This is a genomic window from Acetobacter fabarum (assembly GCF_011516925.1).
GTDB lineage: Bacteria > Pseudomonadota > Alphaproteobacteria > Acetobacterales > Acetobacteraceae > Acetobacter > Acetobacter fabarum.
The window spans coordinates 337287-394957 of the sequence record NZ_WOTG01000001.1 but is presented as its reverse complement, the minus strand read 5'-3'; the positions used below and the strand labels follow the sequence as shown (position 1 = coordinate 394957).

The 57671-nt window shown below is 58.8% G+C and carries 49 protein-coding genes (2 of these 49 cut by a window edge); 34 read left to right on the top strand and 15 right to left on the bottom strand.

The genetic code is table 11. From position 1 onward, the window contains the following. The 7 genes from GOB83_RS01875 to GOB83_RS01845 form a co-directional block, all read left to right on the top strand. Positions 1 to 1338: the 3' portion of a Ppx/GppA family phosphatase gene (locus tag GOB83_RS01875; protein ID WP_165925057.1), read on the top strand. 153 nt of this gene lie to the left of the window's left edge; the window shows 1338 of its 1491 coding nt (coding positions 154-1491); its start codon lies off the left edge, out of view; it ends in the stop codon at positions 1336 to 1338. A gap of 171 nt (positions 1339 to 1509) precedes the next feature. Continuing rightward, entirely contained in the window at positions 1510 to 3828 is a 2319-nt protein-coding gene (locus GOB83_RS01870) for an adenylate/guanylate cyclase domain-containing protein (protein WP_165925056.1), read from the top strand. Continuing rightward, on the top strand, positions 3825 to 4724 hold the full coding sequence (locus tag GOB83_RS01865; protein WP_095348993.1) for an MlaE family ABC transporter permease: 900 nt from the start codon (positions 3825 to 3827) through the stop codon (positions 4722 to 4724). Before GOB83_RS01870 ends, GOB83_RS01865 begins: the two co-directional genes overlap by 4 nt. A gap of 1 nt (position 4725) precedes the next feature. Further along, complete coding sequence (locus GOB83_RS01860) at positions 4726 to 5427, top strand: ABC transporter ATP-binding protein (RefSeq protein WP_086645346.1); 702 nt, start codon at positions 4726 to 4728, stop codon at positions 5425 to 5427. Then, positions 5427 to 6377 carry an MlaD family protein gene (locus GOB83_RS01855; RefSeq protein WP_165925055.1) on the top strand — a complete coding sequence of 317 codons (951 nt, stop codon included), beginning with the start codon at positions 5427 to 5429 and terminating at the stop codon, positions 6375 to 6377. The genes GOB83_RS01860 and GOB83_RS01855 overlap by 1 nt, the downstream gene beginning before the upstream one ends. After that, entirely contained in the window at positions 6374 to 7309 is a 936-nt protein-coding gene (locus GOB83_RS01850) for a tetratricopeptide repeat protein (protein WP_165925054.1), read from the top strand. Before GOB83_RS01855 ends, GOB83_RS01850 begins: the two co-directional genes overlap by 4 nt. Before the next feature lie 387 nt (positions 7310 to 7696). Then, positions 7697 to 8707 (top strand): ion channel, encoded by a 1011-nt coding sequence (locus tag GOB83_RS01845; protein WP_086645349.1) that lies wholly within the window; start codon positions 7697 to 7699, stop codon positions 8705 to 8707. A 237-nt stretch (positions 8708 to 8944) separates the two neighbouring features. Here the strand turns inward: GOB83_RS01845 and GOB83_RS01840 are convergent, their stop codons facing one another. Then, positions 8945 to 11128 (bottom strand): FUSC family protein, encoded by a 2184-nt coding sequence (locus GOB83_RS01840; RefSeq protein ID WP_086645350.1) that lies wholly within the window; start codon positions 11126 to 11128, stop codon positions 8945 to 8947. 241 nt (positions 11129 to 11369) lie between these two features. Here GOB83_RS01840 and GOB83_RS01835 point away from each other — a divergent pair, with 241 nt between their 5' ends. Together GOB83_RS01835 and GOB83_RS01830 are read left to right on the top strand one after the other, a co-directional pair. Beyond that, positions 11370 to 11741, top strand: a complete 372-nt coding sequence (locus GOB83_RS01835; protein ID WP_086645397.1) for a YidB family protein — start codon at positions 11370 to 11372, stop codon at positions 11739 to 11741. Positions 11742 to 11817: 76 nt separating this feature from the next. Continuing rightward, positions 11818 to 12348 carry a hypothetical protein gene (locus GOB83_RS01830; RefSeq protein ID WP_165925053.1) on the top strand — a complete coding sequence of 177 codons (531 nt, stop codon included), beginning with the start codon at positions 11818 to 11820 and terminating at the stop codon, positions 12346 to 12348. A 28-nt stretch (positions 12349 to 12376) separates the two neighbouring features. Here the strand turns inward: GOB83_RS01830 and ccmI are convergent, their stop codons facing one another. From ccmI to GOB83_RS01795, 7 genes are read right to left on the bottom strand one after another with little or no spacing between them, the layout of a single operon-like run. After that, positions 12377 to 13108, bottom strand: coding sequence for a c-type cytochrome biogenesis protein CcmI (gene ccmI, locus GOB83_RS01825; protein WP_165925052.1), 732 nt, complete (start codon positions 13106 to 13108; stop codon positions 12377 to 12379). Between the two features lie 4 nt (positions 13109 to 13112). Beyond that, positions 13113 to 13586 (bottom strand): cytochrome c-type biogenesis protein, encoded by a 474-nt coding sequence (locus GOB83_RS01820; protein WP_095348990.1) that lies wholly within the window; start codon positions 13584 to 13586, stop codon positions 13113 to 13115. Beyond that, positions 13583 to 14158 carry a DsbE family thiol:disulfide interchange protein gene (locus GOB83_RS01815; protein ID WP_165925051.1) on the bottom strand — a complete coding sequence of 192 codons (576 nt, stop codon included), beginning with the start codon at positions 14156 to 14158 and terminating at the stop codon, positions 13583 to 13585. Before GOB83_RS01815 ends, GOB83_RS01820 begins: the two co-directional genes overlap by 4 nt. After that, positions 14155 to 16140, bottom strand: coding sequence for a heme lyase CcmF/NrfE family subunit (locus GOB83_RS01810; RefSeq protein ID WP_165925050.1), 1986 nt, complete (start codon positions 16138 to 16140; stop codon positions 14155 to 14157). The genes GOB83_RS01815 and GOB83_RS01810 overlap by 4 nt, the downstream gene beginning before the upstream one ends. Positions 16141 to 16179: 39 nt before the next feature. Beyond that, the gene (ccmE, locus tag GOB83_RS01805; protein WP_095348988.1) at positions 16180 to 16710 is read right to left on the bottom strand and encodes a cytochrome c maturation protein CcmE; all 531 of its coding nucleotides are present in this window, start codon (positions 16708 to 16710) and stop codon (positions 16180 to 16182) included. Then, positions 16707 to 16868 carry a heme exporter protein CcmD gene (locus GOB83_RS01800; RefSeq protein ID WP_143221875.1) on the bottom strand — a complete coding sequence of 54 codons (162 nt, stop codon included), beginning with the start codon at positions 16866 to 16868 and terminating at the stop codon, positions 16707 to 16709. The genes ccmE and GOB83_RS01800 overlap by 4 nt, the downstream gene beginning before the upstream one ends. Next, positions 16865 to 17638 (bottom strand): heme ABC transporter permease, encoded by a 774-nt coding sequence (locus GOB83_RS01795; protein ID WP_165925049.1) that lies wholly within the window; start codon positions 17636 to 17638, stop codon positions 16865 to 16867. Before GOB83_RS01795 ends, GOB83_RS01800 begins: the two co-directional genes overlap by 4 nt. A 179-nt stretch (positions 17639 to 17817) precedes the next feature. Between GOB83_RS01795 and GOB83_RS01790 the strand changes: the two genes are divergently transcribed. Together GOB83_RS01790 and GOB83_RS01785 are read left to right on the top strand one after the other, a co-directional pair. After that, a complete protein-coding gene (locus tag GOB83_RS01790; protein WP_086645358.1) occupies positions 17818 to 18111 on the top strand; it encodes a YciI family protein in 294 nt (97 codons plus the stop codon). Between the two features lies 1 nt (position 18112). Continuing rightward, complete coding sequence (locus GOB83_RS01785) at positions 18113 to 18532, top strand: EVE domain-containing protein (RefSeq protein ID WP_165925048.1); 420 nt, start codon at positions 18113 to 18115, stop codon at positions 18530 to 18532. A gap of 91 nt (positions 18533 to 18623) precedes the next feature. Here GOB83_RS01785 and GOB83_RS01780 read toward each other — a convergent pair whose 3' ends face one another. Continuing rightward, a complete protein-coding gene (locus GOB83_RS01780; protein WP_086645360.1) occupies positions 18624 to 18959 on the bottom strand; it encodes a TIGR01244 family sulfur transferase in 336 nt (111 codons plus the stop codon). Positions 18960 to 19067: 108 nt separating this feature from the next. Continuing rightward, positions 19068 to 19766 (bottom strand): hypothetical protein, encoded by a 699-nt coding sequence (locus GOB83_RS01775; protein ID WP_233129031.1) that lies wholly within the window; start codon positions 19764 to 19766, stop codon positions 19068 to 19070. Positions 19767 to 20013: 247 nt separating this feature from the next. Here GOB83_RS01775 and GOB83_RS01770 point away from each other — a divergent pair, with 247 nt between their 5' ends. Next, a complete protein-coding gene (locus GOB83_RS01770; protein WP_095349167.1) occupies positions 20014 to 20838 on the top strand; it encodes an EcsC family protein in 825 nt (274 codons plus the stop codon). A gap of 68 nt (positions 20839 to 20906) precedes the next feature. Here GOB83_RS01770 and GOB83_RS01765 read toward each other — a convergent pair whose 3' ends face one another. After that, entirely contained in the window at positions 20907 to 21077 is a 171-nt protein-coding gene (locus GOB83_RS01765) for a hypothetical protein (RefSeq protein WP_158093022.1), read from the bottom strand. A gap of 28 nt (positions 21078 to 21105) precedes the next feature. After that, entirely contained in the window at positions 21106 to 22092 is a 987-nt protein-coding gene (locus GOB83_RS01760; protein WP_194301262.1) for a 2-hydroxyacid dehydrogenase, read from the bottom strand. A gap of 167 nt (positions 22093 to 22259) precedes the next feature. Here GOB83_RS01760 and aat point away from each other — a divergent pair, with 167 nt between their 5' ends. The 4 genes from aat to GOB83_RS01740 all read left to right on the top strand — a co-directional run bounded on the left by aat (position 22260) and on the right by GOB83_RS01740 (position 25082). Next, positions 22260 to 22901 (top strand): leucyl/phenylalanyl-tRNA--protein transferase, encoded by a 642-nt coding sequence (gene aat, locus GOB83_RS01755; RefSeq protein ID WP_165925046.1) that lies wholly within the window; start codon positions 22260 to 22262, stop codon positions 22899 to 22901. A gap of 80 nt (positions 22902 to 22981) precedes the next feature. Beyond that, on the top strand, positions 22982 to 23764 hold the full coding sequence (locus GOB83_RS01750; RefSeq protein WP_244896340.1) for a DUF4412 domain-containing protein: 783 nt from the start codon (positions 22982 to 22984) through the stop codon (positions 23762 to 23764). A gap of 17 nt (positions 23765 to 23781) precedes the next feature. Next, complete coding sequence (locus GOB83_RS01745) at positions 23782 to 24423, top strand: invasion associated locus B family protein (protein ID WP_095349165.1); 642 nt, start codon at positions 23782 to 23784, stop codon at positions 24421 to 24423. Positions 24424 to 24470: 47 nt separating this feature from the next. Then, the gene (locus GOB83_RS01740) at positions 24471 to 25082 is read left to right on the top strand and encodes a hypothetical protein (protein WP_165925045.1); all 612 of its coding nucleotides are present in this window, start codon (positions 24471 to 24473) and stop codon (positions 25080 to 25082) included. A gap of 62 nt (positions 25083 to 25144) precedes the next feature. On the opposite strand, the gene GOB83_RS01735 is transcribed toward GOB83_RS01740, so the two are convergent. After that, positions 25145 to 28408: an AsmA-like C-terminal region-containing protein gene (locus GOB83_RS01735; protein WP_165925044.1), complete on the bottom strand. Its 3264-nt coding sequence runs from the start codon at positions 28406 to 28408 to the stop codon at positions 25145 to 25147. Positions 28409 to 28446: 38 nt separating this feature from the next. Here GOB83_RS01735 and GOB83_RS01730 point away from each other — a divergent pair, with 38 nt between their 5' ends. Together GOB83_RS01730 and bcp are read left to right on the top strand one after the other, a co-directional pair. Then, positions 28447 to 31557, top strand: coding sequence for a bifunctional [glutamine synthetase] adenylyltransferase/[glutamine synthetase]-adenylyl-L-tyrosine phosphorylase (locus tag GOB83_RS01730; RefSeq protein WP_165925198.1), 3111 nt, complete (start codon positions 28447 to 28449; stop codon positions 31555 to 31557). Positions 31558 to 31600: 43 nt separating this feature from the next. Further along, positions 31601 to 32089: a thioredoxin-dependent thiol peroxidase gene (gene bcp, locus GOB83_RS01725; protein WP_165925043.1), complete on the top strand. Its 489-nt coding sequence runs from the start codon at positions 31601 to 31603 to the stop codon at positions 32087 to 32089. Between the two features lie 58 nt (positions 32090 to 32147). Here bcp and GOB83_RS01720 read toward each other — a convergent pair whose 3' ends face one another. Together GOB83_RS01720 and GOB83_RS01715 are read right to left on the bottom strand one after the other, a co-directional pair. Then, positions 32148 to 32525, bottom strand: coding sequence for a hypothetical protein (locus GOB83_RS01720; protein WP_242005679.1), 378 nt, complete (start codon positions 32523 to 32525; stop codon positions 32148 to 32150). Positions 32526 to 32662: 137 nt separating this feature from the next. Beyond that, a complete protein-coding gene (locus tag GOB83_RS01715; protein WP_165925042.1) occupies positions 32663 to 33931 on the bottom strand; it encodes an MFS transporter in 1269 nt (422 codons plus the stop codon). 193 nt (positions 33932 to 34124) lie between these two features. Here GOB83_RS01715 and GOB83_RS01710 point away from each other — a divergent pair, with 193 nt between their 5' ends. The 16 genes from GOB83_RS01710 to rpsJ all read left to right on the top strand — a co-directional run. Beyond that, positions 34125 to 35396, top strand: a complete 1272-nt coding sequence (locus GOB83_RS01710) for a DNA recombination protein RmuC (RefSeq protein WP_165925041.1) — start codon at positions 34125 to 34127, stop codon at positions 35394 to 35396. 21 nt (positions 35397 to 35417) lie between these two features. Next, positions 35418 to 36131 (top strand): response regulator transcription factor, encoded by a 714-nt coding sequence (locus GOB83_RS01705; protein WP_086647116.1) that lies wholly within the window; start codon positions 35418 to 35420, stop codon positions 36129 to 36131. Beyond that, the gene (locus tag GOB83_RS01700; protein ID WP_086647117.1) at positions 36118 to 37491 is read left to right on the top strand and encodes a sensor histidine kinase; all 1374 of its coding nucleotides are present in this window, start codon (positions 36118 to 36120) and stop codon (positions 37489 to 37491) included. The genes GOB83_RS01705 and GOB83_RS01700 overlap by 14 nt, the downstream gene beginning before the upstream one ends. A gap of 119 nt (positions 37492 to 37610) precedes the next feature. Continuing rightward, entirely contained in the window at positions 37611 to 40784 is a 3174-nt protein-coding gene (locus tag GOB83_RS01695) for an efflux RND transporter permease subunit (RefSeq protein ID WP_086647118.1), read from the top strand. Next, a complete protein-coding gene (locus GOB83_RS01690; RefSeq protein ID WP_095348980.1) occupies positions 40781 to 42094 on the top strand; it encodes an efflux RND transporter periplasmic adaptor subunit in 1314 nt (437 codons plus the stop codon). Before GOB83_RS01695 ends, GOB83_RS01690 begins: the two co-directional genes overlap by 4 nt. 41 nt (positions 42095 to 42135) lie before the next feature. Further along, entirely contained in the window at positions 42136 to 43704 is a 1569-nt protein-coding gene (locus GOB83_RS01685) for an efflux transporter outer membrane subunit (RefSeq protein WP_165925197.1), read from the top strand. Between the two features lie 106 nt (positions 43705 to 43810). Further along, complete coding sequence (rplK, locus tag GOB83_RS01680; RefSeq protein WP_095348979.1) at positions 43811 to 44245, top strand: 50S ribosomal protein L11; 435 nt, start codon at positions 43811 to 43813, stop codon at positions 44243 to 44245. Positions 44246 to 44249: 4 nt separating this feature from the next. Beyond that, positions 44250 to 44942: a 50S ribosomal protein L1 gene (gene rplA, locus GOB83_RS01675; RefSeq protein WP_086647121.1), complete on the top strand. Its 693-nt coding sequence runs from the start codon at positions 44250 to 44252 to the stop codon at positions 44940 to 44942. A 282-nt stretch (positions 44943 to 45224) separates the two neighbouring features. After that, complete coding sequence (gene rplJ / locus GOB83_RS01670) at positions 45225 to 45743, top strand: 50S ribosomal protein L10 (protein ID WP_048852972.1); 519 nt, start codon at positions 45225 to 45227, stop codon at positions 45741 to 45743. A 98-nt stretch (positions 45744 to 45841) separates the two neighbouring features. Then, positions 45842 to 46216 carry a 50S ribosomal protein L7/L12 gene (gene rplL / locus GOB83_RS01665; RefSeq protein WP_086647122.1) on the top strand — a complete coding sequence of 125 codons (375 nt, stop codon included), beginning with the start codon at positions 45842 to 45844 and terminating at the stop codon, positions 46214 to 46216. A 213-nt stretch (positions 46217 to 46429) separates the two neighbouring features. Next, entirely contained in the window at positions 46430 to 50602 is a 4173-nt protein-coding gene (rpoB, locus tag GOB83_RS01660) for a DNA-directed RNA polymerase subunit beta (RefSeq protein ID WP_165925040.1), read from the top strand. Between the two features lie 93 nt (positions 50603 to 50695). Next, the gene (rpoC, locus tag GOB83_RS01655) at positions 50696 to 54871 is read left to right on the top strand and encodes a DNA-directed RNA polymerase subunit beta' (protein ID WP_165925196.1); all 4176 of its coding nucleotides are present in this window, start codon (positions 50696 to 50698) and stop codon (positions 54869 to 54871) included. Between the two features lie 338 nt (positions 54872 to 55209). Then, positions 55210 to 55581 (top strand): 30S ribosomal protein S12, encoded by a 372-nt coding sequence (rpsL, locus tag GOB83_RS01650; protein WP_003622698.1) that lies wholly within the window; start codon positions 55210 to 55212, stop codon positions 55579 to 55581. Between the two features lie 14 nt (positions 55582 to 55595). Next, on the top strand, positions 55596 to 56072 hold the full coding sequence (rpsG, locus tag GOB83_RS01645; RefSeq protein ID WP_059023537.1) for a 30S ribosomal protein S7: 477 nt from the start codon (positions 55596 to 55598) through the stop codon (positions 56070 to 56072). Between the two features lie 90 nt (positions 56073 to 56162). Beyond that, positions 56163 to 57353, top strand: a complete 1191-nt coding sequence (gene tuf / locus GOB83_RS01640; RefSeq protein ID WP_086647124.1) for an elongation factor Tu — start codon at positions 56163 to 56165, stop codon at positions 57351 to 57353. A gap of 105 nt (positions 57354 to 57458) precedes the next feature. Beyond that, on the top strand, positions 57459 to 57671 hold the 5' portion of the coding sequence (gene rpsJ, locus GOB83_RS01635) for a 30S ribosomal protein S10 (RefSeq protein ID WP_007282720.1). 96 nt of this gene lie beyond the right edge of the window; only the first 213 of its 309 coding nucleotides appear in the window; the start codon lies at positions 57459 to 57461; its stop codon lies beyond the right edge, outside the window.

The following is a 57671-nucleotide window of genomic DNA, read 5'->3' as shown; positions in this document are numbered from 1 at the left end:
CGCCTGAATGATGAGGGCGTGGGCATGGCCATGGAGGTGCTCAGCCGTTTTCATGCCATTGCGCGTGCCATGCAGGCTGACCCGTTTGAGGTGCTGGCCACGGCTGCCGTGCGTGACGCCACAAATGGCCCCGCCTTTGTGGAAATGCTGCGCCAGAGCATGCCCGGCGTGCCGGTGCGTATTCTGTCTGGCAAGGAGGAGGCTGACCATTCCGCCATTGGCGTAATGTGCGGTATTCCCGGAGCAGATGGGCTGGTAGCCGATGTTGGGGGCGGGTCGCTCGAACTTATTCACCTGACCGAAACCGGACGGCATGATGCCACAACCCTGCCCTTGGGCATGATCCGTCTGGCGGATCGGTGCGAGGGGGATCTGGACGTTGCCAAACAACTGACCGATCAGGACATTGATGGCGTTGAATGGCTGTCCAGAGTTCGGGGGCAGCCGCTTTATCTGGTCGGGGGGGCGTTCCGTGCGCTCGCGCGGCTACAGATTGCACGCACCCAGTACCCGCTGAATATTGTGCACTACTACACGCTGGACGTGCAGGAAGCGCGTGAGATGACCGGCTGGCTCCAGAACAGCTCCCGCCGCAGCCTTGAGCGCCTGCCCGGTGCGCCGCGCAAACGGCTGGATGATATTCCCTTTGCCGCTGTGGTCCTGCGCAGGCTGATGAAAAAAATCCAGCCCAGCAAGATCGTGTTCTGCGTGGATGGCCTGCGTGAGGGCTGGTACATGATGAACGTGGCCCCCAGCTATCTGCCTCAGGACCCGATGGAAAGTGTTGCACGCGACATGTGTGCACGCTTTGGCCGCAGCAACACCCTGCCTGAAATCCTGTGGACATGGACAGGCTGCATCAAACCGAACGAAACGGCAGAAGAGCAGCACCTGCGCCGCATAGCCTGCTGGCTGTCCGATATTGGCAGCCACGACCACCCGGAATACCGGGCCGAGCAGACCTACCTGCGGATTTTGCGTGTGCAGGGGGCAGGGTTTGACCACCGCGCGCGTGTCTGGCTGTCTTTGGCGCTGGCCGTGCGCTATTCGGTGGATATGAGCGCGCCCGCTCTTATGCCGTCCTTTACCCTGCTGAGTGATGAGGAGCGGCGCGATGCCGTGGCCTGTGGTCTGGCGTTGCGTCTGGCCTATTCGCTGTCCGGCGGGGCAGGGAGCCTGCTGGAGGGCACATCTTTGGCATGGGATGGGGCGGAACTGGTGCTGACCCTGACCTCCACCCGTGTTGCCGTAAAGGGCGAAAGCGTGCGGCGCGGGCTGGACCGGCTTGGTCAGGCGCTGGGTGTGCAAACCCGGTTTGAGGTGGAACTGGCGGTCTGAGCTGCCACCCCCTTAAAGGGGTGGACAACTCTGCTGCCGACAGGCACGTTACCAAATAGACATCTCTGTTGTATGGAGAGCCCACCTTTGCCATTGTGCGGTCGGCCTTGCCGGGCGCTATGGTGGTGGGGGCATGAATGTTCATGACCAACAGGCAGTGGAATTTGGTGCGTGTCTTCTGAAGAGATCATAGACCCGACAGTTCAGCACAATGCATCCGTTCGGCGGGTGCTGCTGCACATGGTCCTCCCCTTTGTGCTGATCATCATGACCGTTGGGGCCATTGCGTGGGTGGGCATCAGTTCATACCGCACCACACGCGAGGGTGTCTCTGTTCTCACGCGTGAGCTTATGGAGGCAACCCAGCACTATATCGGGCAGGAAGTGGGGGACTATATTGCGCCTTCCGCCGCCGGAAACCTGATTGCCGCAGGCATGATCGAACATGCCCCGCCTTTGGTGTCGGACAAGGTCTTTTATTCCTACGGCAGCGTTATGCTGCAAAAAATTCCGCAGTTGCAGTCTTTTTATCTGGCCGATGATCAGGGTAATTTTACGCTGATCACCCGCTCCCCCGACAAGGACGTGCTGGACCATGTCCGCCTTGTTACGCAGCCGGGTGGCACAAAAGTTCTGCATCATGTTCTTTTCAATACCGCGGGGCAGCAGGTCCGGCAGTATGATGCCCCCGCCGGTGATTACGACCCGCGCGTGCGCCCGTGGTACAAAAACACGGCTGGCAAAGACACCATCCAGTGGACTCAGCCTTACCTGTTCCCGACCGATAAACAGTTTGTCATGACCAGTTCGCTCCGCTTCCGGCGTGATGACGGGCACGAAATGGTGTTTGCTACCAATATCTCGCTCAATGAGCTGAGCGCGTTTTTGGATAAAATCAAAATCGGCAAGTCCGGCAGCGCCATGATTGTGGATGGTGAAGGACGGGTGATTGCAGGGCGTAACCTTACCCAGCACGCGGAAGCCGCAGGCTGGGACCCGGACAAAATGGTGCTGGATCCCAAAATCTACCCGGTTTTTGCCTTGGGGTACGACCATTACCGGGTGCGGGGCTTTGGCCCCAAGCACGTGGAGTGGGATAGCAAGACCTATATTACCATGGCCTCCGCCTTGCCGCGTTACTCGCAGGGCTGGATTTTGCTGATTGCCGCCCCTGAAAACGATTTTGGCAGCTTTGCGCACCAGAGCAGCCGCCAAAGCCTTCAGTTCGCGGGGATTGTTACGGTGTTTTCGCTCCTTCTGGGGGCACTTTACATCCGCCAGTTGCGCCGGACGGAAGCAGGCAACCGCAGGCTTGCGGTCCAGCAGTCTCAGGTCGCGCAGGAAAGTGGTGCTTTGCAGCAGGTGGCTGTAGCGCCGCACCTGTTTGACCCTGCGGCCGATGCGCTGGTGCTTACGGAACAGCTCGCGCAGGTTACGGGTGCACGCCGTGCCAGCCTGTGGCGTTTCCTGCACGATGGTGCCGCCATGGTGTGTGATGATACCTATGACCGGACCCAGAACACCCATTCCGGCGGGTTTGAAATGGGGCGGGAGGAACTGGGCAAGTTCTTTGATGCCATAGAGGAAGGGTCTTCCTTCTCCGTCAGTAATGCTGCAACGGATGAACGTACGACACGGTTTGAGCGGCTGGTCATGCGTGAGGTCAGTACGCGCGCACTTGCTGTGTACCCTGTGCATGGCCCTCATGGCACGTTGGGTATGCTTGCGCTGGAAGACCCGGTCATGCTGCCGCATCTGCTCTATTTTGTAGAGCTCATGGCCAGCATTGCGGGTACACGCTTTGCCGCGCAGGATGCGCTGGAAGCCCAGCAGAAACCCGTGGCAGACAGCAAAACCTCTGCTCCTGTGGCGGTCACTGGCACGCCTATGTCCGATAATCTGCTGATGCGGGCAGATGAAATGGCGGACGTAACAGGTGCGAGTATTTACCCCTCTGTTGCCGTGCTCGTTGTCAGCTTTTCCGACCCCGTAGTGGAAGGGAACAAGGAAACCGCAGCCCTGATCGCCCTGATCAACCAGTTGGCCACACAGGTCCAGAGCGTTGCACAGGAAGAGCACCTGTTTGCGGTGGAAGTGGCCGGGCACCGCATGATCTGTATGGCAGGCTGCACAACAGAGCCGGACCCCACAGCACTGGTGCGTCTGGCCAATGCCGCCCTTAAAATGCGTGAAACATTTATGGGCGTGCTGGCTGCGGCCGATCTGGAACCCGTGTTTACTATGGGTATGGATTTTGGCCCCGCATTTGGTGGCGCCGTGGGGCAGTTGCCAACGGTGTTCAACCTGTGGGGGCAGACAGTCTCCCTTGCCGAGCTGATGGCCGAAAGTGCGATAGACCCCGGTACCATTCAGGTTACGGAGCGCGTTTATACCAACCTGCGTGACCGTTACCTGTTCCGCAGCCGTGGCTCCTTCTTTGTGCCGCATCTGGGCCTTGGCCGTGCCTATACGCTGGCAGCCCGCCGATGAGTGAGACCGACCAGCAGGCTCCCCAGCCGCTCCCGCCACCTACCGATACAACGCGCGACCCCGTGCTTGCCGGGCAGACAGGGCAGGGCAGGCTGTTCGCACCCGTTCAGTGGGGGCTTGGCAAGCTGGCATGGATCGGGCGGCTTACGCGCAGGCAGGCGCGTTTTCTGCTCATTATGCTGGGCGCATCCTGGGGAGTGATCTTCGAGAGCTTTCGCGCGCATTCATGGCGGCGGACAGTCCGTTACGAATTTATCAGCACCATGAACAACATTATCCGTGGTGGGCTTGTTGCCACCATGTTTGCCGGGGTGCTGACCGGGCTTGCCGCTGTGTCGCAGGTTATTTACTGGCTGGGGCTGACCGGGCTTGCCACCATGACCGGCTCAATCCTGATCAATATTGTCGTGCGCGAAATAGCGCCCATTCTGGTGGGTGTGCTCCTGCTGGGGCGTAACGGTATGCTCTCCACCACGGAACTGGGGCTGCTGAGCATCGGGGGGGAAATCCGCTCCATGCAGGCTGTGGGCATAGACCCCTTTTTGCTGCTGGTGCTGCCGCGTACGCTGGCTTTTACCGTGGCCGGGTTTACGCTGGGTATCCTGTTCTCGTTCGCATCCCTTGTGACGGGGTATGTGATGAGCCGCATGTCCGGAGTGATCAACAACCCCGTCTGGGCTTTTCTGGATGATGTGGCAACAGCCATGTCCGGTACGGATTACGTTATTATCCCGCTCAAGTTCATTACTGTCGGGTTTGTGGTGGGGCTGGGCGGCTGCCTAACAGGGCTGACCGCCACAAACGAGGATTCACTACGCACCCTGCTGCCCCGCGGCTTTTCCCGCGGGATGCTGATTGTGATGGTGGTGAGCGTTCTGTTCAGTCTGGATCTGTAAGATGGATGTGTACGCTTCCGGCCCCCTGCTTGAACTGAACAAGGCCGTTCCATCGTTTGATGAGAGCGGGCTGCCGCCGGTTCCGTTCAGCATGAAGCTGATGCCCGGAGACTGCATGGTGGTGGAAGCGCGCGACATAGGGCACGCCACCATGTTTGCGGACCTGTGCTGTGGGCTTGTGCCGCTGGATGATGGGTTTGTGCGGTTTATGGGGCTGGACTGGGCCGATCTGGGCGACCGGGAACTCAACGCCCTGCGCGGGCGTATCGGGCGTGTGACGCACCGGGCAAGCTGGCCCGAATTTGTGCCGGTGCATCTGGCAATCGTGTTGCAGCAGTTGCACCACACAACCCGCCCGATTGATGATCTGGTGCATGATGCTGCCCGGCTGGCGGAAAGTTTTGGCCTGCCCGGTCTGCCAACACAGAACCCCAGTTTTTTACCCGAGGATGACCTTTTGCGCGCAAGCTGCGTGCGGGCGTTTTTGGGAAGGCCCCATTTGTTACTGCTGGAAGACCCGCTTGAGAGCGGTCCGGCAGAATTGAGCAATTCTTTTCTGGCTGCAATAACCGAGGCGCGCGACAGGGGTGCCGGGGTTATCTGGCTGGTAAGGAATAACGCAGTCTGGCAGGAATATCGGCAGGGTATTACGGCAACCTGGCGGCTTGCAGATGATGGTCTTGTAGCAGTACGGATGGGATAATGTTCCAACTCCGCTTACGACAGAAAGTAAAACCCCTCATTTCCCTGCGTTATGCAGATGAATGGGTCGGGTTTCTTGTGCTTCTGAGCATACTCATTTTTGGGGGCGCGGTTATCGAGGCAGGTGTGCTGCGTGACTGGCTGACCCCACCCGCACGGCTGCGCGTTGTGCTGCCCGCTTCTGGCGTGGGTGGTTTGACCGTAGGCGGGGACGTACAGCTTATGGGGGCGCATGCGGGCACCATCCGCAGCATCAAGCTCAATCCATCTGGTAACATGTATGCCATGGTTGACCTTGACCCACAGGCCAAGCCTTTTGTCCGGCGGGACAGCACAGCCCTTATCCGTAAGCAGCTTATTGTAACGGGGGCTTCCTATCTGGACCTCAGCCGCGGGCATGGGGACCCGATGGACTGGAGCTATGCCGTTATTTCGGCCACACCGGCGCCCAACCCCGCAGACCAGATTACCGCGACCCTGAACAGTATTCAGGCCGAAATCATGCCCGCGCTGGCCAGTGCCAGACATATGATGGCCCAGCTGGACGGCACCATTACCGACATGCACGCGGGCAAGGGCACAATCGGGCAGTTGATGACCAATGACCAGCTTATCCGCCAGTCTGAAGCCACTATTGCCTCTTTGGATGCTGTGATCGAACGGCTCAAGCCGATTGAAAAACAGGTTTCGGGGATCATGAGCAAAACAGATGCCACCATGGGCAACCTCAAATCCGCCACCAAGGATGTAAAGGACGCAACGCCGCACCTGCCAGCCATTGCTAGTAATGTGGAAGCCAGTACGGCAGACCTGCCTGCCATGCTGGCACAGGCCCAGACCACACTCTACGGCTTGCAGCAGTTGACCGACCAGTTGCGCGGGATGTGGCTGCTGGGCGGGCATAAGGTAACACACCATAAACGTCTGGCACCCCAGCAGGTGCGGCCATGAGACGCCTTGCACACATGCTGGTGCTAGCAGCCCCGCTGCTGGTGGCCGGGTGCGGGGCCAGCCAGAGCAAACCCACCGCGCAGGATGATGCCGCGTGGGATCAGGCCATGATGGCCGGCCGGGATTCCTTTGAACTGGGGCGTTACACGGTGGCCGTATCCCAGTACCGCAAAGCCGCCAACCTTGCCATTGTGCGTGATGATGGAACAGCCGTGGCTGAGGCCGGGTACGACCTCGCAGTATCACAACTGGCCGCCAACACGCCGGATGACGCGTTGAAGACAACACAGGCCACACGTCAGGCAGTGCAGTTACGCGGTGCGCAGGATATGTCCTCGCTCGATCTGGTTGAAGCGGCAAGCCATTACCGGCTTGGCCATTACGCGCAGGCTATTCCTCTGGCGCAGCAGGCCATGCGCTCCGCCGATACGGGTGTTGCCGCACGGGCTGCCCTTGTGCTGGGCCTTGCCGCCGATGCACAGGGCGACCAAAGCGCTCTTCAGGCCGCCGGGGCTTATTTGAGCGGGCTTAAGCAGCCGCTCTCCGTGGCACAGCAGGCCGACCGAGCCGAGATTCAGGCCCGCGTGCTCCGTCACTCCAACCCCGCATTGGCCGAACAGCAGGCGGAGGAAGCAGCAAACCTGCGTCAGGGTGAGGCCGCATATCACGACATGGCGCGGACACTTGCCCTTGCCGCGCGGATTGCTGCCAGTCAGGGGGATCAGGCCAAGGCGCATGCCTTGTGGGCACGGGCCGCGCAGAGTGCAGCCGCACAATCTGGCAGCCTGAACCGGATGGATGCGCAAACGCTGGTCCATGGTAGCCTGACCAAAGGCAATGCCACGCCACCAGCGGATGATGCTCGGGCATGGGCACGCAGTGCGGGTGATATTGTGCTCAGACCCTTTGCAGAAACCGAGAACGCACCTTAACCAGCTATTTTTGGTGCATGGCGTTACTGGTCTGCCAGAAAGCCATGCACCCTGTGCTGCCATTGGCATAAGCTGCATTGCCCGCAAGGCATGAGTGGGTGGGTGCTCCTACGCCCTATTCCTTACGGTATCGCGCGCTTGGTGCTGTATCTATTGCAGCAGGGAATACAGGCGCTGTGTAAGGCAGGGTATCAAGTTATGGTGTGTTATACACAGCACTTGAGAAGTGTTTTTGTTCCATTTGCTTGAAAAAGCATGACACCTAAAAAATAATCGCAAGTTAAGCAGGTCTTCCATGCATAATCCATGGAGCACAGACCCTGCCTTGCTGTGTAACACCGCAAACAAGCGCAAGCCCGTCTGCCCGGCTGTGCGCGCGGAGCGGTGATGATGAAAAGACTTTTCCACCATTATAGAAAACGCAGCCGTCAAGTGGAGGCAGAGCGCCACACCAAGCTGGAAAATGTTGCCCCCAGACCCAGTGGTAAGGAAGGGGGGCGTTTTCATTTAAGTACCAAGGAGGCGGTCAGGCGCTTTCGCGCCCATGCGCTGGTTGAGGAAAAAAGCCACCGCGATGTTGTGCGCGTAGGGTTGAAGGACAGCGTATGGAGTGACCTTTACCACCATGCACTTACGGCAAGCTGGCCCGCTTTTGCTGCCATTGCCGTTGTATCCTACGTTGTGCTCAACCTTGTTTTTGCGTTGCTGTACATGGTGGCCCCGAACCAGATTACGGGACTCTCGCACGGTACGTTGTTGTCCCTGTTCTTTTTTAGTGTGCAAACACTCTCGACCGTGGGGTACGGGACCATGAGCCCGATCGGGGCTTATGCCAATGCCATTGTCTCGATCGAGGTGTTTGTCGGTATGATGCTGACAGCCCTTGCAACGGGCGTGGTTTTTGCCCGTTTTGCCCGCCCCCGTGCCAGACTGATGTTCAGCAACATAGCCGTCATTAGTAACGAAGGGGGAATACCCGCCCTGTGCATCCGCATTGCCAATTTGCGGATGAGCGTGATTTTATCGGTCGATATTGAAGTGGCTTTGTCCCGTCTGGTCATGAGCGATAATGGCCATCTGGTCCGCAAGTTTGACCAGCTTCTGCTTATGCAATCCCATGTGCCGGTGCTGCGCTTTGCCTTTGTCATGGCGCACGTCATTACGCCAGATAGCCCCTTGCATGGCAAAACGGTTGCTGAACTCGAAGGCGAGGAAGCCGAGATTATTGTCACAGTGACCGGTACGGACGAGGCTCTGGGCCAGACCGTGTTTGCAAGAACCGCATACAGGTTTGACCGGGTGCAGCATAACCATCGCTTTGTGGATATTGTGCTCTCCCGCCCCGATGGGCGCATTACGGTGGATTACACCCGCTTCCATGATGTTGAAGCCCATTAAGCAGGTTATTGTGCCGCATCTGCCATTTGGTGCCGCATTACTCTGAACCGGGTGTTTTGTGTAAAGGGGCATGCAAGTGCCCCTTCACTCTGGGCCTGATCATGGGGGTGGCAGGTGTTTGGCGTGCCAAAGCTGCGCATCCGCCCCGCCATACTCATACCCCTACACGGAATACGGTGCTTTTTGGGTAAGCAGTCCTGCGTGGGGTGCTGCCTGAGATCACCCCAGTTTTAAGCTTCAAACAGCACGGTAAGGGCGCGTGGCATCCAGGAACACGGCATTGGCATCCAGCTCGTGGGAAACCACAATCAGGTAGGCAATCGCGCGGGTGAGTTCAATACGGGTGGAAATGTTGGGCTCGGCGGCTTCCATCCGGCGTAATGCGGTGGTTGCCACACGGGCGGCATGGGCTGTGTGGCCATATTTGCCTGTAAAATGGCTCATCCGCTTCATGACAATTTCTATGGCCCGGCGCGCTGCGGGGGGGATCTGGTTGCGGTGCAGCAGCGCACGCAGGCGGATAATGTTCAACCCTATGGTCATGGCAGCCAGTGTGCCCTGCAGACAGCCCTCAATGGTGGGGGAAGGTGTGGGGCCAGCATGGCGGATCAGGCGGGCAAAGCGGTCAATATTGCGGCCAATCCAGTCCCGCGTCATGGGGGTGGGCTCGGCCGAAGCCAGTGTACGCAGGTCCCGCAGCAGGGTCCGGCGCATGCGCCAGCGTTCGGCTGCGCTGTTAAAGGGCAGCACGGCGCGGAAAATAAGAACCGCAAAAAATACGCCTAGCAGAATGGCCCATGTGGAATTGAACCATGTGACCTCATCCACCCGGCCCTGATTGAGCGGGTGCACAAAGTTGGGGAGCAAAAGGGTATAGGCGGCAGAGTGCAGGGCCGTGCTGGCGTTGCGTGCGGCCAGCCCGCCGGCAAACATGGGCACGGCCAGCGTGGCGACCAGCATTTCGTAATTGGATTGTGTGGGCAGGACAAAAAAGACCAGAAAAAACGCAACAAGAGCAGCCCATATGCCACCGATCATAAACTGGGTGGTGGCAACAACCGGGTTTTCCCGCGTGGCAAACAGCCCGCACACAATGGCAACAAATGTAATAAAGCCAAGGCCCGTGGGCCATGCCGTGCATTCCCACACCAGCCCGGCGGCACTCAGGGCCACGGCAGCACGCACGCCGTTATAGGCGGCTTCGCGCTTGTCCACATGGGATTGAAGGCGGAAGTGGAAGTGGTCACCACGAATAAAGTGCTGGCTGGCATCGTATTCCCGAATGGCCTGTTCCAGCTCACCCAGCAGTTCGTCCATGGCGTTGTGCAGAATTCGCCCGTCCAGCAGGGCGGAAATCTGGTCGTGTTCGTCTTCCAGCGTAAAGGCGGACCCGATTTCGTGCGTCAGGGCATCCACAATCTGCTGGTGGCATTCGGCACGGAGCAGTTGCAGGTCGCGCAGAATGCCACGCACCCCGGTTTCCGTGTTCAGGCGGTTAGGCAGGCTGCTCAGAAAAGTGCTGACGTTGGAGGCCGTCTCGCGGAATATGGGCTGGTCGGTCTGGACGTATTGCAGGCGCACGGTCATGCCCAACCCGCGTGAGAGCAGGACCGAAACCGCAGCAAGAGCTGCGCGGGCGTGGTCCCCTTCATGCCCATGGGGGCCCATCTCGGCTTCAGAAAATTCAATCTGGTCGTTAATGGACAGAATCGGTCCAAACATGGCGCGTGAGCGGATAAGCGCTTCATCATCCCCGGCCAGCAGGCTGGCTACGGCCTCGGATACGTTGCTCAGGGCCGTGCGGAGCTTGTCGCGGATGTTGCGGCGGGCGGTCTCGGCCAGATTATGGGCAAAAAGGCCTGCAACCGTGCTTTCACACACAATGCCCAGCACAATATAAGTCGCGCGGGACATGGCGGTCATGAACACGTTTTCGGGGTGGGGGATGGCCCCTATGGCAATAATGGCCGTTGTGTAGCCCGCGAGCACCAGCGCGTAGGAGCGGAAGTTGCGCACAAGGGTTGCCAGCCCGCAGCATAGCCCCAGCCAGATGGACAATGCGGGAAAAAACAGCCACGCGGTCTGGTTGAAGGCCGAAATAAGGGTGATGGACATGACCACCCCAATGCCTGTGCCCACCAGACGCCAGCGTGCCTTGGAAAGGCTCTCCCCGCGTGAGCCCTGTGCCACGATCCATACGGTCATGGCGGCCCATTGCGGGTCGTCCAGTTCCATCCACAGGGCAATGACCAGCGCTATCAGGGCGGCCGCGGTTGTGCGCAGGGCAAACCCTATTGCGGATGGTGTGGGGGCAAGCAGCCAGCTTAGAGGCAGTTTGCTCTGCACACCCGGCGGCCCTAACGGGCGGAAGGCCCGCAGGCGACCGATCCTGTCAAGCAGGGGAAAAGAAAGACTGGGCACAATGGCTACTTTGTTGCAACAGAGGAAGCTGGGGAATCTGGTTGTAACCGTAGCTGGTTTTCCCGTTTTTTCCTTGTGGGTTCAGACGCATATCAGCTATCGCTTCTCAAACGGGGAAAGTCGGTCTGGAACCGGTTTTCTTTTATAAGTATTGCATGGATCTGTTATTCGTTCCATGACCAAATAGTGCCTTGCCTGCCGACAGGCCGCCCTGGTGGCGTATATGGGAAAGATGGTGGATATGTCTGATTTTTTTCAGAGCATTGTAGGTAAGGTCGAGAGCGTTCTGGGCGGAGATGTCCAGACACTTGTCAAGCAGCAGCTCCAGTCCCTGGCTCAGCCGCAGACAATCCAGACCCTGCTGGACCGCGCCGATCAGGCCGGACTGGGCGACAAGGTGCGCTCATGGATCAGCCAGAGCGGCAATGTGCCCGCCACGCCGGATGAAATCCGCTCCATTCTGGGGAGTGATGCGGTGCATGCGCTGGTGGAAAAAACCGGCCTGCCAGCCGATGCCGTGGTTACTGCACTGGTGCATTTTCTGCCCGACGCCGTGGACAAGCATACGCCCGATGGCGTGCTGCCTACCCCCGACACAACAAAAAGCGCCTGAGTTACAAGCTGGGTGGTGAGTGTGTGATGCACGGCATTTTCGTGCATCACGGCACATAATCCGTTATGATGCAGCCATGACACTGGGTGAACGTATAATACGGATGGATAGCTGGCTGCTGGACCGGGTCTGCCAGCCCATGGCAGACAGGCTGCCAGAACGCTTTTCGGCCTTTGATGCCGGCATGAGCTGCCAGTTTGGCTCTTTGCTGCTGTCTGCCGTTTCCATTATTGCTGTGTTTGTGCTGACCGGCATGCACGATTTTGGCAACATGATCTTTAATGTGCTGGTCTGGTGCCTGTGCGTCAGCTTTTTTTTCGGGCTTGGCCGTGTGCGCGTGCTGGTCAAACCGGGAAAACCCAACCCGCTGCGGCATATGCTTGTCAGCATACGGATTGTTTCTATCCCGTTCGCCTTGTACGTTGTGTATCAGGCACTGACCTCCCCGCCTACATTCGGGACGGCGGTCTGGTTCAACGCCTTTTCAAACATCGTGTTTGTCGTGGGGTTGTATCTTATTTCGTGCCAGCCACGCCCGCCGCAGGTACGCACAGCGGAAGATGTCTGGGGCCGGGGCTTTGCACCACGGCCCGGCGGCGGGTTTTAGGTTCTAGCCAGAAATAACGGCAGGCAGATCAGGGGTTTTCCTGATCATGCTCGCCCTGTGCAATGCGGCCCTGTACTGCGGGGCGCCACGGTGCATCCTGCGGTGCAGCGTCCAGTGCTTTGCGGAACAGCGCCAGTGCCTGCGCAGTGACATGGTGCTCGGCCCTTGTCATGGCTTCTGCCGTGCGGGCAGCCAGCTCAGGGTCAAAACCCAGCGCCAGAGCATGGTTCCATGCGTCCGCCGCCTGCGCGTAATGGTCACCCGATGCCTGCAACTGGCCGAGCAGCAGGTAGCCCTGCCGTCTGTTGGGGTCATCCGCAGGCAGGCTGGCCATGGCTTGCTGAAGCTGGGCGATAAGCGCATCGGCCTTGCGGTTCTGCATATGCTGGGCCACCAGCCTTGGGCCAAGGGGCTGGGCTGGCAGGTAAGGTGTGCCGTTGGTCAGGTATAAGGCAATGGCCAGAGCAGGCACCGCCGCAAGGCCAAACCAGCCCAGCATGGCCGAACTGTTTGCCCGTGCTGTGGAAGGCGCTGCATCGGCTGAAAGAATACGGCGCTGGATTTCCAGTATGGCTACATCGTGTTCGGTTGGGGCGATCAGGCCAATGGCAAGGTCGCGGTCCAGTTCTGCAAGCTGGGCTTCGTGCAGGGCCAGTGCGGTGCTGCGTTCATCCCGAATAACGCGGGTGCGCTTCCACAGTGTTACTATAGCCGGGGCAAGGGCAAGCAGGCTGAGCAGCCCGATGGAAAGCCAGATCATGCTCTCAGTCCTTTGTCAGTCTGGCCAGACGGGCCTTTTCATCTTCGGTCAGGGGGGGCGGCGGTGGCGCTGCGGCCCTGCGGCGGTAGAACAGAAAAGCCGTACCAATCCCCATAAGCAGAGCCAGCACCGGCATGGCCCAGAGCAGGAGCGTTCCCAGCGAAAAAGCAGGTTTCAGGCGGATGAAGTTGCCATAACGGCTCACCATCCAGTCCATGACCTGCTGGTTGTTCTCGCCCTTGGCGACATGCTCGCGCACAACGCGGCGCAGGTCACGCGCCAGACCGGCGCTGCTGTCTTCTATTGATTCGTTCTGGCACACTAGGCAGCGCAGTTGTGCACCAATGGCCTGAGCGCGGGCCTCCTGCTGCGGGTTGGGCAGCATTTCGGACGGGTCATCCACCGCCAGTACCAGCACCGGTGTTGCCATAAGGAGCAGGCCTGCCACAAGGGCGGCCAGTTTGCGGCGTATGGTCATGGTGTTTGCAGCCTTTGCACCAGTGGCAGCAGGAACTTGTTAATGGTCTCATCCGTAAGGGGGGCTGCTGTGTGCCAGCGGATAATCCCCCCCGGCCCTACCAGAAAAGTCTCTGGCACGCCGGAAATACCCCATTCAATCCCGGCCCGGCCGGTATGGTCATCCCCCAGACGGGTAAAAGGGTTGCCGGAATGGTGCAAAAAGCTGGCAGCGTTGTCGGGCTTGTCCTTGTAGGCAATGCCCCACATGGTCAGCTTGTCTTTGAGGGTCATAAGGGTTGGCATTTCCGCAAGGCAGGGAATGCACCATGACGCAAAAAAATTGACCAGCACCGGCTTGGTAAGCTGTTGCAGATCCTGCGTTGTAAACCCTTCTGCCGGGGGGAGCGGGGCCAGCGTAAAGTCTGGCACTGGCCGGTCCAGCACGGGGGCGTTGATGTCATGCGGGTTGAAGGAGCCGTGCTGCATGCCATCCAGCATTTTCCAGAAGGCAACACCAGCAACACCGGCCCCGGCCAGCGGCAGGGCCATAAGCAGGCGGCGGCGGGTCAGGTTATCCGAAGGTGTGGTCATGCTACGCTCGTGCTTGCAGGGGTGGATTTGGCCCGCTGTGGTGCGCCTACGCGCATACGCCGGTCAGAAAGAGAGAGTGCTCCCCCAAACGCCATGATCAGCGCACCCAGCCACATCCATGGTGCCAGCGGGTTGTAGTGCAGACGCAGCACATAGGTCGGGCTGCTGTCCGGGCCGTGCTTGTCGCCCAGAACGCCGTACAGGTCCGCCAGCATGTTAGTGTGGATGGCAACATCCGTTGTGGTCTGGTTCTGGCTGTTAAAGCTGCGCTTGGATGGGTGCATGACCGTAACCAGCCTGCCATTGTGGCGGACTTCCAGCGTGGCGACCATGGCCGTGTAGTTGGGGCCGGGTTCCTGTTCCACGGCCTTGAGTGTCCAGTCATACCCGGCCAGCTGTTCGGTAGTACCAATAGGCACTTCCACAATCTTGTGCTGTGCCTGAGACATGGCGGCAAGGCCCAGCACGGTAATGCCTACGCCGGCATGGGCAATGGCCGTGCCAATAATGGCGCGGGGCAGCATGCGTGCCCGCTGGAGGGATGTGGCAACAGGCACACGGAACAGTTTTGTGCGCTCTGCCAGATCGGTCACACTGGCTGCAATAACCCACAATGCCGCAGCAGCGCACAGAATGGCCAGCACGCCAGACAGTTCAAACACGGCAACCGCGCAGGCCAGTGCCGCCACAATGGCGGCAAGCCACAGCTTTTGCAGCACAGGCCAGAGCTGTGCGCGCTTCCACGGCAGCATGGGGCCAAAGCCCATGAAAATGAACAGCGGCAGCGCCAGCGGAATGGTCGTTGCATCAAAAAACGGTTTGCCAACCGAAATGGTGCGGTCAAACAATAGGGACATGAAGGGGGGATACATGGTCCCCGTCAGCACCACCGCGCACAGGGAGCACAGCAGAATGTTGTTGAGCACCAGTGCCCCCTCGCGGGAGATGGGGGCAAACAGCCCGCCTGCGGTCAGGGTTGGGGCGCGGTAGGCGAACAGGGCAAGCGAGCCACCAATAACAACGCCCAGCAGGCCCAGAATAAACACCCCGCGAGCCGGGTCGTTTGCAAAGGCATGCACGGAGTTGAGAATGCCCGAACGCACCAGAAACGTGCCCGACAGCGAGAACGAGAAGGTGGCAATGGCCAGCAGTACGGTCCAGATTTTAAGGGCTTCGCGCTTTTCCACCACAATGGCGGAATGGATCAGTGCGGTGCCCGTCAGCCACGGAATGAGCGAGGCGTTTTCCACCGGATCCCAGAACCAGTAGCCGCCCCAGCCCAGCACATAATAGGACCACCAGGACCCCATGGCGATGCCGCAGGTCAAAAAGCACCATGCGGCCACAGCCCACGGCCGTACCCACCGGCCCCATGCTGCATCAACCCGGCCTTCAATCAGCGCGGCAATGGCAAAGGCAAAAGGTACGGCGAAGCCTACGTAACCCGTGTACAGAATGGGGGGGTGGAAGGCCAGACCGGGGTCCTGTAGCAGGGGGTTCATGCCTTGGCCGTCCATGGGGGCGGGCCAGATGCGGGCAAATGGGTCCGATGTGGTCAGGCAGAACAGCTCAAACCCCGTGGCCACAAGGCCCAGCACGGCAATAACGCGCGCACGCAGGGCGGAGGGCAGGTTGCGCCCAAAGGCCGCCACCGCGGCCCCACACAGGCCCAGAATAAGCGCCCAAAGCAGAATGGAGCCTTCGTGGTTCCCCCATACGCCGGTTATTTTGTAGAGCAGAGGTTTGGAAACCGCGCTGTTTTCCGCAATGTTCTGGACCGAAAAATCGTCCGTAACCGCTGCGTAAATCAGGCTGAGGAAGGAGACGCCAAGGGCGATCATCTGCCCGATGGCAAGGCCGGGAGCCAGCGCCATAAGCCGCGCATCGCGCCGGGATGCGCCAATAAGGGGAATAATACCCTGCACGGCAGCCAGCACACAGGCCAGCGCAAGGGCGTAATGTCCAAGTTCGGGGCTTAACATATCTGGGGGGAGGCTCCCGTCTTCTTTAAGTCAGGCTGTTCAGTTTGCCGCGGCGGGGGCGGAAAGGCTCTTGCTTGCGTCCTGCACGGTCATGTTGTTCCAGCTTGCAGCACTGGGGGGCGGGCCAAAGCGGGGGTCCCATTTGCCGGATTTTTTAAGGGCTTCGGCCACTTCCTTGGGCATGTAGGTCTCATCATGCTTGGCCAGAACCTCGCTCGCCACAAATCCGTGTGGCGGCTTGACTGTGCCAATGGCAACAACACTTTGCCCTTCGCGGAACAGGTCGGGCAAAATCCCTTCATACTGTACGGTCACGGCGGCCTGGCCATCGGTTACGGCAAAGGTGGCAACGGGGGTTTCACCGTGTTTTTCACGCTTGACCGAGCCTGCAACAACCATGCCGCCCAGCTTGACCGTGCGATCCGCTGGCGGGGGTGAGGCTTCGACCTGCGAGGGGGTGACAAAGAAAACAATGTCGGAAGAAAAAGCCCGCAGGATCAGGGCGGCCGCGGTGCCAAGGCAGGCAACACAGGCAAGGACAAGCCAGAGGCGACGGGTCTTGCGGGTCATGGAGTAAGGGGTGTTCCTGCGTTGCGGTTATGGGTCTGCTCCAGTGCTGCCAGTCTGGCCCGGTCGCGTTTAAGCCGGAGTGCCGCACCAAGGGAGAGAACAAGCGCCATAATGGCGGCCAGCCCGTAGCTGGCCACAATATAGGGGAGGTGGGTCATGCCGCTCCTCCACCCCGGCGGGGGGAGGACAGCAGGGCGCGAATGCGGCTTTCCATCACGGCGGCACGGGTGCGGGCCACCACAATGGCCGCAAAACCCAGCGAGAACCCGATGGTGGAAAGAGCAAGCGGCCACAGCATGGAGGATGACATGGTCGGTGCACCGGTCAAGGTAATGCTGTCGGGCTGGTGCAGGGTGTTCCACCATTGCACGCTGAACTTGATAATCGGCAGGTCCACAGCCCCGGCCAGCGCCAGAATGGCGGCAGCACGGTAGCCGCGCTGCGGGTCATCAAACGCGCGGATCAGGGCGATATGCCCGAGGTAGAGAAAAAACAGGACCAGCACGGAGGTCAGGCGCGCATCCCACACCCACCATGTGCCCCACATGGGTTTGCCCCAGATGGAGCCAGTGGCCAGGCACAGGGCGGTAATGCATGCCCCAACGGGGCCAATTTCCACCGCTGCCAGATCTGCCAGCGGGTGGCGCCACACGAGCGAGAGCAGGCCGCAGAAAGCAAGCCCGGCATACCCGCCCGATGCCAGCATGGCTGCGGGCACATGCACGTACATGATGCGCACGGAATCCCCCTGCTGCCAGTCGGCGGGGGAGTAGAACAACCCCCACCCAAGGCCCGCAAGGGTAAAGGCAATAGCCGGCCAGGTCAGCCATGGCTGGAGGCGTGCGCCCAGCTTGAGAAACCGGCCGGGGTTGGCGTAACGGTGGAAAAAACTGCCAGTACGCGCGACAAGGGTCGGTGAGGCGCTCAAAAGTTGGTCCGCTCCGTCTGTCTGGTTTATGGGCGAGGGGGATACCCTTGCCCGTGGGGGGCAATATGCCTCAAAGTGGGACTGCTGCCGTCTCCTTTATATCATTATAAGCGTTCTGACACGATGCAGTTCTTCATGGGCGACCATGCCCGTAAGACACAACAGAAGGAAAATGAGCCATGTTGTTTGCCATTATCTGTACGGATCGCCCCGGCTCGCTGGACCTGCGCATGGCCACCCGCGCCCAGCATCTGGCTTTTCTGGAGCTTAACAAGGCAGCCATCCAGTTTGGTGGCCCACAGCTTGATTCAGACGGCAAACCCTGCGGTAGCCTGATCCTGCTTGAAGCCGAGGACCGTGCCAGCGCAGAAGGCTTTGCCGCCGCCGACCCCTACGCCAAGGTAGACCTGTTTGAGAGCGTAATCGTGCGCCCGCTGCGCACGGTTTTCCGCGATGGGCAACTGGCGGAATAACATGGCATTCTGGCTGGTAAAGAGCGAGCCTGACGCGTTCAGCTGGGACGAGCAGGTTGCAAATCATGTAGAGCCATGGACCGGAGTTCGGAATCATCAGGCTAAAAAGAATCTTGCCGCCATGCAGGTGGGGGACAGGGCCTTTTTTTACCATTCCAACGTGCAACGCGCGATTGTGGGGGTGGTGGAAGTGGTGCGTGCCGCCTACCCGGACCCCACGGCCGAAAGTGGAGCCTGGGTGTGTGTGGATGTTCAGGCGGTAGGCCCCATGCCAGAGCCGGTCACGCTTGCGCGGATCAAGGTCGAGCCGGGGCTGGAGGAGCTGGCGCTGGTTCGTCAGTCCCGCCTGTCGGTCTGTCCGGTTTCGGCAGAACACTGGCAGGTTCTGTGCCAGATGGGAGGGTGGCAGGAACCGGGCTGAAACGGGCCTGTTTTCACCGCTATCAAATTATTGTGACAAAGGCCGCCCAACCGGGCGGCCTTTGTTATTTTGTACGTAGTGGCAGCAGGGGTTAGCCCTGTGTGGCCTGCATCCAAGCCTGTGCAGCGCGGTTGCCCGAGCGACAATAGGCAAAATACGGCCCCGGCAGCGTGTTCAGCACTTCCTGCGTTTCAATCACCACGTCAGAGGTGGGGGGCACGCCCGCAGCCATGGGGATGGCAATAAAGGTCAGCCCCGCCGCGCGTACGGCCTCGCCAATGGTTTCAGCCGTGGGCTGGCCTGCTTCTTCACCATCGGGGCGGTTGCAGATAACGGTTTTGAACCCGGCATCCTTGATTGCGGGAATATCGCTGGGGGTAATCTGGCCTGCTACGGCAAAGTCGGGGGCGATGGACTGGTACTTCATGGGGTCTGTTATCCTGTAAGCTAGGGGCCTGCTCCGTGCAGGATGAGGTTTTTGGGCCTCAATGCAAGGGCTGTGCCGGCATGGTGGGTATGGCGTGGGCCGCAAGGCCTAGCGGTGAATGAAATACATATCCGAATACAGGTTTTTCAGGGCTGCATGGTCTGCAAGGCAGTGGCGGATCAGCAGGGCGCGCAGGCCCACGGCTGCCTGCTGCATGGCAGGGTCGGTGCTGTTGACCTGCAGGGCAGGGTAGTGCGTCATGCAGGCCTTGAGCGTGGGGTTGTTCATATCCACACCGCTGCTGATCTTGGCCTTGAGTTCGTCATAATACTTCGAAACTTCGGTATCGGAGTTCCATTTGACCAGCGAGGTATCCACTTTGCCGTTGTGCATGAAGTAGGCCACGGTCATGAACCCGGTTTCGGGCGCATGGTCGCCAGCCTGTACGGTCATGCGGCAGGCCCGCTGGGAATAGGGCGGAAAGCTTACATCCGGGACTGCGGTCGAGGCCGTAACCTTGAGGTGAGGCAGGCTGCCCACTGGTGGGGCAGAGGCATCCTGCATGTCTGCATCTCCGCCCATGTGGGCTTTCTGCCATGCTTGTGCCAGAAGTGGGTAGTAACGGATGGACTGGCACAGGCTTGGGTCCGTGCGGGCATCTGCCAGAGCCATATCGTATGTTTTCTGTTCCGGTGTGGCGCATGCGGCCAGAGCCAGCACGGAAGCAGCACACCCCAGACGGCCCAGAAGACGGGCAGGACGGGAGGCGCTGGCACGGGAATGGAAAAGACGGAAAAGACCAGCCATGAGGAAAGCTCCTTAAAAGCGGCGCGGCGTTAAGCCAGATTCTTCATGCGTTGTGTAAGGGCTTAAAGCCACGCTTACAACGCTGTTTGCGTGGGCACAGGGGGCACGTTGTAACAGGTCATCTGTTTTTCATGCGATCAGCCTGTTATGATTGGCCACAATAAAGAGCATACGGCGCTCTGGCAGCGCCGATTGTCGCATTTGCTGTAAATGAGGCAGGTAGCAGACAGGAAAGGCACGTACGAGCATGAAGGAAACAGCAGGCAACGCCCTGACTCCGCTAGCCCTGAGCGGCCGCGACCTGGGCGAGTTGGAAACAGCCCTGATCGCGGTTGAATCCGGGCGTGGCGTTCTGGTGCGTCTGGCGGACCTTATGGGGGGTGCTGTTGGCCATGCCGCACGTCTGGGCATGCGTGGTCTGGGTATGGCCCCAAACATGGAACAGAAATTGCGCGGGCTGGCCGAAACCGCCATTACCCGTGCATTTGACGTAGCCGTACTGGGCATGAAAGGCCCGGCAGACACCGCGATGGAAGACTCGCGCTGGCGTACATCCAGCCTTCAGGCGGCTGTGGCTGTATCGGGGGCTGTTGGTGGTTTTGCCGGGCTGGCTGGTCTGGCACCCGATATCGGGTTTACGACCCTGACAATCATGCGTGAAATTGCCCGTATTGCCCGCGAGGAAGGCGAAGACATGAGCGACCCGGATGCCCGGCGCGCCTGTCTGGAAGTGTTCGCACTCAAGGCCTTTCCCAACCGGCGGAATGGGGAAGAGAGCGAACTGGGTTATTTTTCCGCCCGCGCAGTGCTGCGTGGCCGCCCGGTTGTGATGCTGATTGCCGAAGTGGCCTCGCATTACGGCTTAGCACTTGGGCAAAAAATTTCTGTCCAGCTTATGCCTGTGGCCGGGGCGCTGTGTGGTGCATCGCTGAATACAGCGTTTTTCAACCATTATCGGGCCCTTGCCCGTGCGCACTTTACCATCCGCAGGCTGGAGCGCGAGCACGGCCCCGTGGTGAGGGACACCGCCCTTGCCCTGCGTGACAACCTTGAAGGGCGCGAAAAGCTCTAACCCTGTGCCCAGAGCACCGGCAGTTACAAAAGCAGGGCCGCAACATGCGGCCCTGCTTTTTTATGGGGCTATTTTTTAGCCGGTACCCGCTGTTCGGAGTCTTCTATAAAGGTCGCGATTACAGCCATGGCCAGAAAGCTGATCCCCAGAACCTGTAACGTGCCCTGATAATGAAAAGCCGGGTACCAGAGCGCGGCACAAATACCCATAGCAAGAACGCAGAAGAGTCGCATGGTCATGGGGCTGTTTCTCCTTATCCCTGCCGTTTTATGCGCTCACGCCGGAAGGCAGAGGTTTGCCTTCCACCATGGCGCGGACATTATCAAGGGCAAGCATGCCCATGGCAGTCCGGGTTTCTACCGTAGCACTGCCGACATGGGGGGTCATGAACAGGTTGGGCAGGGCCAGCAGGGCCGGGTTCGGGTTGGGTTCATTCTGGAATACATCCAGCCCGGCGGCAAAAAGCTGGCCGGACCGCAGGGCGGCAATCAGTGCATCTTCATCAATCAGGGAGCCACGGGCAGCATTGACCAGCACACTCCCGCGCGGCAGCAACCCAAGTGTGCGGGCGTTTATCAGTGGGGGGGCTGTTGTGGAGCCGGGCATGTGCAGGCTTAGAATATCGCAGTGGGGCAGCATGTCCTCAAGTGTTTCAAAGTAGGTAGCCCCTGCTTCCTCCGCTGCGTCCAGCCGCCGCCGGTTGTGGTAGAGGATGGACATGTCAAACCCGCGGGCGCGCTTGGCAACGGCCTGCCCAATGCGGCCCATGCCCACAATGCCCAGCCGCTTGCCCGTAACGCGGTGGCCCAGCATTTCCCCCATGCCCAGTGCGTGGCCCCATCCGGCTTTCATGAGTGTGTAATACTCCGCAGCTCTGCGGCTGGCGGCCAGAATGAGCATGATCGCCAGATCGGCGTTGCAGTCGGTCAGCACATCGGGGGTGTTGGAGACGGCAATATTGCGTGCCAGCAAAGCGGGAACATCCAGATGGTCCAGCCCGACACTGACTGTTGCCACAAGTTTAACGCTTTCTGGCAGAGCCGCGACATCCGCCCCTTTAAGGGGGGCTGTATGCGTCACCAGCACGGCAAGGGGCTGGTAGGCGTGGGCCAGTTTCAGCATCTCGGCGGTGCTGAGTGCATGCTCGGGTGCGGGTGGGGCGTCAAACTCGGAGTGGATACGCTCTTCCACTGCGTCCAGCAGGCGGGTGGAGCGGATCAGGCGCGGGGGGTGAGAGGTCACAAAAATCTCCATGGTGCAGCATGGTGGGCCGGGCAGGGATGTGTTTATTCTGGTGGGCACGCTAGCATAATGCTGCGGGTGCATTATACCGCAAGCCACCCTATGCCTGATAACGAGTGCGGGAAAAGCCGGTTGCCCGGATGGGGGCGGTGGTGGAAAAACATGGGAGCATATCCGGCATGTCTGATGGTCTGACCCCTGAACTGATGCTGGGGGCCTACGCAGTTGGGCTGTTCCCCATGGCAGAGGGGGAGGATGACCCGACCTTAAGCTGGTATGACCCGGACCCGCGCGGCATTTTGCCGCTGGAGGGTTTTCATGTTCCCCGGCGTTTGCGCCGTACGGTTCTGTCCGGCCGCTTTGAGGTCAGCGTGGACCGGGATTTTCCTGCCGTCATGCGCGGGTGTGCGGCCCCTGCCGCGGGGCGGGAAAGCACATGGATCAACAGCCGCATTTACCAGTTGTTCTGTGCGCTCCACACCATGGGCTTTGGCCATAGTGTTGAATGTCGCATGGAAGGGGAACTGGTGGGTGGGCTGTATGGGGTTGCACTGGGAGGCGTGTTTTTTGGCGAGAGCATGTTCAGCCGGGTTACGGATGCTTCCAAGGTGGCTCTTGTCCATCTGGTTGCCCGTATGCGCCTGAACGGTTTTATTCTGCTGGATACACAGTTCGGCACGGAGCATCTGGCCCGTTTTGGTGGGGTGGAAATCCCTGCAACAGAGTACAAAGAACAGCTTGAGCGTGCCGTATGTATGCAGCCCTGCTGGTCCGATACGCTGGCACCCGATATGCTGGAAGCCGAAATACGCAGCATGTAACGCTGCTACAACCTTACAAGCTGGTTGCGGCAACCGCACGCCCAGAGAGTGCAGGCCGCAAAAAAATGGAGATGGATTTGGTGACAGACAGATTTTTACCGGCCTGCAAACGCAGCCTGCGTGTGCCCGGCCTGTGTGCCGTTGGCGTTTTGGCCATGTCTGCCATTGTTACTCCTCCCCTGCATGCCCAGCAGGCCACAGACCACCCGCGCCTGACACCGGGGCGCGATGCGGTGATCGACTATGTGTTTCAGCCCCGCCCAACCGAGCAGGACCTCAAAGCCGGAGCCAAAGCCGATACACCCGTGGCAAGCCGCCATGTGCAGGTGCTGTATTCGGGTGATGGTGGGCTGATGCGGATCAACTACATGACCAGCATGGAAGGGGACACCAGCCGTGGTGCGGTGATTATCAACCGTGCCGCGCAGGAGGTGCTGGTTATTATCAACGACCGTCGCATCTATACCCGGCTTGTGCAGCAGGAGGGCATACGCAACCCGTTCCTGCTCGACATGTCCATGCAGTTCACCAAAACCGGGAGCGATGTGGTGGCAGGCCAGCCCTGTACCACATGGCAGGCGGTTTCTGCGCAGGGCAAGGCATCAACCTGCGTTACGGATGACGGGTTCATACTCCAGCAGGATGGTGTGGACGTTGATGGGCTGAATGGCAGCCTGCGCGCCATGAAGGTGTCTTACGATATTGTGCCGGTCAGCGCCTTTGAACCGCCACAGGGCTTTTTGGAAGTCACACCCCATTCTCCCCATTCCGATGCAGCCCAGACCGAGCCCCCCGTAACAGGCGTTGGCCCCGCAACCAGCCTGCCCGCAACCAGCCCTAACCCTGAGGGAGAAAACCGGTAATGGTCACACGGTGCAGTATGGTGTCGCGTAGCGCATTTGCTGTTGCGGCTTTTGGGCTGGCTCTGGCGGGTATGCCTGCCTATGCGCAGCAGGCTGGTACAGCGCAGGATGCCGCGCCCGCGCAGGCCACCACGGCGGGTGATCCGCCAACGGAAGCCCCGGCCATTACCCCCTCCGTGGATGTGGATGTGGAGTACGAGCTTGCCTCCCCTCAGGGGGATGTCAGCACCCGCCAGCGTATGCGCTGGCAGGTTGCGACCCTGCGCCAGCGGCTGGACCCGGATAAATCCTCCGTGTTCATGATCACCTCATGGCGTGACAGAACTCTGAGTGTTGTGGACCTCGGGCGTAAAAAAGACAGCATCATGCCTGTGCCGGGCACACAGCAGCTTACTCCCCCCGGCCAACCCGCAATGGTCGGCTCCTATGCACGATTGGGGAGTTCCGTTGTGGCGGGTGAGCAGTGCACAATATGGCGCACGAAAGATACGGATGGCCACCCGACGGATGCCTGCTACACGGCAGACGGGTTGCTGCTTCAGGTCGCGCAGGGTGGGCAGATAACGGTGCGCGCACTCAGTGTGCAGCGTGTTGCGCAGCCCGATAGCCTGTTTGTCATACCCCCCGGTTTGCAGCAGGAGGCACCAGCACACCCATAGTGCACACCATGCGTGGCCATTGGTGATAAAGGCAGGAAAGGGATGGAATGCACAACGCAACCTATGGCCGCACCGCATTACTGTTTGCGCTATGCGCAGCCTTGGGGTGGACGCATGACGCAGCGCAGGCTCAGGCGGTGGATGGGCCAACCACGGTCTGCATAACGGAGCAGGCGGCCCAGCAGCCGCAAACGCTGGTTGTGGTGCCCTCCGGCACCGTGTTTGCAACGGATGATACCGCCCGGCCCGGCCCCGCCGGGCATACGCCGCAAGCGCAGGCACAAGCCCAGGCGGTTGTTACAACCGAAACCATTACCTTGACCCACATGCAGCCCTGCATGGCGGCGGATGCGTCCAGCGTTGTCTCCCACACCCGCCACTGGCTGCATGAAAAAGTCCGCCCCCATAGCGGGCAGGTGCTGCATGCGGTTGGCGAAGTCAGCGGCAATGGAGTGGATACCGGCATGGAGGATGAAGATACCTCCCTGCGCGATCTGGTGCATTCTGGCGCACTCAGTCTGTCCATCAACCGGACTGTGCAGGACCCCGTTTTTTTGCAGGAAAGCGATGCAGACCTGCCTGATACAGGGGACGGGGTGGATACATCTGCCTCGCGCGATGCGGCATCGGACCTGCCATCCCAAAGGCATGCACACTAGCTGGGCCATGCCACCAGAGCATTCCCCCGCACGGCATGTGCTGCGCGGGGGAATGCCGGGGGTTAGAACATCTCGCGCAGTGCCCCGGGCAGGAAAATGGAATAGGGGTTAATGTGCAGGGTCGGGTCTTCCAGATTACCCGTGATCCCGAAGGTTACAGCCAGCAGCCCCCCGTTTTTTTCCGGGCTGAACAGTCTGCCAATGCCCGGCAGTTTGCCCGGCAGGGTGTTCAGGGCAAAAATGGGAACCACGGTGCCATGCAGGTCTATGCTGTTGTGGTCGAGGTTGACCTTGCCCTCCAGCGTGGCCCCCAGCGCACCATTACCGGTTGTGCCATCATGGATTTCCAGCACGCCATCTTCAAACGTCACGGGCATATTGAAGTGCGTCACCAGAAAATCGTTGGCGTTCTGGGCATTGAGCCAGCCGTAGAGTGAAATATTGCGCGCGACCTGTAGGGAAGTAGGTGCTTTTTTTAGCGTGAACGGAGTAACGCTCAGCTTGCCGCTGAAAGGGGCGGCGGGTTCGGTATCATCAAACGTGCCATCCAGCACGGCCTGCCCACCCTTGACGTCGGGCAGAATGCCAAAAGCTGCCAGAAACGCCCCCATATCGGGAATATGGGCGTGCAGGGTGCGGTTGGCCCCTGTGGGGACCAGTGTCATGCTGGCTGGCACTGGTCCGCGCATGGTAAAGCGCATTTTTTCCAGCCGCAGGCCGTTATCTTCAAAATAGGCCTGTACGGTGCGCAGGGGCTGCTTGGTTTTGCTGTACCAGAGCTGGTTTGCCGTCAGGTCAATGGCCCAGGCCGTGCCGGGGGGGCCGTGCAGTTTGCCGGTTGCGGCTTCTGGCACATGGTAGTTGGCGGGCTTTCTGGTCTCGGGCGTGCTCGGTTCGTGCTCATCCCGGCTCATGAGCGGGGAGAGGTCGAGCGTGTCTGCATAAACGCCAACATGGACCATGTTACCGGACTGGTTCTGGGGCAGTACCAGTTTGGCGTGGCCATTGGAACGCGCGATCCTGAAGGACGAAATAATCAGTTCCGGCGCATGGCCGGGCCGTATTTGCGCCTTGCCGATTACGTTCATATCCGGACCAGATGCCTGCAGGTGGTCCACATTGGTAATCTGCCCCCGGTCCAGATCCAGCGTGGCGGAGGCATGTGCAGCCTGCCCCGCTGTTTTGTGCCACATGGGAATGCGAATATCAGCGCGCCCAAGGTCCAGATCAAGGCCAACAGTGCCTATGTGGCTGGCCAGTTGCTGGTAATCCACGGCAAGGTCCGCGCTGCCAGCAAAGTGGTCCCCCGTGGCAATGCCTGCCGCCAGAGCCGTGTCGGGCGTTATGCGCGAGGTCAGATGGGCTTTTTCCGCTACCGCATCTGGCGGAAGGGAGCGGAAGTCCATGTCGTATGTCAGGTCGGAGGGCAGGCCGCCAATAACCCCGTGCCCGGCAAGGGCAAGCCCGTCCGTGGTCACGTCCAGCCCAAAACGGGCGTTGGCTACATCGCGCCCGGCAACAACATTGCCAATGGAAGCATGCGTGACATCGGCATGGCTCTGGATGGTCATGTCGTTAATGGTTACGCGGCTGATCAGCGGCAGGCTCAGGCCCAGATGCAGGTTGGCCGTACCGCGCGGGCGGGTCAGGCTGAGCGGATGGCGTGAGAGCAGGTGCAGCCGTGGTTCGGCCAGCAGGGCAATCACATCCTGCAAAGGGCCGTGCAGGTCGGTTTCTATAATGCCGGTCTGGTCTTTTTTGGTCAGGCCCACAATGTCCATGCTGCCCGGTCCGGCTTCAATCCGGCCTGTGCCGTTCTGGCCCACGTTTTTGCCGGTCCGGTCCACAAGCTGGTAGCCGTGGTCAAAGTGAATGCTCAGCTTGTCCGGGCTTACAATATCCAGCCGGGCATCCAGCCCTTGCAAGGGCGTAATGGGGCGCAGCCAGTGAACGGTCAGGCCCGTTGCATCAATGCCCCCCTGTATGCCGGTCAGCTTCAGGCCGTTCCAGCCCTGGCTGCTGCCCAGTTCGGCTGTGGTCACAAGGTTGGTGGCCGTGCCGGTGGTTATGTTCTCGGTCACCCATTTTTTGCCACCCTTGGCAGCAAGGCTGGGCCAGTAATAGGTCAGATCCTCAAACGAGACATGGGGAATGGTTGCACTCAGTCTGGCCTCTATGCCTTTGGGCTGCATCAGGTCCGATGTGTTGAGGAAGCCACTCAGGTTCACGCTCAAGGCGCGTGCGGCATCATCTGGTGCACTGGGGTTGCGCAAGAGCAGATGCACGGAGGGCAGGGTAATCTGGGCGGGTACGGACTGCGCCTTGGTCTGGTTGAGCAGCACAAACATGCCTGCCGTACCGTGGTCCACCTCATAGCGTGTGCCGCCTGCCTCCACATGGCCGGCGCCTATGGCGGTTGTCAGTTCCAGCGCATTGGGCACCATCCACGGCGTTTTTGGCGCAGAGGTAAAATACGTATCTGCCGTAAGGCTTATGGGCAGGTCTATCTTGGCCAGTTCGGGGCGGAGGGGGGCAAATGTAGCGGGGTTGAGCGTGTTTGTGCTCAGGTGCCATGCAATCTGTCTGCCATTGTCGGCCGGTGCACCATGTGCGTTCAGGACCAGTCTGGTACCGGGGTCGCCTTGCGGCGCTATGCTCAGTTTGACAGCCCCGGTAACCCCTGTGGCGTGCCCTATGGTATGCAGGCGCAGGTCCACACCAATATCGGATGCCAGCCAGTGCGTGCCGGTGAGCTGGTCATCCATGCTTATGGTGGCATCTTCTATACGTGCGTGTTCCAGCCCGTAGGTTTCCAGCGTGTTATCCTGATGGGAGGATGGGGTAGAGGGCAGATCGAGGTCAAATTCCACGCTGCCGTTATGGGCGCGGCGCAGGGCAAGGCGCACCCCTTTGATGTTGATGGTGCGCAGCCTTATGCTGCCGTGCAACAAGGCCAGCGGGTCCAGCGTGACGTCTGCTTCGCGCACGGTATTCGGGTGGGCGTTGCCGGGTGCAATAAAGCTCAGGTCCTCAAGCACAACGGTTATGGGCACACCCATGCCTTCACGCAGGCCATTCCAGCGGAGTTCGGCATGGCCCAGACGCAGGCTGACTGCTGGCGGGTGCGCACGTTCCCCCTTGATAATTGTGATGGGCAGAAAAGGCCGCACCACTGGCGTAATATCAAGCGGGCCAAATGCCATGGCACCCAGCAACGCCCCGAGCCCCACAAAGGGGGAGGCCACCAGAACGCATGCGCCAATCGCCAGCGCACGCGGAATTTTTGTTCTTGCGGGGGGGGAGGTGTCTTGACCGTTGGAAGTCAACGCAGCAAGCCTTTATGGTTCACAGTACGGGCCATATCATGACGCAGGCAGATCATTCTCTCTTCCGTGACGTAAGACAGACCCGCAGGCAAGGCCCGCGGAGCTGGCCGGATGCAGATTGGCCCGCTCCGGCGGACGGGCACAGGGCCACAGTGTTTGTTGAGGACATGCTGGAACTGGCCAGCCAGAACGGTGTTGCGGCATCGGTCATGGCGCTGCCCGGCGCGCGTGAGCTGATGCTGTGCCTTGGCGGGAACAGCCCGTACCTGTCCGATCTGGCGCGGGAGGATATTCAGGCTTTTGCAGCGCTGCTGGACAAGGGGCCGGATAGCTGTGTGCTCGATGCGTTTGCAACATGCGCACAGTTTGACGCCACATCGGGGCGAGAGTATGTCGCCGCGTTCCTTCGTCATGCCAAAAAGCGTATAGCTTTTATTTGCGCTATTGCAGACCTTGGTGGTGCATGGTCGCTGGAGGAAGTCACGCATACGCTCAGCCGGCTGGCTGAAACCGCGTTGGAAATCGCGCTCAAACATATGCTGTGGCATGCCAGTCAGGCCGGGCAGCTTGACCTGCCAGACCCCGAAAACCCCACTTCGGGCTGTGGGCTTGTGGTACTGGCCATGGGCAAGCTGGGCGCGCGTGAACTGAATTTTTCATCCGACATCGACCTGATAGTGTTGTACGACCCCACAACGTATTCTCAGTCAGACGCGGTGCGACGTGTATTTGTGCGTATGACTAACGATCTTGTTAGTCTGATGGAAGCGCGCGATGCGAATGGCTACGTTTTTCGTACCGATTTGCGGCTCAGGCCAGACCCATCCTCTACTCCACCGGCTGTAACCGTACAGGCTGCCACGCTGTATTACGAGAGCCTGGGCCAGACATGGGAGCGCGCAGCCATGATCAAGGCACGCGCAGTGGCGGGCGACCTTACGCTGGGGCGGCGCTTTCTGGCGGCTATCAGGCCATTTATCTGGCGCAAGCACCTAGATTTTGCCCTGATTGATGACATCCATGACATGAAGGCCCGCATAGACCGTTACCGCAAGGCAGGGCGGACGGATCTGGCGCAACTCCCCGATTCTGTTCTGGCGGACCCCGCTGCCAGCCGGGCGTGGCTTCTGGGCCATAACCTCAAGCTGGGGCAGGGCGGCATACGCGAAATTGAATTTATTGCGCAGGCCATGCAGTTGGTCTGGGGGGGGCGCGAGCCCGGACTGCGGGACAAAACCACATTTGGCGCGCTTAAAAAACTGGTGGGTTCGGGCAGACTGCCCCGGACCGAGGCCGAAGTGCTGGCCCGTACCTACCGCTTTTTGCGCGATGCGGAACATCGCCTGCAAATGCGCGCCGACCACCAGACCCACAGCCTGCCAGAGACGGTGGAAGGGTTTGATGCCTTCGCCATTTTCATGAACTACCCCGATGGGGAGGCTCTGGCGCTGGACATGCTCCCGCGTATGCGTGAGGCAAGGCGGATTTTTGAGCGTCACTTTATTATCCAGCCTGCGCAGAACGGTATGGAAGCAGGCAGTGTGCTCATGCCCGGCCCAGAAGAAGGGCAGGTGGCGGAACTGCTGGAAAAATATGGTTTTCCTCAATCCCAGCTGGTGGAAGCGGCGCAGGTTCTGGGCCGGTGGAGTGGCAATGGCCTGCGTGCCCTGCGCTCGGAGCGGGCACATGCCCTGCTGCGTGCGCTGCTCCCCGCCCTGCTGGCCAATTTTGGCCAGCGAGGCAACCCGCTGGCCTGCCTGCGCAGGTTTGATGCCCTGCTGGCGCGCCAGCACGCCGGGGTGCAACTGCTCTCGCTTTTTGAGCGTAATCCGGAGCTGATCAACCGCATTGCCAGCATTTTTGATGCTTCGGCCTTTCTGGCTGACCATCTGGCGGACAAGCCCTCTGCGCTGGAAGGGCTGCTGGCCCCCGAACCGGAGGAAGGGCGCAACGTGGTGGCGCGCCTGAAAACACTGGCAGGGGAAGTTGCCGATGTGGAGGAACTGCTGACCACCCTGCGCCCGTTGCTGCGGGGCGAGGAGTTCCGCCTGTCCGTTGCGCTGCTGGAAGGGCGGATGAGCGAGGACGACGCCGAGCGCGAACGTACCCTGCTGGCCGATACGATCATGACCGTGATCAAACAGGCTGTGGAGCGTGACCATGTGCGCCGCTATGGCCGTGTGCCCGGTGGGGGCATGGCGGTTATAGCCATGGGCAAGGCTGGCTCGCGGGAGATGATGCCCGGCTCCGACCTTGACCTGTTGATGGTGTTTGACCACCCGGAGGAGATTCAGACCAGCCAGGTCGCGGCCAAAAGCCGCAATGCCGGGCAGGAACTGGCCTTCTCCCGCCCCCGGAGTGTTGCTGTGGGGCAGTATTATACCCGTCTGGCCCACGCCTTTATTGCGGCACTGACCGCACCGGGGCCGGAAGGACCGCTTTATGCAGTGGATATGCGCCTGCGCCCATCGGGTGCTGCGGGGCCGGTTGCTGTCCCGCGCACGGCGTTCCTGCGCTACCATACGGAAGCCGCGTGGACATGGGAATGTATGGCCCTGACGCGTGCACGCATCGTGGCGGCCCCGCAAGCTCTGCGGCGCGCGTTAACGCAGGATCTGGAGCGGGTGCTGGATGGCAGTATTCGCGCCATCCCCCCTAAACGCGCCTCCTTGCTGGAGGATGCCCGCACCATGCGTGAACGTCTGGCCCGTGACCTGCCCGCCAGTTCCATATGGGACATCAAGCGCCGGGCTGGGGGACTTATGGAAGTGGAGTTCATTGCGCAGATTTTTCAGCTTGTTGCAGCCGACCCCATGGCCCGTAGCCCGGCCACCCGGCTGGCGCTGGGGCGGCTTGAACGGTGCGGGGTGCTGAGTGCGGCAGATGCAAAACTGCTCAGGCAGGCGGATTTTTTCTGGCGGCGTTTGCAGGCCCTGCTGCGTTTGCTGTGTGGCCCCGTACCCCCACGGGAGCTGGAAACGGATATGGTGCCCGCAGCCCTGAATATTCTGCTCAGGAACATGAAGGCCCGCACCCTGCCCGAGCTAATGGAGCGGACCAACCTGCTGGCGCGCGATGTGCGGAACTGTTTTGAAAGGCTGGTCGGCCCCGTTGCCTCCATGGCACCAGCTGAACGGCCAGAGGACTAAAGGCGGGTTATCCCAGCACAAGGTATGGAAGGAGTTTACGATTATGGAAAATAGTCAGGTGCTCAAGGTAGGGGACAAAGCCCCGGCGTTCAGCATGGCGGCAAGTGGTGAACGCACGGTGGAAAGTGCGGCGCTCAAGGGGCAGCCGTTTGTGCTCTATTTTTATCCCAAGGCAGACACACCCGGCTGCACAAAGGAAGCCTGCGGGTTTAACGAAGCCCTGCAGGCTTTTGAACAGGCCGGGCTGAGCGTTATTGGTGTCTCGCGTGATCCGGTTAAAAAGCTGGACTCATTCGCGGCCAAATACAGCCTGACCTTTCCTCTGGCGTCAGATGAAGATGGGCATGTGACCGAGGCTTACGGCGTATGGGTGGAAAAATCCATGTATGGCCGGACCTATATGGGCATAGAGCGCGCAACGTTCCTGATCGATGCCAAAGGCGACATTGCTTACATCTGGCCCAAGGTCAAAGTCAGCGGCCATGTAGATGCGGTGCTGGCTCAGGCGCAGGCACTGGGTGGCGCTGCCTGAGCAAGTTGTTGCAGTTTTTGGTGCGCGGGTTTGCGCACCCACCCTGCCGGGCCGGGCTTTACCAGCCCGGGTAATAGCCACCGGGAACAGCGTAGTAATATCCCGGAGGCGGCCCCATGGGAGCAACCGGCACCATATAGGCGCGTGGTGGTGGCGGGGGCGGCGGAGGGGGCGGGCCATAGCTGTAACCATAGGCATAGCCGCCGGGGCCGCCGCTCATGGCCGCACCAGCAAGGGCACCAACGGCCAGCCCACCAATAAGCGCGCCGGCAATTGCACCGCCATCGCCCCGGTGGTGGTGCCCCCAGCCGGGTCCACCCCGACCGCCCCAGCCGGGTCCACCGCCACCCCAGCGCCCGGGTTGGGCCTGTGCGCTAGGCAGAGCTGCCAGACCAAGGCCCGCAATAACGGGCAGGGCCATCAGAAATTGTGTCATGCGGCGCATCAAACGTGCCTCCCTGGAGCAGGGTGTCAGGCTGCTCCGTATTTTTTGTTCTCCCTTAAATATCGATCCGCTTGTGGCAAATTAAAGGCTCTTCCCTGTCCTTTTGTTGAATAATGCCTGCATGGGGGTCAGGGCGTGTTTTCCGGCATTGTGCTGGTTTTTTGCAGGGTTAACGCGGTTGCAAGCGTGACCAGCGCACAGGCGGAAACATACCAGGCAAACCAGCCTTCATGGCCTACATGCTTGCACCACAAAGCAATATATTCGGTTGTGCCACCAAAAATAGATACGGTCAGCGCATAGGGGAGTGCTACTCCCAAGGCCCGCACGCGGGTGGGAAAAAGCTCGGCCTTAACAATGGCGTTAATGGACGTGTACCCCGATGCCATGAACAGCGCGGCAACAATCAGCCCGAATGCAACCCAGCCCGATGTGGCGTGGGAGAGGGCATTAAGCAGCGGCACAGTGCCAAGGCTTGCCCCAATGCCAAAAAACAGGAGCAGGGGTTTACGCCCGATCCGGTCGGATACCGCGCCAAAAGCGGGCTGCATGGCTGCAAATACAAACAGGCTGGCAGCTGAGATAAGGGTGGCCGTTTCCTTGGAAAAACCAAGGGAGTTGGCAAGGTATTTCTGCATGTAAATGGTGTAGGTGTAAAAAGCGACTGTTCCGCCAAGGGTTAGCCCGCAAACCCGCAACACCGATGGCCAGTGGGCCAGCATAACGCGTACGCCCCCTTTGGCCTGCTTGTTGCTTGTGTTCTCAAAGCTTTCGCTCTCCACCATCTGGCGGCGGAGCCAGAACACCAGAACGGCACCACATGCCCCGATCAGGAAAGGAATGCGCCAGCCCCAGCTTGCAATCTGCTGCGGTGTTAAAAACACGTATTGCATGATCAGCAGCACGCACAGGGCCAGCAGTTGCCCCATAACCAGCGTGACATACAAAAACCCAGACCAGAACCCCCGGTGCTGCGGGGTGGAAACTTCGGCCAGATAGGTGGCCGAAGCGCCATACTCCCCCCCAAGGCTCAAGCCCTGCACCAGACGTGCGAGCACAAGAATGACCGGGGCGACAACCCCTATCTGCTCGTATGTGGGGCACAGGGCTATGGCCAGCGAGCCAAAGCACATGGCCAGAACAGAAAAGGTGAGAGCCTTGCGCCGCCCGTACCGGTCTGCCGCCATGCCCAGCAGCCACCCGCCAATGGGGCGCATAAAAAAGCCAACGGCAAACACCGCTGCCGCATTCAGCAGTTCAGCTGTTGGGTTGCCGTGTGGAAAAAACGCATGGGCGAAGTAGATGGTGAAGGAAGAATAAACATACCAGTCAAAATATTCGAGCAGGTTTCCGGCTGACCCTGCCAGAATACCCCGAATGCGTTGTGCCGTGTTCAAGCTGTGCTCTCCATTCCTGGACTTTTTGTTGTGTTGGTGAACAAGGCACCGTGGGCAAGGGTAGTATCATTACCACACCACGCCTGTCATTACGTCTGCGGCATGAGAGGTGTTGCCTGATAGACGTGTTTTTTGTTCAAAAACAGTGAGCAAGGGTGCTTGCTCTTGGGGCAGACATCAGACAAAACAGGGTATGGGTTCTGTAATTGTTCTTGTCTGTGTGGCGGTCACGGCTCTTTTGCTGGGGGTGGTGCTGGCTTTTGCGCTGCGCAAGCCACCAGCAAAAAGTGCGGATAGCGACTTGCTGGCGCGGCTTTACGTTATGATGGAGCGCGAGGCCGCCGCCGCCCGCGCTGATTCCTCCGCGCAAAGAACCGCCATGGCCGAAATGGAACGGGCTTTTGGCGAACGGTTGGAGCGCATGCGTGCCGAACTGGCGGAGCAGCTTGGCAACCTTTCTGGCGGTCTGGGGCGTGAGCAGGCGGAGGCACGGGCCGCACAGGCCGAGGCCCTGCGCAACATGGCGGAAACCTCCGCCCAGCAGCTGGCGGCCATCCGCCACGCGGTAACCGAGCAACTGCACGAGGCGGTGGAGCGGCAGATGCACACATCGTTCCAGCGGGTGCTGGAACAGTTTGCCGCCATGCAGAAGGCCATGGGCGAGGTCCGCGCCATGACCGCCCAGATCAGTGACCTCAAACGGCTGTTCAGTAATGTCAAAACCCGTGGCGGCTGGGGGGAGGCCCAGTTGCGCGCCATTCTGGATGATGTGCTGCCGCCGGGTACGTATGAGAGCAATGTGCGGCTGGGGCCGGGGAATGATGTGGTGGAGTTCGCCATTCGCATGCCGGTCAAAACCCAGACACCCCCCCTTATGCCGGTGGACAGCAAGTTCCCGACCGAAGCGTACGAAAAACTGCTCAACGCGGCAGAAGAGGGCGATGTGGTGGGTGAAAAGGCCGCCCGCAAGTCTTTGGAGAACACTGTGCGGGTGGAAGCCCGTAAAATTGCCACGAAATACATTCAGCCTCCCGCGACTGTTGAATTCGCTGTGCTTTATCTGCCAACTGATGGGCTTTACACGGAAGTGGCCCGTATTCCGGGTTTGATAGATGATGTCGGGCGGCAGTACCGGGTTATGGTCATGGGGCCAGCCCTTATGCCTGCCATGCTGCGTACCATTCATCTGGGCTACGTGACTCTGGCCTTGGAAGAACGGACGGAAAGCATTGCCCGCCTGCTGGGTGCAACCCGGCAGGAAATGCTGAAAATGGACGGAGTGCTGGACAAGCTGGCACGGAATGCGCAGGCTATGTCGTTCTCAATCGAGGAGGCCAGACGGCGCACCAGAGTGGTTACCCGCAAGCTCAAGGAGCTTGATAACCCGGTTGCAAGTGAGGACGAAGGCGAAGAGTCTGAAATTGAATTTAGTGGCCATATCAAGGGTAGCACTGCAACAGGGTAGAACACGAGCAAGAGGGCAGGTATGTCTGAAGATGATACACTACCCCCTTTTCTGGAAGGGCGGACGGTTCTCCTTATCGAGGATGACGGCAGGATTGCCGAGGAAATTGTAGGGGAACTCACAGGGCGCGGCTTTAACGTCCATCATGAGGAAACAGGCAACGCCGGGCTGGATGCAGCCGTAAAAGGCGAGGCCGATGTGATGGTGGTGGACCGGCTTTTGCCCGGGTGTGATGGGCTTTCTGTTATAGAAGCCATGCGCCAGCAGGGGATTCGCGTGCCTGTGCTGGTCCTGTCTGCCCTGTCTGCTGTGGATGACCGGGTCACGGGCCTTAAGGCTGGGGGGGATGACTACCTGACCAAGCCTTTTGCCATGGAAGAGCTTGTTGCGCGGATTGAAGCGCTGCTGCGGCGGCCGGATGATACGCGCAACACCAAGCTGCGCACCGGCCCGCTGGAAATGGACCTGATCGAACGCCGCGTCTGGCGGGATGGCCGCGAGATTGACCTGCTCCCGCGTGAATTCCGGTTGCTCGAATACCTTATGCGCCGCCCCGGACAGGTGCTGACGCGCTCCATGCTGCTGGAGGATGTCTGGCAGTACCGTTTTATCCCGCGCACCAACCTGGTTGATGTGCATATCGGCAAGCTACGCCGGAAGGTTGATGCTCCGGGCGAGGAACCGCTTATCCAGAGCATTCGTGGTACGGGGTTCCAGTTGCGTGTTTCTGACTGAGGTTTTTCGGACAGCCACATTCCGGATCACCCTTATGGCGCTGGCGGCTATGGCTGGTGTCATGCTCATGCAGTTCGGGCTGGTTTACGCCCAGATGGAGGCGGTGGAATCCCGCCGCTCCACCGAACTGCTACAGGGGGAGGCGGAACTGCTGGCCCAGATGTCGCCCGAGCATCTGGAATATGTTATCCGCCGCCGCGCAACGGATGACCTGCGCCTGATCATCAACAGTGCCGGGCTGTTTGACGCCGGGCATGCGCTGATTGCGGGTGACCTGCATACCTGGCCCCGTGGGCTCAAGGCAGATGGTAAGCCCCATAATATCGAGATTTACCCCGAGGAAGGGGCCGCTTACCCCCTGCGCCTGCTGGCGGTGACCTTGCCAGACCACACCATTCTGGTGCTGGGACGCAGTTTTCATTTGCTGGCGGAGCAGAAGTTCATGCTCCGTCATGCCATGCTGGTGGCGGCGGTGCCCACGTTTTTGTTCGCGCTGTTCCTTGGGGTGGCACTCAGCCATCGTGCCCTCTCCCGCGTGAAGGAAATGCACGAGGCCATAGACCGGATTATGGCGGGCGATATTCATGAACGTCTGCCAGCCAACCGTGAGCGGGATGATCTGGAGCGGCTGGCGGGGAGCGTGAACCGCATGCTCGACCGGCTGGAACATCTGATGGACGGCATGCGTGCGGTGGGTAATGATATTGCCCATGACCTGCGCACCCCGCTCTCCCGCGTGCGGGCAAAGCTTGAGCGTGCCCAGTCGGGCGAGCGTGATCCGGAGCAGCTTGAAGCTGCCATAGGTCGCGCGGTGGATGACCTTGATCAGTGCCTTGGTATTATTACCGCCCTGCTCAGGATTGCCGAGATAGAGAACAGCCGCCGCATGGCCGGTTTTGCGCAGGTAAGGCTGCGTGAGTTGATGGATGATGTGTTCGACCTTTACGAACCCATTGCCGAAATGGAAGATAAAAAACTACAGGCTCTGCCTTCTGCGGATGAGGGGCCAGTATGGGGGGATCGGCATCTTCTGATCGAACTGCTCGCTAATCTGGTTGATAATGCTATCAAATTTACTCCTGAAGGCGGTAGTATTGTGCTGGATGTGCAACAAAAGGATGATGCGGTCCTGCTGATCGTGACCGATACGGGCACGGGCATTGCCCCTGAGGAAAGACAGAATGTGTTGTCCCGCTTCTATCGCTCGGACAAGAGCCGGCATGTGCCCGGTAGCGGTCTGGGGTTGAGCCTTGTTTGCGCCATTGCGCATCTGCATGACGCAAACGTTAAGATAGAGAGCGGCCCCAATGGCAGGGGTACATGCTTCAGCATTGCTTTTCCGGTCCCGGTACTGGGCTAGAGCAATGGTTTGTAAAGATAATGTCACAAGCGGGAGAGGGATGTGCGGGTATCTACTGGCAAAATGACGACCATTTCCAGAATGATGACCGGACCCGTTTTCAGCCAAGGGTCAGGTGAATGAACCAGATTGTTCTTATAGCACTCAAAAAACCGTACACTTTTGTTGTGCTGTCCATCCTGATTCTTGTTTTTGGAATTAAGGGTATTTTCTCAACCCCCACGGACGTTTTCCCGAGTATCCGCATCCCTGTTGTGGCCGTTATCTGGCAATATACAGGGCTGATGCCCGAGGATATGTCTGGCCGTGTGGTCTATTATTACGAGCGCGCACTTACCGCGACCGTGAATAATATCGAACACATTGAAAGCCAGTCCTATTACGGGCGCGGGATTGTTAAGATCTTTTTCCAGCCCGGTACAAACACATCCGTTGCTCAAACCCAGATCACCTCTGTCTCCCAGACCGTGATCAAGCAGATGCCTACCGGCTCCACGCCGCCACTTGTTCTGGCGTATGACGCATCCTCCGTGCCGGTCATTACGTTGCAGGTCGCATCCACGTCCATGACGGCGTCCGAGATTTATGACATGTCCTCCAACCTTATCCGGCCTGCGCTGGTGTCTGTTGCAGGGGCGGCCATTCCCAACCCGTATGGGGGTAAGCCGGGTAACGTCATGGTCGATCTGGACCCGGTCAAGCTGCTGGCACACAGTCTTTCCCCGGTGGATGTCTCCCGCGCACTGAACAGCCAGAACATAGTGCTGCCTGCGGGGGACCAGCGTATTGGCCCGTTTGACTGGATGGTGCAGACCAACGCAGCCCCGCGGGAGCTGGATGAACTGAACGATATTCCCATCAAGCAGGTCGGGCACGCCGTGGTCCGCCTGCGCGACGTGGCATGGGTGCATCAGGGTGGTCCACCACAGACCAACCTTGTGCTGGTCAAGGGCCAGCAGGGTGTGCTGATCGTGGTCATGAAGAGCGGGGATGCCTCAACACTGGACGTGGTGGCAGGCATTAAAAAACTGCTGCCCGGCATTGTGCAGACCCTCCCGCCGGGTGTGAGCATCCGCGTGCTCAATGACGCCTCGACCTTTGTTAAGGAGTCCGTGGAGGACGTGGTGCGCGAAATGATAACCGCCGCCTTCCTGACCGGGCTTGTCGTGCTGCTGTTCCTTGGGTCGTGGCGTTCTACGGTTATTATTGCCACCTCCATTCCGCTGGCCATGCTGTGCTCGATCATCGGGCTGGGCTGGGCCGGGCAGACCATTAATGTCATGACTTTGGGCGGGCTGGCGCTGGCCGTTGGTATTCTGGTGGATGATGCCACGGTCATGATCGAAAACATTGATGCACATCTGGAAATGGAAAAGGATCTGGAAACCGCCATTGTGGACGCGGCCAACCAGATTGTTATTCCAACCTTTGTTTCCACGCTGTGTATCTGCATTGTGTGGATGCCGCTGTTCCAGTTGACCGGTGTTGCTGGCTGGCTGTTCATGCCCATGGCCGAAGCCATTATTTTTGCCATGCTGGCATCGTTCATTCTCTCGCGCACGCTGGTGCCAACCATGGCCAAGTACATGCTGGCCGCACAGGTGGCCGCCCATGCGCACGGTCCGCAGGAGCCCAAAACGGTTTTTGGTCGTTTCCAGCGTTCCTTTGAGCGTGGGTTTGAGACCTTTCGCCATCGCTACCACGCCCTGCTCACGTATCTGATCGAGGTGCGGGGGACGTTTATTCCGGTATTCGTACTGTGCTCGTTCGGGTCTTTGGGGTTGCTGTTCTTTGTCGGGCAGAATTTTTTCCCCGAAGTTAATTCGGATGTCATCGCCCTGCATATGCGCGCACCCATTGGCACGCGGCTGGAGGAAGCCGGCAAGATTTCCCAGCTGGTGGATACAGAGGTCGAGCGCACGCTGCCCGGGCAGGTGGAAGGAATTGTCAATAACTGCGGTCTGGCGTTCAGCCCGCTCAACATGGCCTATATTCCAACCCCCACCGTGGGTACGCAGGATTGCGACATTACCATTTCGCTCAAGGATGAAGCCGCCCCTGTTGCGGAATACCGCCGCCTGCTGCGCCGTAACCTGAATGAAAAATTCCCCGGGACCCAGTTCTCCTTCCTGCCGGGGGACCTGACAGCCAAGATCCTGAACTTCGGCCTGCCATCCCCGATTGATGTGCAGGTGGTCGGGCGTGACCTGCCAGCCAACTTCCGCTTTGCCAACCGCATTGCAGAACGGCTGCGGCACGTAACCGGGCTGACCGATATTTCAGTGCAGCAGCCCATGACCACACCAACCCTGCGCGTGAATGCACGCCGCATGTACGCGCTGGGCACGGGTATCCGCGAGGCGGACGTGGCTGACAACGTGCTGGTTTCGCTCTCAGGCAGTTCGCAGGTCGGGCAGGTTTACTGGCTGGATACCAAGACTGGCGTCTCGCATCTGATCGACATCCAGACCCCGGCCTCCTTCCTCCAGACCATGAATGATCTGGAGATCACCCCGATTGATAAAGGGGATGGTAATCCCAGCGGGCAGACCCCGCAGATTCTGGGCGGGCTGAGCCAGATCGAGCAGGTCGGGACCCCGGCCGAGGTTGCGCACTACAACATCATGCCCGTGTTCGATATCTATGCCTCAAACGAGGGGATTGATCTGGGCACCGTCTCACGCGAGGTGGAGCGGATTGTGGATGAACTCCGGCCCGACCTGCCTCGCGGCGCATCGCTGACCGTGCGCGGGCAGGCCGTGACCATGAACAGTGCGTATGTGCAGCTTCTGGCCGGGCTGGCTATGTCTGTTCTGCTTGTTTACCTGCTGATTGTGGTCAACTTTCAGTCCTGGCTGGACCCGTTCATTATCATCACGGCGTTGCCCGGCGCGCTGGCGGGTATTTCGTGGAGCCTGTTCCTCACACATACAACCCTGTCTGTTCCAGCGCTTACGGGTGCGATCATGTGCATGGGCACGGCCACGGCTAACGCCATTCTGGTTGTGGCCTTTGCGCGTGAGCGGCTGGATGAGCATGGAGATGCCATTCTGGCAGCGCTTGAGGCAGGCTTTGAGCGTATTCGCCCGGTTATGATGACGGCTTCCGCCATGATTATTGGCATGTTGCCCATGTCTTTGAGCAACTCGCAGAATGCGCCTTTGGGCAAGGCGGTCATGGGGGGGCTGCTGGTGGCAACGGTGGCTACGTTGCTGTTTGTTCCCTGCGTGTTTGCAATGTTGCACAACAAAAAAGAAGTGCCGACGACAAAAGAAGAGGAAGCTGGCGTATGACCCCGGAACACGACAATACGGGTGGCGTGGACGCCAAGGTAAAAGCTGCGGCAGCTGCCCGTAAAAGAAAAATGGGGTTTGCTATTGTCGCTGGCGTGGCAGGCTTTCTGGTTATCATGGGGCTTGTGCAAAGGCATTCGGCCTATGTGCAACTGGCGCAGGAAACAGCCCATGATGCGGTGCCCGTTGTGCAGGTCATTTACCCGCAGCACGCCCCCGATGAGCGCGAGCTCTCCCTACCTGCCAATATTGCGGCATGGTATCAGGCCCCGATTTACGCTCAGGTCTCGGGCTACGTCAAAATGTGGTACAAGGATTTTGGCGCGCGCGTAAAAGCAGGGGACGTGCTGGCCGAAATTGACACACCGGGGCTGGACGCCCAGTACGCCGCCGCCAAGGCCAACTACAACGTGGCACTGGCTCGCTACAAGCTGGCCCAGATTACCGCACGACGCTGGAAGGCGTTGCAGGGCACGCAGGCTGTCTCCCAGCAGGAGGTGGACGTGCAGGCCGCCAATGCCGAGGCCCAGAAGGCGCAGGTCGAAGCCGCCCAGCATGATGTGGAACGCTACGCCGCCCTTGAAGCGTTTAAAAAGATCGTGGCTCCGTTTGATGGCATTGTCACATCCCGTATGGCCGATGTGGGGGATTACGTTAACGCCGGAAGGGGGGATGTGGATTCCCGCGGGAATGCCACGGAACTGTTCAGCGTTGCGGACGTGCACGCCATGCGTGTGTTTGTGGCTGTGCCGCAGGACTATGCGGATATTATCTCACCCCGCCTGCAGGCCGATCTGATTGTGCCGCAATACCCCGAGCGCACGTTCAAGGCGCGTTATCTGGCAACCGCAAGCGCCTTTAACCCCAATACCCGCACGGTTACGACCGAACTGGTGCTGGATAACAAGAGCGGCGAGCTGTGGCCTAATTCCTACGCCACGGCCACCTTCCGTGCTCCGGCTGACCCGGACCAGCTTATTCTGCCTGAAGGCGCCATTGTGTTCCGGCAGGAAGGAACGCAGGTCGCGCTGGTGGATGACAGCAACCACGTGCATCTGGTCAACGTAGCCCTTGGGCGCGATCTGGGCACAACGGTGGAAGTGCAGCGTGGGGTTAAAAAGAGCGACAGGGTCATCAATAACCCATCCGCCGGCCTGCTGGACGGGCAGCTGGTGCGGATTGTTAAAGGCACTCCCGGTTACAATATTCCCCCAGCCCCCCCGGCAAAGGCTGCGGGCGCAGGCAAGAACGATACCCGCGCCATGCCCGAAGATAACCGGCCCATGCCGGAATCCGGGGGGCGTCAATGAAGGGCAGGGCGCAGGGTAGCCGGGTTTTTGCCGCACGCTTTATGCTGGGGAGCTGCCTCCTGTCCGTTCTGGCAGGGTGCGACATGGCACCACGCTACAAGCCAGCCAGGTTTATCTACCCCGACAACTGGCAGGGTGGTGGCGTTATGCAGCCCGCAGGTGGGGTGGATACAACATTAAACCCCAACTGGTGGACTGTGCTGGGAGACCCCGTACTGAATGATCTGGAGGAACAGGCCATGCGCCTTAACCCCGATCTTCAGGCGCAGGCGGAGGCTTTCCTTCAGGCGCGGGATCTGGCCATGGAGGCCAAATCCAAGCTCTACCCACAAATTGGCGGTATGGCTGGCGGGGCAAAATACAAAGGGTCGGATCATCGGCTGTGGCGTGGGGCCGGCTCCACCGGGCCCATGTATATGTCCTCTGAGCAGTATTCGGGTTCTGCAACGTGGGAGCCGGATTTCTGGTCCGCCATTCGTAACAAAACACGCATGGCCAAGCAGAACGTGCAGGAGCGCGCGGCAGACTATGCCGCAGCAAGGCTGAGTTTGCAGGCCGAGCTTGCCAGCGATTACGTTGTGCTGCGTGGGCTGGATGCGCAGGGCGCGGTTTACCGGGATTCCATCCGCTACTACAAAACAGCGGTGCAGATTACCAACATGCGTCTGGCAGGGGCCATTGCGCCGGGTATGGATGTCTCCCGCGCTCAGGCACAGCTTTATGCCACGCAGGCGCAGGAAACCGACATCCGCACCCAGCGTGACGTTATGGAGCATGCCATTGCCGCACTGGTTAACCAGGCCCCGGCCTCCTTCCATATTGCGCCGGTGGATACACTGAACTTTGCACAAGGCCCATTGCCGGTTGCCCTGCCATCAACACTGCTGGAAAGGCGGCCCGATATTGCTGCGGCAGAGCGGCGCATGGCACAGGCCAACAGGGCCATAGGCGTGTCCCGCGCAGCGTTCTACCCACATGTGACCTTTAACGCCACGACCGGGTTTATGGATAACGGGTTCGACCTCGCATCGCTCTCCAACTCCATGTACCAGTTTGGTGCGCAGGCACTTCTTCCGCTCTTTCAGGGTGGGTTGCGGCGTGCGGACCTGCAACGCAGCTGGTCGCAGTACCGCGAGAAGGAGGATCTGTACCGCAGCACGGTGCTGGATGCCTTCAAGGAGGTTGAGGACGGGCTGACCCGGGTCAACAGGCTCAAGGTGCAGGTGGGGCAGCAGTCTAACGCAGTAGATGCCGCATTGCGCACACAGGGCATGACCATGGCGCTGTACACGGGGGGGCTTACCAATTATCTGGATGTCGTGGTGGCACAGGTTGCGGCCCTGAATGCCCGGATCGCACTGGTGCAGACCTCCACGCGCGCCATTGATGCCCGCGTGGAGCTGATTCGCGCTCTGGGTGGCGGGTGGTCCCGTGGCCAACTGCCTACGGGTGAAAGTGTGCTCATGCCCTTCAAGCCCCTGCAGTACAGCAATCTGCGTCAGGCACCGGCTGCGGGCGGCATTACAACCGTGCGTGACCCTGCCAGCACGGACCTGAGTGGCAGCACAAAAGCACGTGCCCCTCTTGACAGTCATGCTGCGCACAGGTAAGCGCGCCTTTCCTGATCGGAACGCGGGAGGTTTCTGCCAACACCTTGTGTGCAGGCTGGAATCGTTAAGAACCGCGGTCCGGGTACATTTTTGAGGAGTCCCGGATATGGCCAAAAAAGTTGTTGGCTACATCAAGCTTCAGATTCCCGCTGGTAAAGCAAACCCTTCGCCGCCGGTTGGTCCGGCTCTGGGTCAGCGCGGTCTGAATATCATGGAATTCTGCAAGGCATTTAATGCCAAGACCCAGGGCCTTGAACCTGGCATGCCGATTCCTGTGGTGATCACTGCCTATGCTGACCGTACGTTCAGCTTCATCACCAAGACCCCCCCGAACACCTACTTCCTGCTCAAGGCCGCCAAGATTTCCAAAGGCAGCCAGACAGTTGGTAAGGGCGGTTCCGTGGGTAAGGTGACCATGGATCAGCTGCGTGAAATTGCTGCCCAGAAGCAGCAGGACATGAACGCAAACGACATTGATGGCGCTGTACGCATGCTGGTGGGTTCTGCCCGCTCCATGGGTCTTGATGTGGTGGAGGGCTAAGATTATGGCTCAGAACAAGCGTCTTGCAGCTGCTCGCGCCAAGGTTGTTGCCGGTAAGGCATACGGGCTGGACGAAGCTGTTTCCCTCGTCAAAGACAATGCAACTGCAAAGTTTGACGAAACGGTTGAAATCGCCCTGAATCTGGGCATCGACCCGCGTCATGCTGACCAGATGGTTCGTGGTTTTGTGTCCCTGCCCAACGGCACGGGCAAGACCCTGCGCGTTGGCGTGTTCGCACGTGGCCCCAAGGCTGAAGAAGCCAAGGCTGCCGGTGCGGACGTTGTTGGTGCAGAAGATCTGATGGAGCAGGTGCAGGCTGGCGAAATCGCTTTCGACCGCTGCATTGCAACCCCGGACATGATGGCTCTGGTGGGTCGTCTGGGTAAGATCCTCGGCCCGCGTGGCCTGATGCCTAACCCCAAGCTGGGTACCGTGACCATGGACGTTAAGGGTGCCGTTCTGGCAGCCAAGTCCGGTCAGGTTGAATACCGCGCTGAAAAGACCGGTATCATCCACGCTGGCGTTGGCAAGGCTTCCTTCGGTGCAGATAAGCTGGCTGAAAACGTACGTGCATTTGTTGATGCCGTGCAGAAGGCCCGCCCGACTGGCGCCAAAGGCACCTATCTGAAGAAGGCTGCCCTGACCTCCACAATGGGTCCGGGCGTACAGCTGGACGTCTCTGCCTTCGCAGGCTGAGTAAGAATGTTGCCAGGCTGGCCCTTGTGGCTGGTCTGGTGCATAAAGGAGTGGTTTACCACTTCTTATACCTGTCCGAGACCACACGTGAGTTTGTTCTTAATCGGCCTTTCGGGGCTGGCGCGTGGTAAGACGGGGATGCTGGTTGCAGGCTGAGAATTTTCGGCAGTGCCAGATATTCCGTTTATCAAGGACAGGCGAGCGGGTTCTGTTTGTTGCAGAACCTAAAGGGCAACCCGTTCTGTCAGGTTTAGATCTGATGGAACAAGACGGAGACGGGATTTGGACCGTACGGAAAAGAAGGCCCTTGTTGCCTCTCTGGCCGCCGTGTTCGCCGAAACGTCCATGGTTGTGGTTACCCGTAATAACGGGTTGACCGTGGCTGATGTGACGGATCTGCGACGCAAGGTGCGGGCCGCGGGTGCAAACTACAAGGTTGCCAAAAACCGGCTGGCAACTCTCGCCCTGGATGGGACCCAGTTCAGCGGCATCGCGCCGTTGCTGACGGGACCGACCGCGCTTGCGTGGGCGGACGAACCTGTATCAGTGGCGAAGGTGATCGTTGAGTTCGCCAAAACCAATGACAAGCTTGAGCTGCTTGGTGGTTCTCTTGGTTCTCAGGTACTTGATGTAGCTGGGATCAAGGCTCTCGCCGAGCTGCCGTCGCTCGACACGCTGCGCGCGCAGCTCGTGGGTCTTATCTCCACGCCCGCTACGCGCATCGCCAGTGTTGTTCAGGCGCCGGCTGGCCAGCTTGCTCGTGTTTTTGGGGCCTATGCCAAAACGGGTGAAGCTGCCTGACCACATGCTCCCATATGGGGGTGTGTACAAGAAATACGCGTAGCCTCTGTGTAGAGGTTGCGTTTTGCTAACCAGTGTTTATATTAGGAAGTCTGACTATGGCTGATCTTGCTAAGCTTGTTGACGAACTGTCCGCTCTGACCGTTCTTGAAGCTGCTGAACTTTCCAAGCTGCTCGAAGAAAAGTGGGGCGTTTCCGCTGCTGCTCCTGTTGCAGTTGCTGCTGCTGCTCCGGGCGCTGCTGCCGCTCCTGCTGAAGAGCAGACCGAATTCACGGTTATTCTGGCCGCCGCTGGCGAAAAGAAGATCAACGTGATTAAAGAAATCCGTGGCATCACGGGTCTGGGTCTGAAGGAAGCTAAGGACCTGGTTGAAGGCGCTCCCAAGACCGTTAAGGAAGGCGTCAGCAAGGACGAAGCTGCCAAAATCAAGAAGCTTCTTGAAGATAACGGCGCAACCGTCGAAGTTAAGTAAGATTGCCTTGATCCCGCCCATATGCGGTGGGGTGAAGGAAATTGAGGTTCTCGGGTGGGGGTGTATGCCTCCGCCCGTTTGCCTGTTTCAGGTTGATCTGAGGCAGGTGGCCGGGTAAATCCGGTATGGTTTTGGCCGAAATAGGTCGGACCATCAGGCTCGCGGCAGACCACGAGCCTGATGGTCCGAGATAAGGGCGGGGCAGGAGCGACGATGAACGCAATCACCAAATCGTTCACAGGACGGAAGCGGATTCGCAAGAGTTTCGGGCGGATTCCCGAAATCGCCCCGATGCCGAACCTGATAGATGTGCAGCGCGCGTCTTACGAGACGTTTCTTCAGGCCAATGTGTCGCCTGATGCGCGCACTCCTACGGGTTTGCAGGAGGTATTCCGCTCCGTATTCCCGATCAATGACTTTGCTGGTCGTGGTCGTCTGGAATTCGTAAGCTACGAATTTGAAGATCCGAAATACGATGTTGAGGAATGCATCCAGCGTGGCCTCACGTTCTCCGCACCGCTGAAGGTCATTCTGCGCCTTATCGTGTGGGATGTGGACGAGGACACCGGTTCGCGCTCCATCCGCGACATTAAAGAGCAGCCGGTTTACATGGGCGACATGCCGCTCATGACCGATAACGGTACCTTTATCGTTAACGGCACCGAGCGCGTTATTGTCAGCCAGATGCACCGCTCCCCCGGCGTATTCTTTGACCACGACAAGGGTAAAACCCATTCGTCGGGCAAATACCTGTTTGCTGCGCGCGTTATTCCTTACCGTGGCTCCTGGCTCGATTTCGAATTCGACGCCAAGGATCTGCTGTACGTCCGTATCGACCGCAAGCGTAAGCTGCCCGTCACCACGCTCCTTTATGCACTCGAAGGTGCTGCCTCCGCCGCTGCGCGCAAAGTGAAGCTGGCTGAAGGTGGGGATGTGGATGCGCTGGATATTCATGGCATGGATGCCAATGAAATCCTCGGCTACTTCTACGATACAGTCACCTTCACCAAGTCTGCCAAGGGCTGGGCGCGTCCGTTCGATGCGGACTCTTTCCGCGGCCTCAAGCTGCTGGCACCGCTGGTGGATGCCGAAACCGGCGAAGTTGTGGCTGACGCCGAAACAAAGCTGACGGCACGTCTGGTTCGCAAGATTGCTGAAAAAACCCGTGAAGTGCTGGTGGGTGAAGTTGATCTGATCGGGCGCTTTATCGCCCACGACATGGTCAACATGAACACCGGTGAAATTTACGGTGAAGCTGGTGAGGAAATCACCGAAGCCCGTCTGGCTGCACTTGAAGAAGCCGGAATTACCGAACTGCCGGTTCTGGCTATTGATTCCGCCAAAGGGCCGTGGATCCGCAACACGCTGACCGTTGATAAAAACAGCGGCCGCGATGAAGCGCTGATCGACATTTACCGCGTCATGCGTCCCGGTGAACCGCCAACGGCGGAAACGGCCGAAGCCATGCTGCAGGGCCTGTTCTTCGATGCAGACCGCTACGACCTGTCGGCTGTTGGTCGTGTGAAAATGAACATGCGTCTGGATATTGATGTGCCAGACACCGTGCGCGTTCTGCGCAAGGATGACATCCTGCGCACCATCAAGGTTCTGTGTGACCTGAAGGACGGCCGCGGTCAGATCGACGATATTGATAATCTGGGTAACCGTCGTGTTCGCTCCGTGGGCGAACTGATGGAAAACCAGTACCGTATCGGCCTGCTGCGTATGGAACGCGCTATTCGTGAGCGTATGGGCTCGGTCGATATTGATACGGTCATGCCGCATGACCTGATCAACGCCAAGCCTGCTGCTGCTGCTGTGCGTGAGTTCTTCGGCTCTTCCCAGCTCAGCCAGTTCATGGACCAGACCAACCCGCTGTCCGAAGTCACGCATAAGCGTCGTCTTTCAGCACTGGGTCCGGGTGGTTTGACGCGTGAGCGCGCAGGCTTTGAAGTCCGTGACGTTCACCCGACCCATTACGGCCGTATCTGCCCGATTGAAACGCCTGAAGGCCCGAACATCGGTCTGATCAACTCGCTGGCCACATACGCCAAGGTGAACAAATACGGGTTTATCGAAACACCGTATCGTCTGGTCAAGGACGGCGTGCTGCAGGACGGCTGGAAGTACCTCTCCGCTATGGAAGAGGAAAAGCTGGTTGTTGCTCAGGCTGACGCCAAGGTGAACGACGAAGGGGCGCTGACCAGCGACCTGATCTCCGTCCGCCGTAACGGTGACTTCCGTCTGGTACCCCCGACCGAAGTAACGGCCTGCGACGTGTCGCCCAAACAGCTTGTTTCTGTTGCTGCTGCGCTCATTCCGTTCCTTGAGAACGATGACGCGAACCGCGCACTCATGGGCTCCAACATGCAGCGTCAGGCTGTGCCGCTAGTGCGCTCGGATGCGCCGCTGGTTGGTACGGGTATGGAAGCGGCTGTTGCACGTGATTCCGGTGCAACCATTGTTGCCAAGCGCAACGGTATTGTGGACCAGATTGACGGTGCACGTATTGTTGTGCGCTCGACGGATGCCAGCGGTGCCACACAGGGCGTCGATATCTATCGTCTGCGTAAATACTCGCGCTCCAACCAGTCCACCTGCATTAACCAGCGTCCGCTGGTTCATGTGGGCGATCAGGTTAGCGCAGGTGATATTATTGCTGACGGTCCGTCTACGGAGTTGGGTGAACTGGCTCTGGGCCGTAACGTGCTGGTCGCGTTCATGCCTTGGAACGGTTACAACTTCGAAGACTCCATCCTGATTTCCGAACGGATTGCCAAGGATGACGTGTTTACCTCGATCCATATCGAGGAATTCGAAGTCATGGCCCGTGATACCAAGCTGGGTCAGGAAGAAATCACCCGTGACATCCCCAACGTTGGTGAGGAAGCCCTGCGCAACCTCGACGAAGCCGGGATTGTCTATGTTGGTGCCGAGGTTAACCCCGGCGATATTCTGATCGGTAAGGTTACGCCAAAGGGCGAAAGCCCGATGACGCCGGAAGAAAAACTCCTCCGCGCCATTTTTGGTGAAAAAGCATCTGATGTGCGTGACACATCCCTGCGTCTGCCACCCGGCACGACGGGCACAATTGTTGATGTGCGTGTGTTCTCCCGCCGTGGCGTGGATAAAGACGAACGCGCAATGGCCATTGAACGTGCAGAAATTGAACGTCTGGCCAAAGACCGTGATGACGAACGGGCCATTCAGGAGCGTTCCTTCTACAGCCGTCTGCGTGAAAAGCTGCTCGATCAGACTGCTGGCGCTGGCTACAAGGGTATCCGCTCCGGCACGGTGATCACGCAGGAAGTTCTGGACGAACAGCCCCGTGCTACGTGGCGGCACATTGTTGTAACATCTGACAGCATTATGGCTGAGCTTGAAACCCTGCGGCGCGAGTTTGATGCGGCTATTGCCCGTATTCAGGCCCGTTTTGAAAGCAAGGTTGAAAAACTCCAGCGTGGTGATGAACTGCCGCCTGGCGTGATGAAGATGGTCAAGGTGTTTGTCGCGGTTAAGCGTAAGCTTCAGCCGGGTGACAAAATGGCCGGTCGTCACGGGAACAAGGGGGTTGTCTCCCGCGTGGTTCCGGTTGAAGACATGCCGTTCCTGGAAGATGGGACGCCGGTTGATCTGGTTCTGAACCCGCTTGGCGTGCCATCGCGCATGAACGTCGGTCAGATTCTTGAAACGCATCTGGGTTGGGCGTGTGCCAATATCGGCCGTGGTATTGGCGAACTGGTGGATGACTACCAGCGCACGGGCGAAAAACGTCAGGACCTGCTGGACCGTCTGAAAGACGTGTATGGCGACAAGGTCTATGATGACGCCATTGCGAACATGAACAACAACGAACTGGTGGAACTGGCCAATAACCTGCGCAAGGGCGTGCCTATTGCGACCCCGGTGTTTGATGGCGCCTCCATCCCCGATATTGAAGCCATGCTGGAAAAGGCTGGTGTTAACAAATCGGGCCAGTCGCAGTTGATTGACGGGCGGACAGGCGAACAGTTTGAGCGCAAGACGACTGTCGGTTACATTTACATGCTGAAGCTGCATCACCTTGTCGATGACAAGATCCATGCCCGCTCCATTGGTCCATACTCGCTTGTTACGCAGCAGCCGCTGGGTGGTAAGGCGCAGTTTGGTGGCCAGCGCTTTGGGGAAATGGAAGTGTGGGCGCTTGAAGCCTACGGTGCTGCCTACACGCTGCAGGAAATGCTAACCGTGAAGTCGGATGACGTGTCTGGCCGAACAAAGGTTTATGAGGCGATTGTACGCGAACAGGATGACTTTGAAGCCGGTATTCCGGAAAGCTTCAACGTGTTGATCAAGGAGCTCAAGTCCCTTGGCCTCAATGTGGAGTTGGAGCAGGGGGCAGACTAACGGTGATTTTCCCCGCCACAATCCGTACTTATTTCAAGAAGGAGGCTGGAGCCATTGCTCCAGCGCTCCATTTCCCTTTGGGGGCTTCTGCACATGAATGAACTCATGAAAATTCTTGGCCAGACCGGCCAGGCAATGACCTTTGACCAGATCAAGATCCAGCTTGCATCGCCTGAGCAGATCCGGTCCTGGTCTTTTGGTGAAATCAAGAAGCCCGAGACCATTAACTACCGTACGTTCAAGCCTGAACGTGATGGCCTGTTCTGCGCTCGGATTTTTGGCCCGATCAAAGACTACGAATGCCTTTGCGGCAAATACAAGCGGATGAAGTTCCGCGGTATCATCTGCGAAAAATGCGGCGTTGAAGTCACACTGGCCAAAGTCCGCCGTGAGCGCATGGGTCATATCCAGCTCGCCAGCCCTGTTGCGCATATCTGGTTCCTGAAGTCCCTGCCAAGCCGCATCGGCCTTATGGTCGATCTGACGCTCAAGGACTTGGAAAAGGTACTGTATTTCGAGAACTATCTGGTTCTTGAACCGGGTACCTCACCCCTCAAGCAGTATTCTCTCCTGAGCGAAGAGCAGTATCTCGATGCAATGGACGATTACGGCGAGGAAGGGATTGAAGTCGGGATTGGCGCCGAAGCGATCAAGAAGGTTCTTGAACGCATTGAGTGTGATGCCGAAAAGGTAGAGCTGCGTCAGGCGCTCAAGGAAACCACGTCCGAAGCCAAGCGCAAGAAGCTCGTCAAGCGCCTCAAGCTGGTCGAAGCTTTCTCGGAAAGCGGTGCACGCCCCGAGTGGATGATTCTGGACCTGGTTCCGGTTATTCCGCCTGAACTGCGCCCGCTTGTGCCGCTCGATGGTGGGCGCTTTGCAACGTCCGATCTGAACGATCTGTATCGCCGCGTTATCAACCGTAACAACCGCCTCAAGCGGCTGATGGAACTGCGCGCGCCCGATATTATCGTGCGTAACGAAAAGCGCATGCTGCAGGAAGCTGTGGATGCCCTGTTTGATAACGGCCGTCGTGGCCGTGCGATTACAGGTGCCAACAAGCGTCCGCTCAAGTCCCTATCCGATATGCTCAAGGGCAAGCAGGGTCGCTTCCGTCAGAACCTTCTGGGTAAGCGCGTTGACTACTCTGGCCGTTCGGTCATCGTGGTCGGGCCGGAACTGAAGCTGCATCAGTGCGGTCTGCCCAAAAAGATGGCGCTGGAACTGTTCAAGCCCTTCATTTACGCCAAGCTGGAAAAGTATGGTCATGCCACGACCATCAAGGCCGCAAAGCGGATGGTGGAAAAAGAACGCCCCGAAGTCTGGGATATTCTTGAAGAAGTTATTCGTGAACATCCCGTCCTTCTGAACCGCGCACCGACCCTGCACCGTCTTGGTATTCAGGCGTTTGAACCTGTGCTGGTCGAAGGCAAGGCCATTCAGCTGCACCCGCTGGTCTGCACCGCCTTTAACGCGGACTTTGACGGTGACCAGATGGCCGTGCACGTGCCGCTCAGTCTGGAAGCCCAGCTTGAAGCGCGCGTGCTGATGATGTCGACCAACAACATCCTCAGCCCCGCCAACGGCAAGCCGATTATCGTGCCGTCTCAGGATATTGTTCTTGGGCTGTATTACCTCAGCCTGGAAACGCCTGAATTCAAGGTTACGCCGGACCGGAACGAATACGACGAAACCACGGGTGAACTGATTAAAGCCGGTGCAGCGTCTTTCTCTTCCATCGGGGAAGTGGAATACGCGCTCAATGCCGGTGCTCTCAAACTGCACGACAAGATCCGGGCCCGGTTTGAGCAGATTGATGCAGATGGCAAGCGCGTCTACGAAACAGCCGTGACCACACCCGGTCGTGTGCTGATCGCGCAGATCCTGCCCAAGCACGAAACCATTCCGTTTTCCCTGATCAACCGCCAGCTGACCAAAAAAGCTGTGTCGGACGTGATTGATACGGTTTACCGTCACTGCGGCCAGAAAGAAGCTGTCATTTTCTGCGACCGTCTGATGGCGCTCGGTTTCCGCCACGCTGCCAAGGCGGGTATTTCCTTCGGTAAGGATGACATGATCATCCCCGCTGAAAAGAAAGAACTGGTCGATCGCACTGCAGCCGAAGTTAAAGAGTTTGAACAGCAGTATCAGGATGGTCTGATTACGGCGGGCGAACGCTATAACAAGGTGGTCGATGCCTGGTCGCGTTGCACGGACGAAGTGCAGGCTGCCATGACCAAGGAAATTTCCCGTCAGGAAGTTGGCAAGCCCATCAACTCTGTGTGGATGATGAGTCACTCCGGGGCCCGTGGGTCGCCGGCACAGATGAAGCAGCTTGCTGGTATGCGTGGTCTGATGGCCAAGCCGTCTGGTGAAATTATTGAGCAGCCGATTATTGCCAACTTTAAGGAAGGCCTGTCGGTTCTCGATTACTTTACGTCTACCCATGGTGCACGTAAGGGCCTGGCCGATACCGCGCTGAAAACTGCAAACTCCGGTTACCTGACCCGTCGTCTGGTTGACGTGGCGCAGGACAGCATCATTATCGAGGAAGATTGCGGTAGCGAGCGCGGTCTGACCGTGCGTGCGGTGATGGATGGTGGGGAAGTCGTTGCCTCCCTGTCCGAACGTATTCTGGGCCGCACACTTGCGTCCGACGTTGTGGACCCCACGACTGGCAAGGTCATTGCAGCCCGCAACCAGCTTGTTGATGAAGCTGATGCGGAACGTATTGAAGCCTCTGGTGTGGAAGTTATCCATATCCGTTCCGTGCTGACCTGTGACAGTCGCGTTGGTGTTTGCGGTCGCTGCTATGGGCGTGATCTGGCACGTGGTACGCCGGTTAACATCGGTGAAGCAGTTGGTGTTATCGCGGCGCAGTCTATTGGTGAGCCTGGTACCCAGCTGACCATGCGTACCTTCCATATTGGTGGTGCGGCGCAGCGTGGTGCTGAACAGTCCATGATCGAAGCATCCCGCGATGGTAAGATTGTCATCCGCAACCGTAACGTGGTGCAGAACAGCCAGAACGTGCCAATTGTCATGGCCCGTAACTGTGAAATTCTGCTGACAGACGAAAAGGGCGTGGAGAAATTCCGCTACCGTGTGCCTTACGGTGCGCGTTTGCTCACAACGGAAGGCGCTACCGTGGCACGTGGCCAGAAACTGGCCGAGTGGGACCCCTACACCCTTCCGATCATCACGGAAAAAGCCGGTAAGATCGAATATCTGGACCTCATCGATTCCATCACGCTTGTCGAGCGTATGGATGAAGTGACCGGCCTGACCTCCAAGGTGGTGGTTGACTACAAGCAGGCAGGTAAGGGCGTTGATCTGCGTCCTCGCGTGCAGCTTAAGGATGCCAACGGCGAAGTGGTGAAGCTGGATAACGGTGGTGAAGCCCGCTACTTCCTGTCACCCGAAACACTGCTTTCGATTGAAAACGGTGCGGAAGTGAATGCGGGTGACGTGCTGGCACGTCTGCCGCGTGAAGGTTCCAAAACGCGTGACATTACCGGTGGTCTGCCGCGTGTGGCCGAGCTGTTTGAAGCGCGTCGTCCCAAAGATCACGCTATTATTGCGGAAATGGAAGGGCGCGTTGAATTCGGCAAGGATTACAAGTCCAAGCGCCGTATTGTCGTGAAGAATGACGAAACCGGACACGAGCAGGAATACCTGATCCCCAAAGGCAAGCACATTTCCGTTCAGGAAGGTGACTTTGTGGAAAAAGGCGATCCGCTGGTCGATGGTCCCCGCGTTCCGCACGATATTCTCAAGGTCATGGGGGTCGAGGCTCTCTCTGATTACCTGATCAACGAAATTCAGGATGTTTACCGTCTGCAGGGCGTGAAGATTAACGATAAGCACATTGAGGTTATCGTTCGTCAGATGCTCCAGAAAGTAGAGATTCTGGAACCGGGTGATACGACCTACCTGATCGGTGAGACGGTGGATCGGCTTGAGTTCGATGTCGAGAACACGAAATGCCTCAATGCGGGTGAACGCCCTGCGCTGGCTATGCCGGTGCTGCAGGGGATTACCAAGGCATCGTTGCAGACCCAGTCCTTTATCTCGGCCGCATCCTTCCAGGAAACCACGCGTGTTCTGACCGAAGCCGCAACAGCCGGTAAGGTTGATAAGCTTATGGGCCTGAAGGAAAACGTGATTGTGGGTCGTCTGATCCCGGCAGGGACGGGGAGCGTCATGAAGCGCCTGCGCGCCATTGCCGCAGAACAGGACAAACAGCGCGTGAGCCGTACGGCTGCTGAATAAACTCTTTATAATAAAGAGTTGGAAAAGGCCGGGGCATTGCTCCGGCCTTTTTTATGGCTCCTGAGCGTGTGCAGTAGAGAATCGCCGGGTAAAGCTTGACTTCTGGTAGGGGGGGCTGTAGTTAGCAGCCCTCAGCTTTGTTTATCTTTATTGATGAGCAGGGCACTCAGGTTCTCTGTATGAGTTTTAGCATGCGGTTGGCTTCCGGGGGGAAGCGGAGCCGGATGCCAATATAGCCCCATCCGGGTTGTTGCCTGATGGGATCTTTTTAATGAAAGTCGGCTAGCCGCAGAAGATGCAGCTGGTCGACCGAACTGTGTAAGGATCGGGAAAGGCGCATGCCGACCATCAACCAGCTCATTGCCAAAGGGCGTAAGCCTGCAGTCAAGCGGAACAAAGTGCCCGCTCTGCAGGGCTGCCCTCAGAAGCGCGGCGTTTGCACCCGCGTTTATACGACGACACCGAAAAAGCCTAACTCCGCACTGCGTAAAGTTGCCAAGGTGCGTCTGACGAATGGCTATGAGGTGGTTAGCTATATTCCTGGTGAAGGTCACAACCTTCAGGAGCATAGTGTTGTGCTTATCCGCGGCGGTCGTGTGAAAGATTTGCCGGGTGTTCGTTACCACATCCTTCGCGGTGTTCTCGATACGCAGGGTATCGCCAAGCGGCGTCAGCGTCGTTCGCTGTATGGCGCCAAGCGTCCGAAATAAGAGGAAGTTAAGGTATGAGTCGCCGTCATCGTGCTGTTAAGCGCGAGATCCTTCCCGATCCGAAGTTCGGAGATGTCGTCATTACGCGTTTTATGAACGCGCTGATGTTCGACGGTAAGAAGTCCACAGCCGAAAAGATTGTCTATGGTGCGATTGACGCCATGGCCCGTCGCAATGGTGCAGCATCCGATCCGATCGCGCTGTTCCATAACGCTCTGGACAACGTAAAGCCGGCCGTTGAGGTCCGTTCCCGCCGTGTTGGTGGTGCGACCTATCAGGTTCCGGTCGAAGTGCGCACTGACCGTCGTCAGGCTCTGGCTATCCGCTGGGTCATCGATGCAGCGCGCAAGCGTGGTGAAAACACCATGCAGGACCGTCTGTCCAACGAACTTCTGGATGCCGTGAACAATCGTGGTGCGGCTGTGAAGAAGCGTGAAGACACGCATCGTATGGCTGAAGCCAACAAGGCATTCAGTCATTATCGCTGGTAATCCGTGAAAGTTCCGCTTTCCCTCTTGTCGAGGGATTGGGGCGCTTATAACAACTGCATCCCGGACATTTTTTGGGGCATGGAGTAAACAATGGCTAAGGCTAAATTTGAGCGGAATAAACCGCACTGCAACATCGGCACCATTGGTCACGTTGACCATGGTAAGACGTCTCTGACGGCTGCTATTACGAAGACCCTGGCAAAGACCGGCGGCGCTGAGTTCAAAGCATACGACATGATCGACGCCGCTCCCGAAGAACGCGCTCGCGGCATCACCATTTCCACCGCTCACGTGGAATATGAAACCGCAAACCGTCACTACGCGCACGTCGACTGCCCCGGACACGCTGACTATGTGAAGAACATGATCACCGGTGCGGCTCAGATGGATGGTGCCATCCTCGTTGTGTCCGCTGCTGACGGTCCGATGCCGCAGACCCGTGAACACATCCTGCTTGCTCGTCAGGTTGGTGTGCCGGCTCTGGTTGTCTTCCTGAACAAGGTTGACCAGGTTGATGACCCAGAACTGCTTGAGCTGGTTGAAATGGAAGTTCGTGAACTTCTGTCTTCCTACCAGTTCCCTGGCGACGACATTCCGGTAATCAAGGGCTCCGCTCTGGTTACTCTGGAAGACGGCGACCCGGAAGTTGGTGAAAACCGCGTTCGTGACCTGATGGACGCAGTCGATGCGTACATCCCGCAGCCGGAACGTCCGGTTGATCGTCCGTTCCTGATGCCGATCGAAGACGTGTTCTCGATCTCCGGTCGTGGTACGGTTGTGACCGGTCGTGTGGAGCGTGGTGTTGTCAACGTGGGTGACGAAGTTGAAATCGTCGGCCTGAAAGACACCATCAAGACCACCGTTACGGGTGTTGAAATGTTCCGCAAGCTGCTTGACCGCGGCGAAGCTGGCGACAACATCGGTGCTCTGGTGCGTGGTACGAAGCGTGAAGACGTTGAGCGTGGTCAGGTTCTGGCTAAGCCCGGCTCCATTACGCCGCACAAGAAGTTCAAGGCTGAAGCCTACATCCTGACGAAGGAAGAAGGTGGCCGTCATACGCCGTTCTTCACCAACTATCGTCCGCAGTTCTACTTCCGTACGACTGACGTGACGGGTGTTGTGCACCTGCCCGAAGGCACGGAAATGGTTATGCCCGGCGACAACTGCGCCATGGAAGTGGAGCTGATCGCTCCTATCGCCATGGACGAAGGTCTCCGCTTCGCTATCCGCGAAGGTGGCCGTACCGTTGGTGCAGGCGTTGTTGCCTCCATTATCGAGTAATCGATAAAGGATTAGAGACTGAGTGGCCCCGACCGATTATTCGGTTGGGGTCTTACTTGGCGGCCGGGTTATCCCGGACAAGTAAAGTGTTGGACTAAGAAACAGATGGACAACCAGAACATCCGCATTCGCCTGAAAGCGTACGATCATCGGGTGCTTGATAACAGCACGAAAGAGATCGTGAATACGGCGAAGCGTACGGGTGCGCGGGTTCGGGGTCCTATCCCGCTGCCGACGCATATCGAACGGTTTACGGTTAACCGTTCTCCTCACGTTGACAAGAAGAGCCGCGAGCAGTTCGAAATTCGGACTCATCGT

Coding starts and splice junctions, on each gene's coding strand:
- ccmI (WP_165925052.1), bottom strand. CDS start 13,108: ATGATCTGGCTTTCCATCGGGCTGCTCAGCCTGCTTGCCCTTGCCCCG.
- GOB83_RS01785 (WP_165925048.1), top strand. CDS start 18,113: ATGGCATTCTGGCTGGTAAAGAGCGAGCCTGACGCGTTCAGCTGGGAC.
- GOB83_RS01835 (WP_086645397.1), top strand. CDS start 11,370: ATGTCTGATTTTTTTCAGAGCATTGTAGGTAAGGTCGAGAGCGTTCTG.
- GOB83_RS01855 (WP_165925055.1), top strand. CDS start 5,427: ATGTTCCAACTCCGCTTACGACAGAAAGTAAAACCCCTCATTTCCCTG.
- GOB83_RS01695 (WP_086647118.1), top strand. CDS start 37,611: ATGAACCAGATTGTTCTTATAGCACTCAAAAAACCGTACACTTTTGTT.
- GOB83_RS01745 (WP_095349165.1), top strand. CDS start 23,782: ATGGTGTCGCGTAGCGCATTTGCTGTTGCGGCTTTTGGGCTGGCTCTG.
- GOB83_RS01770 (WP_095349167.1), top strand. CDS start 20,014: ATGAAGGAAACAGCAGGCAACGCCCTGACTCCGCTAGCCCTGAGCGGC.
- GOB83_RS01815 (WP_165925051.1), bottom strand. CDS start 14,158: ATGACCACACCTTCGGATAACCTGACCCGCCGCCGCCTGCTTATGGCC.
- GOB83_RS01710 (WP_165925041.1), top strand. CDS start 34,125: ATGGGTTCTGTAATTGTTCTTGTCTGTGTGGCGGTCACGGCTCTTTTG.
- GOB83_RS01820 (WP_095348990.1), bottom strand. CDS start 13,586: ATGACCATACGCCGCAAACTGGCCGCCCTTGTGGCAGGCCTGCTCCTT.
- GOB83_RS01705 (WP_086647116.1), top strand. CDS start 35,418: ATGTCTGAAGATGATACACTACCCCCTTTTCTGGAAGGGCGGACGGTT.
- rplL (WP_086647122.1), top strand. CDS start 45,842: ATGGCTGATCTTGCTAAGCTTGTTGACGAACTGTCCGCTCTGACCGTT.
- GOB83_RS01765 (WP_158093022.1), bottom strand. CDS start 21,077: ATGACCATGCGACTCTTCTGCGTTCTTGCTATGGGTATTTGTGCCGCG.
- rpsG (WP_059023537.1), top strand. CDS start 55,596: ATGAGTCGCCGTCATCGTGCTGTTAAGCGCGAGATCCTTCCCGATCCG.
- GOB83_RS01800 (WP_143221875.1), bottom strand. CDS start 16,868: ATGACCCACCTCCCCTATATTGTGGCCAGCTACGGGCTGGCCGCCATT.
- aat (WP_165925046.1), top strand. CDS start 22,260: ATGTCTGATGGTCTGACCCCTGAACTGATGCTGGGGGCCTACGCAGTT.
- ccmE (WP_095348988.1), bottom strand. CDS start 16,710: ATGACCCGCAAGACCCGTCGCCTCTGGCTTGTCCTTGCCTGTGTTGCC.
- GOB83_RS01830 (WP_165925053.1), top strand. CDS start 11,818: ATGACACTGGGTGAACGTATAATACGGATGGATAGCTGGCTGCTGGAC.
- rpoC (WP_165925196.1), top strand. CDS start 50,696: ATGAATGAACTCATGAAAATTCTTGGCCAGACCGGCCAGGCAATGACC.
- rplA (WP_086647121.1), top strand. CDS start 44,250: ATGGCTCAGAACAAGCGTCTTGCAGCTGCTCGCGCCAAGGTTGTTGCC.
- GOB83_RS01865 (WP_095348993.1), top strand. CDS start 3,825: ATGAGTGAGACCGACCAGCAGGCTCCCCAGCCGCTCCCGCCACCTACC.
- rpoB (WP_165925040.1), top strand. CDS start 46,430: ATGAACGCAATCACCAAATCGTTCACAGGACGGAAGCGGATTCGCAAG.
- GOB83_RS01780 (WP_086645360.1), bottom strand. CDS start 18,959: ATGAAGTACCAGTCCATCGCCCCCGACTTTGCCGTAGCAGGCCAGATT.
- GOB83_RS01845 (WP_086645349.1), top strand. CDS start 7,697: ATGATGAAAAGACTTTTCCACCATTATAGAAAACGCAGCCGTCAAGTG.
- GOB83_RS01775 (WP_233129031.1), bottom strand. CDS start 19,766: ATGGCTGGTCTTTTCCGTCTTTTCCATTCCCGTGCCAGCGCCTCCCGT.
- GOB83_RS01810 (WP_165925050.1), bottom strand. CDS start 16,140: ATGTTAAGCCCCGAACTTGGACATTACGCCCTTGCGCTGGCCTGTGTG.
- rplK (WP_095348979.1), top strand. CDS start 43,811: ATGGCCAAAAAAGTTGTTGGCTACATCAAGCTTCAGATTCCCGCTGGT.
- GOB83_RS01740 (WP_165925045.1), top strand. CDS start 24,471: ATGCACAACGCAACCTATGGCCGCACCGCATTACTGTTTGCGCTATGC.
- GOB83_RS01860 (WP_086645346.1), top strand. CDS start 4,726: ATGGATGTGTACGCTTCCGGCCCCCTGCTTGAACTGAACAAGGCCGTT.
- GOB83_RS01720 (WP_242005679.1), bottom strand. CDS start 32,525: ATGACACAATTTCTGATGGCCCTGCCCGTTATTGCGGGCCTTGGTCTG.
- tuf (WP_086647124.1), top strand. CDS start 56,163: ATGGCTAAGGCTAAATTTGAGCGGAATAAACCGCACTGCAACATCGGC.
- GOB83_RS01685 (WP_165925197.1), top strand. CDS start 42,136: ATGCTGGGGAGCTGCCTCCTGTCCGTTCTGGCAGGGTGCGACATGGCA.
- GOB83_RS01690 (WP_095348980.1), top strand. CDS start 40,781: ATGACCCCGGAACACGACAATACGGGTGGCGTGGACGCCAAGGTAAAA.
- bcp (WP_165925043.1), top strand. CDS start 31,601: ATGGAAAATAGTCAGGTGCTCAAGGTAGGGGACAAAGCCCCGGCGTTC.
- GOB83_RS01730 (WP_165925198.1), top strand. CDS start 28,447: ATGACGCAGGCAGATCATTCTCTCTTCCGTGACGTAAGACAGACCCGC.
- rpsL (WP_003622698.1), top strand. CDS start 55,210: ATGCCGACCATCAACCAGCTCATTGCCAAAGGGCGTAAGCCTGCAGTC.
- GOB83_RS01850 (WP_165925054.1), top strand. CDS start 6,374: ATGAGACGCCTTGCACACATGCTGGTGCTAGCAGCCCCGCTGCTGGTG.
- GOB83_RS01760 (WP_194301262.1), bottom strand. CDS start 22,092: ATGGAGATTTTTGTGACCTCTCACCCCCCGCGCCTGATCCGCTCCACC.
- GOB83_RS01790 (WP_086645358.1), top strand. CDS start 17,818: ATGTTGTTTGCCATTATCTGTACGGATCGCCCCGGCTCGCTGGACCTG.